This window comes from Specibacter sp. NPDC078692 (genome assembly GCF_040686835.1).
Lineage (GTDB): Bacteria > Actinomycetota > Actinomycetes > Actinomycetales > Micrococcaceae > Specibacter.
Genome location: NZ_JBFBLV010000013.1, coordinates 1 through 57,671 on the forward strand (window position 1 = coordinate 1; position 57,671 = coordinate 57,671).

Sequence of the window (57,671 nt, forward strand, 5' to 3'; positions counted from 1 at the left end):
GGCAGGGGTTGCGGTGGTTGTCCTGAACGGCAGCGAGGGTGTTCTGGAAATTGTGGTTCACCCCGCCTACCGCAATGACGGTGTTGGCTGACACTGGGCGTGGTGAAGATCTTGCGGGCTCGCGGGCGCAGCCTGTACGGGGCGCGCGTGCTGGTGCTGGCTGTAAATGCCACAGTTCAAACCCTGGCATTTACGTCAAACGGCGGCATTTCCCGATGCGGCAGCAGTAGGCACGCGCTCCGGGGCTAAAGGCTAGGCGCGGCGCTTCTTGATTTCCGCTACGGCCTGCGGCAACACCTGGAACAGGTCCCCCACAATGCCGAAATCGGCAATCTCGAAGATCGGCGACTCGGAATCCTTATTCACGGCCACAATCAACTTCGAGGTCTGCATGCCGGCCTTCTGCTGAATGGCACCGGAAATACCCACCGAGATGTACAGCTGTGGGGAGACCTTCTTGCCGGTCTGGCCCACCTGCGAAGCGTGAGAGATCCAGCCCGCATCAGTGGCTGCACGCGAAGCGCCAACAGCGGCGCCGAGAACGTCAGCGAGTTCCTCAATCGGGGTGAAGTCGCCATCAACACCGCGACCACCGGCCACAATGATGCGGGCATCTTCCAACTCGGGACGTCCGGACGCTGCCCGCGGCGTGCGGGAAACCACGCGGGCACCCAAGCTTGCCGGAGCGAAGGCCACGTCCAGGGTTTCAACCACGGGGGTAGCCGCTTCAGCAGCAGGGACCGCCTCAACACTATGTGCCTTGACGCTGATGACGGCGACAGCTGTAGTAGCCCGCGCCTCAACAGTCCAGGACCCCGCGAGGATGGATTTGTGCGCAACCAAGGTGCCGCCGTCGTACGTCACGGAGACGGCGTCGGTGATCACCCCAGCGTTCAAGGTGACGCCAGCGCGGGCCGCAATTTCCTTCCCGGCGGCACTATTATCCACCAGTACGGCGCTGGCGGACACGGCTGCCGCTGCCTGGGCGAGGAGGTCGGCCTTGGGGGCAACGAGGAACTGGCCCAGCTCGGTCTGCTCCGAATGCAGCACACGCGAGACGCCCTGGGCGCCCAACTCGGCCAGCACCTCAGCGCTCACCGGACCGGCCACAACGGCCACCGGCTCGCCTGCGCCGCGGGCCAGGGTCAGCAGCTGGTTGACGGTGGTGGAAAGCTTGCCCGGAGCATCCAGCTGATCAATGTAAACAACAATTGCACTCATGAAATGGGTTCCTTAGATCAGTTTCGCAGCGGCCAGGAAGTCAACAAGCTGGATGCCGGCGTCGCCGGAATCGGTGATGATGGTGCCGGCGATGCGGGCGGGGCGTTCGGCTGCCGCGGTGACCTTGGTCAAGGAACCGGCATGTCCGACAGCGTCCGCTGAGACACCCAAATCCGCCAGGGACACGGTGGTCACCTTCTTCTTCTTCGCGGCCAGAATGCCCTTGAAGTTGGGGTAGCGGGGATCGTTGGCCTGATCGGTTACCGAAACCAGAGCAGGCAAAGTGGCCTGAATTTCCTCGGAGAACTCGTCACCGTCGCGGCGGGCCGTGAGCGTGTTGCCGGCAACATCCAAGGCTGAGGCGAACGTGATCTGCGGAAGTCCGAGCCGTGCAGAAAGCTGAGCGGGAACAATAGAGGTTTCCCCGTCGGTGGACGCCATGCCGGTGATGACCAGGTCAACGGCCCCGAGGGACTTGATGGCTGCGGCCAAGACTAGCGAGGTCGCTGAGGCATCGGAGCCTGCGAGCGCTTCATCGCAGACATGCAGGCCTTGGGTTGCGCCGATCTGCAGTGATTTTTTCACGGCCACGGCGGCCGATGCCGGTCCCACGGTGAGTGCCGTGACGGTGTTGCCACCCTTGGCCCCGCCGCGTGCGTCACTCAGCGCAAGGGCTGCTTCCAAAGCGTATTCATCAAGCTCGGAAAGGATGCTTTCGCTGCGATCGAGTTCGTGTGCATCTCCGGAGAGCTGTCGGTCAAACTGCGCATCTGGCACATATTTAACCAGTACGACAATGTTCAGTGCTGAATTTTCCACTGCTGTCCTTTGTGTCATGGACGGATGGTGTGCGCAGCCCCGTGCCGGGGCAGGTGCGGCCGCTTCGCCCTTGGCCTACCTCCACAGCTTAGTTCGTGGTGGCTCAGGGGCGGAATTTTCGACGTCGAAACTTTACTCCCAGCGAACATGGGCTCCGCCTGCGGGTGGATACTGGCGCCGATTGTTTCCGTCCGCGGCCCGATGCTGGCCGCCACCACTTCCGGGCACAGTGGAAGTATGACCTCAACAATCTTGAGCGCACGCTCCCTTTCCAAACGTTTCGGTGCAGGTATCGCCCTGAACAACGTGGCCGTAGACATTGCTGCCGGCGAATCCGTGGCCATCATGGGCGCCTCCGGTTCCGGTAAAACCACGCTGCTGCACACCCTGGCCGGCATCACCGCGCCCGACTCCGGAACCGTTCACTATGCCGGCACAGAAGTCACTGCTCTGAATGAAACTCAGCGCTCCAAGCTGCGCCGCGAGGCGTTTGGCTTCGTCTTCCAATCCGGCCTGCTGATCCCGGAACTGACGGCCATTGAAAACGTTGCCCTAGCCCTGATGCTCAACGGAGTGTCTAGGCGCGACGCCGAGCCCCAGGCCGCCGGCTGGCTAGCCCACTTGGGCCTGGCTGGCATGGAGGGCCGACGGATCGGTGAGCTCTCCGGCGGCCAGGCGCAGCGGGTAGCCATCGCCCGCGCACAGGTCACCGGCGCCGGCATCGTCTTCGCCGACGAACCCACCGGCGCCCTGGACTCGCACACCTCCGCCGAGGTTATGGGCGCGCTCCTCGGTGCCACTTCCGGGCGCGGGCGCACGCTGGTCCTGGTCACCCATGACCCTTCCGTTGCGGCCCTGTGCTCGCGCACATTGTTCATGCACGACGGCGTCCTCTCCCTTGCGCCGTCGGCTCCCCCGGCGCCCATTCAACTCATACCCGGTGCGAGCGGGCAATATGCCGTACAGTCCCCCGGCATGGCGGCGCACCCGTCCGCGCATCAGCCCCCGGCGCATCAGCCCCTCGCAAGCCCGCCTGCCACAGGCCAGTTCGTCACGGGCCAGAACTGGACGGAACAGCCGTGAACAAGTTCAAATCCATGGTGTCCATCCTCTGGATGCTGTCCCGCCCCACCCCCGGCAGCAAGGCGGTGGTGGCTCTGCCCGTGGTGGCGTTTGCCCTGGTCGCTGCGCTGTCGCTCATAGTGCTGGCCGGTGCCATGAGCTTTTTCACCACACCTGTCATCGATACAAACCCCGATCTGGCCGGTACCTATCAGATGCTGGCCGGAGTGGCTCTGGCCCTGATGGTCCTGCCCCTGCTGACCTTGGGCGGATCGGCAGCACGCCTATCGGCACGCCGCCGTGATGAGCGGCTGTCCACGCTGCGACTGCTGGGCGGCACCCCGGCGCTCGTGGGCGCCATGACAGTAGTGGAATCCACCGTTGTGGCCGCCGTGGGCATTTGCGCTGGCGTGCTGCTCTACGCTGCGGCACTGCCAGCGGTTGCCCTGATCCCGTTCCAGGGGAAGGCCTTGGGTTTGTCGGCGCTGTGGCTCAACCCCCTGCTGGTGCTGGCCACAGCTGCCGCCCTCATGATCCTTGCAGCCATCAGTGCCACGATCGGTTTGCGCCAAGTGGTGCTCTCCCCGTTGGGGGTGCGCACCAGGGCCAAGGCACCAACAGTGCACTGGGTGAGATTCGCGCTCGGGGCGGGGGCCGCCGTCGTACTTTATGTCCTGATGGCCAATCTAACGGCCAGCGGATCCCTGGCTATCATGATCATCATCCTGTGCGGCAGCTTCGCCGGCGGGATGGCCCTGTTGAACCTAGTAGGGCCGTTTGTGCTGAAATGGCTGGCCGGGCGGGGGCTGCGCAGGGCGCAAACGCCGGCTCGGCTGTTGGCCGCCCGGACCATTCTGGAATCACCCAAGGCTGCCTGGCGGCAGGTCAGCTCGCTGTCGATGACCAGCTTCATTCCCGTCATTGCCGGGACCGGACTGGCGCTGCTGAATGCCACAGCGCCTGATGGAGGCAACGCAGCGGACATCAACCTCGCCGCCGATATGCGCACCGGAGTGCTGATCACGGTGGTTGCCTCGTTCCTGTTGGTGGCTTCCAGTGCCGGTGTGAATCAGGCCGCCGCCATCTTGGACCGGAGCGGGTTGTACGTCAGCCTGGACAGGCTCGGCATGCCTCGTTCCGTCATGGAGGCCGCCCGCCGGCGCGCCGTGATGTCGCCGGTGCGCATTGTGGCGATTGGCTCGGGGGCCGTGGCTGCCATTTTGCTGTTCCCACTGACGGGGGCCGCCATGATTTTTGCGCCGCTGTCATTATTGGTCATTGTCGGCGTGCTGGCAGGTGGCATTGCCTTGGTGTGGCTGGGGCTTGCGGCATCCAAACCTGTTCTGGACTCCGTGCTTGCACACTAGGTCTACAGTAGGAGCCGAAACTCACACTGGAGCTGCGTACGTTAAGTGCTAACGGTGCGCTACTCACCGAGTAGCGCACCGTTGCCACGTAACCGTACGCAGCTTCAAACTAACGAGAGCCGCGTCCGGCCCTGAATCACTTACTTCATCGTGTCCAGGGTGACATCAATGCTCTGGGCCTTGCCGTCGCGGATGAAATCGACCTTTACGGTGGCTCCGCCCGGCTGCTCGCGGACAGCCGCCGTCAGATCCGATGGATCAGAGATGGTGCGGTTGCCCAGCTGGGTGATGACGTCGCCCTTCTTCAGTCCGGCCTTGGCTGCCGCACTGTCGGAAGTTACATCAGCCACGGTGGCACCGGAGGAGAAGGAACTACTTGATCCGGATGCGGACGTACCACTCACCGAGACACCCAGCTGGCCGTGGGTGGCCGTGCCGTTCTTGATGATGTCCTGGGCCACGCGCTTGGCGTGATCCATGGGGATGGAGAAGCCCACGCCGATGTTGCCGCTCTGGCTACTGGAACTGGAGGAACTGCCGGTTGAGGCAATGGCCACGTTGACGCCGATGATCTGGCCTTCAGCGTTGACCAGCGCACCGCCGGAGTTACCGGGGTTGATGGCTGCATCGGTCTGGATGACGTTCAGGTTCACGGTTCCGGTTGCGGCCGTGTTGCTCGTCCCGCCACCTGGAGGCGAGAACTGGAAACCGTTGCCACCATTATCCGGGTCCTCTGAGGAGTCACTCGGGGTTTCCGGAACTGCGGAGGAGGCCACCTGAATGGTGCGGTTCAGCGTGGAAACGATGCCCTCGGTGACGGTGGCATTCAGGCCCAGCGGGGAGCCGATGGCAATGACGGTATCACCAACGTTGATCTTGCTGGATTCTCCCAGAGTGGCCGGAACCAGGTTGGGCGCATCAATCTTGATCACGGCGAGGTCCGAGAGCGGGTCCGTGCCCACAATGGTGGCGTCGTATACCTTGTTATCGCTCGTCTGCACCTGGATGGCGGCGTGCGCGGCAGCACCGTCCAAGGTAACCACGTGGGTATTGGTCAGAATGTGGCCCTCGGTGTCCAAAATGATGCCCGAGCCCGTGCCACCGGAGCTACCGCTCGTGGCCGAAATGGTCACCACTGACGGCATCGCCTTGGCCGCCGCAGCCGTTACCTGGTTGACGGAGTTGGTGTTATTGACTACCAACGGTGCGCTCTGCGAGGTAGCGCTCACCGACGAGTTGTCGCCTTGCTGATTGAGCAGGAACAGAGACCCGCCACCCACCAGCCCGCCGACCAGTGCGGCAGCCAGAACACCGGTGGTGAACATGCCCATGCCCACCTTTTTGCCGTCCCTGTTCTTACGCTGCGGTGCCACGGTCTGGCCATGAGGCTGGCTCTGGGGATACATGTTCGACGCCGGGTAGCCCGGTCCTGCGTATCCCTCACCAAAGTTTGGTGTGCCCGAGCTGTGGCTCGCCGCGCTCTGGTTACTGTCCGGATTGGTATTACCGAAGCTGCTGGCGCCATAAGCACCTCCACCAAATCCGGTGGGGATCGGCTCAGTGGGGTTCTGGGATCCAGTGCTGTGCGATCCCGCGTTGTGCGATCCCGCGTTGTGGGTCGGCGGTGCAGGAATCCGCTCGGTGGGATTGGAATTGGCGGGAGGCTGTGACGCGCCATAGCGGGAGCTTGCTTGCGGGGCGTCATAAGGGTTGGCAGCGGGAGCCGCCGGGGCACCATATCCACTAGGCCGTGCGGCCGGAGGTGCCGGTGCGCCGGCAGGAGGAGTATTCGGGGAAGATGCCTGAGACGCATAACGTGGTGCGGCCGGCGGCACGGGAGCTGCATATCCGTGCTGCGCGAAACCTTCTGGGGCCTTGGTTGGCTGCGCAGGCTGGGCCTGCGCTGGCTGGGCTGGCTGGGCTGGTTCTGCCTGCTGGGGCTGGGCGGCTTCAGACTGTTCAGGCTGTTCTGACCGATCATTGTTGCTGGTGGTGTGGTCACCGTTGTTCTCAGACATCAGCTTTCCCTTCATTGAAATTCTGTGTGACGAATCCTTGCTTGAGTTTCATCATGGCCTCCGCGGCTGGAGCCTTGACGAACGTTCGCTGGAAGGTAGCTGTGAAGGTTCATCAAGTTCCATTATCTCCCACGTCTGGCGGCAGCCGCATTATCCGGACAGCGAAATACCTGCCCGAAAAACCCGGCCCAATCAAATCCGCGCCATAGTATCGTTTGGAGTACTAGGCCCGATTCCCAGAGTGGTCCCGTAGTGGTCCCACACCAAAGGTGAGCGATGTTTGCACGGTTGAAGGTATTTCCCCCAGTTCTGGCAGTCCTGGCGCTGATGGCACTCCTGCTGTTCCCGGCCGGTGCTGCCCAAGCTGAACCGCCGGTGAGCATTCCCGGCGGCACCTATATTGTGGACAACGCCAATGTGCTGGGCAGTCAAAAGGCAGAGGTTCAAAGCGCGATCACGAAATTGAGCAGGGACCATGGCATCACGCTCTTCGTGGTCTATGTCGACTCCTTTGATGGCCAGGCCCAGCAGGCGTGGGCCCAAACTGTCGCCACCGAAAAGAACATGGGCCGGTTGGATACGTTGTTGGCCGTTGCTGTTCAAACAAAGCAGTATGCATTCGTTGGCGGCACCGACACGTTCCTGACGGAAGCCCAAGGCTCCACCATCCAATCAAGCGCCATCAAGCCCCAGCTCTCTGCCGGAAATTGGGCGCAGGCCGCTATCGATGCAGCCGCGGCACTCGGTGATGCTGCTGGCGGTGGCAAGGGCAACGTGCCCGACCCCACCGGCGGGTTCGTAGCGCTGGGAGTCGGTGGCGTCGTCGTCGTTGGGGGTGCGGGAACTGCACTGTACCTTCGCAACAAGCACAAGAAATCTGCTGCAGAGGCTACCGCCAAGGGCTTTAGCCCCGATGGAAAGCCGCTGGATCCCAATGCGGGCATGACCATCCCGGAGCTGCGCGCCAAGGCTGGCTCGCTGTTGATTGCTGCCGATGATGCAATCAAGACCAGCGAGCATGAAATTGGTTTCGCACAGGCGTCGTACGGCGACGAGGCCGTCAAGCAATTCCAGGGCGCTTTGGATAGCGCTAAGGCGCACCTCTCCGAATCCTTCAAACTCCAGCAGCAACTTGACGACGAAATTCCCGACACCATTGCAGAGCAGCGGTCCTGGCTCGGTGAAATCATCAAGCGCAGCGAAGACGCCAATGCGGCTCTGGACGCCGAAAAGGCAGCCTTCGACGAGTTGCGCGAACTGGAACGGACCGCTCCGCAGGTTCTGGCCAGCATCCGGTCGCAAGCTGCCGAAGCCCGGACATCGGTGGCGGCGGCCGAGCAGAAACTGGCCGGTTTGACGGCCCAGTACTCGGACGCGGCACTGGCCCCTGTGCGTGACAACGTTGCCGAGGCCAAGGAACGCCTTGATTTTGTGGACACCGCGGCCACTGAGGCAGACACGAAATTGACGGCCTCAGATACTGCTGGAGCGGCCGTCGCCGTCAAGGCTGCTGAAGAAAGTCTGCTGCAGTCCACGGTTCTGCTGGACGCGATTGAAAAAACCGAAGCAAGCATCCGCGACGCTGCAGTCACCTTACAGACAGCACTTCCGGCAGCTCTTGCTGATTTGCAGCAGGCCAAATCAATGGTGGCCTCCCCCGAATTTGCCCGCTACGCCCCTACTGTTCAGGCTGCGGAAGCAACGTTGAACGAGGTGCGCATGGACTCTGCCGGCGGCAAGCCCGATCCGGTGGCCCTGCTGACTGCAGTGCAGGATGCCCACACTCAGCTCGATGAGCTATTGACCGGCATCCGAGATCAGCAGCAGCAGGCGCTGCGGGCTCAGGCCGCACTGCAGCAGGCGTTTGCGGGGGCACAGGCCACCATTGCCACGGCCAAGGACTTCATCGCAGCCCGCCGCGGCGGCGTTGGTTCTGCCGCTAGGACCCGGCTCTCCGAAGCTGAACGTAACTTCGACTATGCCTTGAGTATCTCCGACTCGGATCCCACCAACGCACTGACCTACGCTCAACAGGCGCAGGCGTTGGCCAAACAAGCCATCCAGTACGCCCAGAACGACGTCGACAGCTTCGGCGGCGGAGGGGGTTACGGCGGCGGTGGTCGCAGTTCCATGGGTGGTGGCATGGGTGGCGCCATCCTCGGCGGCATCATTGGCGGGCTCCTCTCCGGAGGCGGAGGCGGCGGCTTCGGTGGCGGTGGAGGATTCGGCGGAGGCGGCGGGGGTGGCTTCGGCGGCGGAGGCGGCGGGGGTGGTGGCGGCTTTGGCGGAGGAGGCGGCAACTTCTAGTGCGAGAGGTGCCCATAGGGTGCCAGTCAACTCCCGGTCCGCCCGTTACAGGCAGCCCCACGGCGCACGCCCGCGGGAGGCAGCCAAGGAGGCTCCGGCGTCGTACGTCATGGCATTGCACCGGACAGGCACCTAGGACAAGAATGGAAACGGGTCCCCTAGACTCGGATGACAAGGACCGTTCCGGCAGCACAGGTGAGATTTTGTTCAACATAACCAGCAAAAATAAGGGGAAAAAAATGGCAAAGCAGTCAATTTTCGGCCGGATCGCACAGTTGGCCAAGGCCAATATCAATGCGCTGTTGGACCAAGCCGAGGACCCGCAGAAGATGCTTGATCAGATGGTGCGCGATTACAAGGCCAACATCCAAGAGGCCGAAGGCGCTGTGGCCCAGACCATCGGTAACCTGCGCATGCTCGAGGACGACTACAACGAGGATGTGAAGAACGCTCAGGATTGGGGTTCCAAGGCCCTCGCCGCGAGCCGCAAAGCCGATGAATTCCGTGCCGGTGGCAACGACGCCGATGCACAGAAGTTCGACAATCTGGCCAAGGTGGCCCTGCAGCGTCAGATGACCTCGGAAAGCGAGGCCCGCTCCGCTGAGCCGAACATCGCAGCTCAGAACGAGGTGGTTGACAAGCTCAAGACCGGCCTGCAGCAGATGAATGGCAAGCTCACCGAGCTCGGCAATAAGCGCAATGAGCTGATCGCACGCTCCAAGACGGCCGCCGCGCAGACCCAGGTGCACGATGCGCTCAAGAGCATTGACATCATGGATCCCACCAGCGAGGTCAGCCGCTTCGAAGAGAAGATCCGCCGCGAAGAAGCTAAGGTGCGTGGCCAGAATGAGCTCGCCGCCTCCAGCTTGGATGCCCAGTTCAACTCCCTCGAGGATTTGGGCGAGCAGACCGAGATTGAGGCACGCCTTGCAGCTCTGAAGGCTGGTGGCTCACCAGCACCGGCGGCCATTACCGCTTCGGATCGCGTTGACGAGGCAGATTTCGACAAGCTGTAAACCGCTGGCTGTTACGGCAGCCTCGGCTACTTCGGCAGCTGAGCTACTTCGACAGCTGAGCCGTAGTCAGTAAAGGGAAAAGCCAAAGGGGCCGTCATCGCTACTAGATGGCGGCCCCCTTTACTGTGCCGATTTACTGCCGAATTGCTGGTGGTGCTGAGGCTGGCGCTGCTGCCGCTGACGCCGGTGCTTACATCTGCGTAAACGCTGCCACGGCCGGATCGGCACCGATGCGGTGACCGTTTTCCAGTGCTGAGATGCGCTGCAGATCGTTGTCGCTGAGCTGAATTTTGGCGGCTGCGAGGTTCTCGCGCATGCGCTCGGGCGTGACGGTCTTGGGGATCACAATGTTGCCCGTGCCGAGATGCCAGGCCAGAACTACCTGCGCGGGAGTTGCGTCGTAGTTGGCCGCCAACTCGGCGATGACCTGATTGTCCAGGTCTTGGCCCTGCCCGAGGGGACTGTACGCTTGCACCGCAATCCCGTGACTGCGGCTCTTCGCCGCCAACTCGCTCTGCTGGAGGGAGGGGTGGAGTTCGATCTGGTTCACGGCAGGAACCACTGTGGAATTAGCCAATAGCTCATCCAGATGCGGCGCCAGGAAGTTGGACACGCCAATGGCACGGATCAGCCCCTCGGCGTAGAGGGATTCCATTTCCTTCCACGCCTGAGTGAACAGACCCTGCGACGGGACGGGCCAGTGGATCAAGTACAAATCAATCCAGTCCAGGCCCAGTGCTTTGCGGCTCGCTTCAAAGGCGGCGCGGGTATTGCCCTGCTCGCCGTTACGCAGTTTGGTCGTGATGAACAATTCCTCGCGGGCCAGCCCGGATTCAGCAAGGGCAGCTCCGACGCCGGCCTCGTTGCGGTACGCCGCGGCCGTATCGATGTGGCGGTAGCCCGTGGCCAGCGCCTGGGTCACAGATATACGGGTTTCTTCTGGCGGGATCTGGAAGACGCCAAACCCGAGCTGCGGGATGGTGACCCCATTGTTGAGAGTCAGCTCCGGAACGGCCGTTGCGGCGGAGTTCGAATCAGTCACGAAGAATCATTGCCTTTCATTGTGTCCGTCGCATTGGATGGCCTCCATGGACGGTTTCCTCCAGCCTAGGCGCGAACAGGAACGCGGTGAAGCATCCTGAACCGCTGAAGGTGTTTGAAACAATCCTAGGATCAGCAGTCCTACCTTCACACTAGGTTCGCCTACTGTGCCGGGGCAGAATGGGAACCATGGGTCAAAGTATTGCATTCGGCAGCTTCCTCTCCGCCATGCGTGCCCGCTTGGCACCGGATCCGGAAGCTGCACTCACTCATCGGCGGGTTCCTGGGTTACGCCGGGAAGAAGTGGCGCAGCGTGCTGGGGTCTCCACTGATTACTACACCAGGCTGGAGCAGGGACGTAACATTCACCCTTCCAGGTCGGTGCTGGCATCGGTGGCCCGCGCCCTGCAACTCAACGATTCCGAATCTGCCCATATGTACGATCTGCTCGAAAACTGTGGCGGGCAAGCAAGCAATCCACCTGAGGTTCAGCGGGTGAGGGCTTCCCTGCGCCAGCTGTTGGACGCGGTGGGTGAGGTACCCGCCGTCGTACTTGGTAGGCGCACCGATATCCTGGCCAGCAACCGCATGGCCCGGCTGCTCTTTGCCGACTTCCCGGCCATGTCCCGCGAACAACGCAATTACACGCGCTGGATCATGCTTGATCCTGGCGCTCGCGTGTTGTTCCGGGACTGGCATGGTGCTGCCTCGGATGCGGTGGCTGCCTTGCGGGCCGATATTGGCAGGCATCCCGGCGACCCCGCAGCCACGGCACTGGTGGGTGAACTCGCCGTCAATAGCGAGGAATTCCGGCAGTGGTGGGCGCGGCACAGGGTGGCCCAGCGAGCCTCCGGAACTTTGGCGCTGCACCATGGCGTGGTGGGCGATCTTTCGCTGGACTTTGAACACCTGCTTCTCCCCGATGACACCGATCAAAGCCTGCGCATCTACACGGCCAAGAACGGCTCACCCTCACAGGACGCCCTCAAACTGCTGTCGTCTTGGGCCGGCGGACCCGTCTCTGCCAGCCATCAAATTTCCACCTCTTCGGAAGGAACCACATGACCATGTTGTACACCCAATTGGGGCGCAGCGGCCTGTCCGTTTCCACACTGTGCCTGGGTACCATGAATTTTGGCCCGCACACCGATGAGGCCGTCGCTTTCAAGATCATGGATAAGGCCCACGAGGCCGGGCTGAACTTCTTTGACACGGCCAACGGCTACGGCGGCAATGACCGCCGCGGCTGGACTGAGGAGATCATTGGCCGTTGGATTGCCCAGGGCGGAGGCCGGCGCGAGCGGACAGTGCTGGCCACCAAGGTCTACGCCAACATGACCGAGTGGCCCAATGATTCGAAGCTGTCAGCACTGAACATTCGCCGCTCCTTGGATGCTTCCCTGAAGCGTCTGCAGACCGACTACATCGATCTCTACCAGTTCCATCACGTGGACAGGAATACCCCGTGGGATGAGATCTGGCAGGCCATCGACGTCGCCGTGCAGCAGGGAAAGATCCTGTACGCCGGCAGTTCCAACTTTGCCGGCTGGCACATTGCCGCCGCGCAGGAGGCCGCAGCGCGCCGACCCGTCACCGGGCTGGTCAGTGAGCAGTCCATCTACAGCCTGTTGGAGCGCAGCGTGGAACGTGAAGTCATTCCCGCCGCCGAACACTACGGATTGGGTCTGCTTCCCTGGTCGCCGCTGCATGGCGGGCTGCTCGGTGGCGTGCTGCAAAAGCAGAACGACGGCGTCCGCAGGCTTGAGGGCCGCGCCGCCGAGGCGTTGGCCACGCACCATGACGCCATTGCCGCCTTTGAATCCTTCGCCGCGGATTTGGGGCATGCCCCGGGCGATGTGGCTTTGGCTTGGCTCATGCATCAGCCGGCCGTGACGGCACCCATTATTGGACCGCGCACCGCAGCCCAGCTCGAGGCAGGCCTGCGTGCTGTGAACCTTTCGCTGGACGCGGACGCCTTGGCCACCCTCGATAAGATCTTCCCCGGTCCGAAGACTGCCCCGGAAGACTACGCCTGGTGAGCGGCTTTAACGACGGCGTTGGCCAGGGCTTGCACCTCCGTCACGACGCGACTGGGGCCCCGGCCGATTCCCCCACTGGAGCCCCGAGCCTCGGTGGTGTTGACGGACGCTGGCGGCTCCCAGCACGGCGGGTCTTGTTCATTGGCGGAACCGGCACCATCAGCACGGCGTCAGTGGCTCGGGCTGTTGCCCTGGGGCACAACGTGACGGTGCTGAACCGCGCGGCGAGTTCCGTGCGGGCGGTTCCAGCCGGCGTCGAACAGCTTGTGGCTGATGTCCGGGATAGCGCCTCCGTTGCCGCTGCCTTGGGCACGCGAACCTTTGACGTTGTGGCGGACTTCCTCTCGTTTACACCGGCGCATGCCCGGGCGGCCGTGGAACGTTTCCGTGGGCGCACGGAACAATACTTGTTTATCAGTTCGGCCTCGGCGTACCAGAAGCCGCCGGCCCGCTTGCCCATCACGGAGTCCACTCCGCTGCGGAATCCGTTCTGGCAGTATTCGCGGGACAAGATCGCCTGTGAGGACATTTTCACGCAGGCTTACCGGGCGGAGGGATTCCCTGTCAGCCTTGTTCGCCCCTCCCACACGTACGATCACACCGCACTGCCGTTGCTGTTCGGCTGGACCGATGTGCACCGCATGCGGGCGGGGCTGCCGGTGGTGGTGCATGGCGACGGGACCTCGTTGTGGACGCTGACGCACACCAATGATTTCGCCGTGGGATTTGTGGGGCTGTTCGGGCTCCCTGTGGCGGGTGAGGCCTTCACCATCACTTCCGACGACGTGCTGCCGTGGGATGCCGTGTACCGCAGCGTTGCCGCAGCGGCCGGCGTGCCGGACCCTCTGTTGGTACATGTAGCGAGCGATAAAATCGCCGCCGTCGCTCCCGCGTTTGGGCCCGGCCTGCTGGGCGATAAAGCTCACTCTGTCATTTTCGATAACACCCGGGTCAAGTCTTTGGTGCCGGCGTTCGGCACGACTATCCGTTTTGCGGATGCGGCCCACGCGATTCTGGCCTGGCATGTTGATCACCCGGAAGCACGCGTGGTGAACGCCGAGCACATGGCACTCTCGGATCGCTTGGCCGCTCTATAAGCGACGATGGTGGCGTTTGCGGTGTAATTTACCCCCCTATTCCGCATATGAGGTTATAGACTGCGAATATGACACTTATTCGCGTTTCAGAGGCGGCCCGTTTTCTGGGCGTGAGCGACGATACCGTCCGGCGGTGGCTGGATAACGGCACCCTGACCGGCCACAAGGACAAGCAGGGCAAACTTGTGGTGGACGGGCTTGAGCTGGCTGAGCTGGCCAAGTCCCAATCGATGCTCCCGATGGACCCCACCGGCGTGGGCAGTTCGGCGCGGAACCGCTTCGTTGGGCTCGTTACCAACATCACCATGGATAAGGTCATGGCCCAGGTGGAGCTTCAATGCGGCCCCTTCCGCGTGGTGTCCCTGATGAGCAGTGAAGCGGTACGGGACCTAAAACTTGAACCCGGCTCCGTGGCAACCGCCGTGGTCAAATCAACCAACGTCATCATTGAAGTACCGAGCGGTGGAAAACACTCGTGAAACTCCCCTTCAAAAGACTCTCAGCGGTGGCCGCGGCCGCAGTTCTGACCGTATCGCTGGCATCATGCGCTGCCGCCAGTGACACCTCCGCCTCTCCGACAGCCGGAACGTCAGCGGCTGCCCCTGAACTGTCGGACACCTTGACCGTGTTCGCGGCCGCATCGCTGAAGACTACCTTTACGGATCTGGCCGCCGCCTTCGAGGCTGCTCATCCGAAGGTCAAAGTGTCACTGAGTTTTGATGGCTCTTCTACGCTGGTCACGCAGATCACCCAGGGCGCCCCGGCGGATGTGTTTGCCTCCGCTGATACCAAGAACATGACCAAGCTCAGCGATGCCAAGATGGCAGCCGGGGAACCCGTTGACTTTGCCACCAACGTATTGACATTGGTAGTTCCGCCGACAAACCCAGCCAACATTGCCAGCTTTGCCGATGCCGCCAAGCCCGGCACCAAATTGGTGATCTGCGCCGCTCAGGTCCCGTGCGGTGCCGCTGCACTCTCCGATGCAACGAACGCGGGCCTGACCCTGGCACCGGTCAGCGAAGAACTGAACGTCACCAGCGTGCTTGGCAAGGTCATCTCGGGCGAGGCAGACGCCGGACTGGTTTATGTCACCGACGCAAAATCCGCAGGGAAGAAGGTCAAGGAAATTCCTCTCAAACTCGCGACTCCCACAGTCAACGACTACCCCATTGTTGCCGTGGAAGGTTCAAAGCAGCAGGAACTTGCCAAAGCATTCATCGCGTTGGTGACTGCTCCGGAAGGACAGCAGGTGCTCCAGGATGCAGGTTTTGGCACCCCGTAATAGCCCTCGCCGAGCCGGGGAGCCGTGGCAGTTCCAGGCGGTTCCCCAGTGGGTTTACCTGCTCGCGGCAGTGGGTGCGTTGTTCATTCTGCTGCCCCTTGTCGGCATGGTCGCCCAGGTGGACTGGGCTGCGTTCATCCCCCTGATTAGCTCGGAATCCTCCGTAGCCGCGCTAGGTCTCAGCCTGAAAACTGCCGCCGCCAGCACCGTTTTGTGCATCATTTTTGGCGTCCCCTTGGCCCTGGTCCTGGCCCGGGCACGCTTTCGCGGCCAGGGTGTTTTGCGTGCGCTGATCCTACTGCCACTGGTGGTACCGCCGGTGGTGGGCGGCTTGGCCTTGCTCTTTACTTTTGGTCGCGTTGGATTAATTGGCCAGACGTTGAGTACTTTCGGCATCGACATTGCGTTTTCCACAACAGCCGTGGTCATGGCTCAGGCGTTTGTGGCATTGCCGTTTCTGGTGCTCAGCCTTGAAGGTTCATTGCGGACCGCCGGGCAAAAGTACGAGGCCGTGGCCGCCACTCTGGGCGCCCGGCCTTCAACCGTTCTGCGCAGAATTACACTACCCCTGGTGCTGCCGGGTTTGGTCTCAGGAGCGGTGTTGGCGTTCGCGCGAAGCCTAGGCGAATTTGGTGCCACACTCACCTTCGCCGGTAGCCTTCAAGGCGTCACCCGCACACTGCCCCTGGAGATTTACCTGCAGCGCGAGACGGACCCCGACGCTGCCGTTGCCCTCTCCTTTCTGCTGATCGCCGTGGCCCTGATAGTGGTGATCCTGGCGTACCGCACGCCCCGTTCGCCCATCCGGGCAGCTGTTCGCGGAACCAGTACCGACCCCGTCCCTGCTCAGGAAGTGCTGCCATGACACTGGAGCTGAGTATTGCCATCGGGGCCCGTAATCTTGAACTGAGCTTGAGCGTTGGCCCCACCGAAACCGTCGCGCTCATGGGGGCCAACGGCGCTGGGAAGTCCTCCGTCATGCAGGCCCTGTCCGGGCTGGTGAAGCCCGATTCCGGTGACGCCACCTTGGGCGGGCGGACACTGTTCCGCTTGGGTTCTGCCAATACTGGCGCTCCTGCCAGTACTGGCGCTCCGGACAGTACTGGCACGTCTGGCAGTACTGGCACGTCGTGGCTGCCGCCGCATGAGCGCGGTATTGGCACACTAGCCCAGGAACCCCTTCTATTTCCGCACCTGAGCGTCTTGGACAATGTGGCGTTTGGGCCGCGAAGCCGAGGCGCCACGAAGGCTGCTGCCGCGAAAACTGCCTGGCACTGGCTGCGTGAAGTGGACGCTGCAGATTTAGCCGGACGCAAACCCTCTCAGCTCTCCGGCGGGCAGGCGCAACGCGTGGCACTAGCCCGGGCACTGGCCACCAATCCTGAACTGCTTCTGCTCGATGAGCCCATGGCGGCGCTGGATGTCAACACCACCCCGTTTCTGCGCAGCCTCCTCAAACGGGTTTTGGTCGGCAGGCGCGCCATTATCGTCACCCACGACGTCCTCGACGCGCTCATGCTCGCAGACCGGATCATCGTCATGGAGCGCGGGCGGATCGTAGAATCAGGCCCCACCGCCGCGGTGCTGGCCCACCCGCGCAGCTCCTTCGCGGCCTCCTTGGCCGGGCTCAATGTCCTTACCGGTTCCCTGTCCGGTCCCACTCTTTTAACGTCCGACGGCGTCTTGGTCACCGGACGTCCGGCCGGCGGCACAGGTTCAGATTCAACACGTATTCCTTCCCAAGCACTTCCGGCAAACCTAGTACCTCCGGCAGAGGGTGGGCCAGAGGGCCTGGCCGCGTTCCCGCCGTCGTCCGTGTCAGTATTCTTGGCACCGCCGGTAGGAAGCCCACGCAACTGCTTCAAGGTGAAGGTCAGTGAACTCGAGCCTCAGGGCGGGCATATCCGGGTCCGGGCGTCAGGACTCGCCGCCGATGTCTCCGCCGCCGCCATCGCTGAATTGGGGCTGGAGCCGGGAGCCGAGGTGTTCTTCGTGGTCAAGGCCGCCGAAGTGGTCCTGTACCCGGCCTGAACCGAGTTCCAGACTCTCCACTCATTCGAAACTGCAGCTGATGCGGTCAAAACACGATTTTGGTCGCATCAGCTGCAGTTTCGAATTCGGGATCCGGGATTCGGGATTCGGGATTCGGGATCCGCATCATCCGCAGTCCCGATTTCCACTGGGCGTACACGAAAAACCCCCGACCGTGTGGTCGAGGGTTTTCCTCATCTGTTGCGGGGACAGGATTTGAACCTGTGACCTCCGGGTTATGAGCCCGGCGAGCTACCGAACTGCTCCACCCCGCGTTGCGTCCTCAACAGTACATGTCTTTGGCCGAATCACCAACTCGAGAGGCTCCTGAGGCTCCCGAGGCTCCTTTTCGCTTATTCGCTGCTCGAGTGTTCACATCATGTACGTTTGGGCCCCGAAAAACCCAAAAAGCGTGCCCTAAGTGAACACTCGAGCGGCGCCCAGGGACCAGAAGGGTTCCTAGTGGTGCTCGTTCTTATTGATGCTTGAAGTTGGCTGCACGCTTCTCGGTGAAAGCTGCCATGCCCTCTTTTTGGTCTTCCGTGGCGAAACACGAGTAAATGCCGCGCCGCTCATGCCGCACGCCCTCAGCCAGGGTGGTCTCGAAGGCTGCATTAACCGCCTCCTTGGCTATCATGGCCACGGGCTTGGACATCGAGGCGATGGTCTCAGCCGTGGCCAGGGCGTCCTCCAACAGTGAAGCTACGGGTACTACGCGGGCCACGAGTCCGGCCTGCTCGGCTTCCACGGCGCCCATGACCCGGCCGGTGAGCACCATTTCCATGGCCTTGGCCTTGCCGATGGCGCGAGTCAGTCGCTGCGAGCCGCCCATACCGGGGATGACCCCAAGCTTGATTTCGGGCTGGCCGAATTTCGCGTTGTCGGCGGCAATGATGAAATCTGCAATCATGGCCAGCTCACAGCCACCGCCCAATGCGTGGCCCGCCACAGCAGCGATGATGGGCGTGCGAACCCGGGCCAGCTCATCCCATGCTGAGAACCAATTGCTTAGGTACATGTCCACGGAGGTCTTGTCAGCCATCTCTTTGATGTCTGCCCCGGCAGCGAAGGCACGTGAGGACCCGGTGATGACGATGGCGCCGATTCCTGCATCGGCGTCAAAAGCCTGCGCCGCTGCGAGGATCTCCCAACCCATTGCGTCGCTCAAGGCGTTGAGTGCTTCAGGGCGATTGAGCGTAATCAGGCCCACGCGGCCGCGTTGTTCGGTCAGGATAAGGGAAGGCTGTGTCATAAAAACAAGTTCCGTTCGGTTCAAGGTTGATGAAAAGTTCTAGTCGGTTACAGGGTGGTCTGAGGCTGCCCTGATGCTGTTGATGATCCCGGAGAAGTCCGTCCCTGCACCTCCGTCTAGGGTGAACTCGCGGTAGATTTCCTCGGCGGAGCGGCCCAGCACAGCATCGACACCGGTGGCATTGAGCGCTTCCACGGCCAGCCCCAGGTCCTTGGCCATCAGTGCTCCGGCGAATCCGGGAACGTAATCGCGGTTGGCCGGGCTGGTGGGTACGGGGCCGGGAACCGGACAGTTGGTGGTCAATGCCCAGCATTGTCCTGAGGCGTTGGCGGCCACATCGTACAACGCCTGATGCGTCAGTCCCAGTTTTTCACCCAGGACGAAGGCCTCGCTGACGGCGATCATGGAGACGCCCAGAATCATGTTGTTGCAGACCTTGGCAGCCTGTCCGGCGCCCGGTCCGCCGCAGTGCACGATCCTCCGCCCCATCACCTCAAAAATGGAAGCTGCCGCGACAAAGTCATCCTCGGAGCCACCCACCATGAACGTCAGAGTCCCAGCTTCGGCGCCCATCACTCCGCCGGACACGGGAGCATCCAAGCCGCGGTGGCCACCGGCAACCACCATCTCGTGGGCCGTGCGGGCATCCTCCACCGAAATGGTGGAACACTCCAAGAACAAGGCCCCCGGCTTGGCTGCAGCCAGCAAACCTCCGCCAGGTCCATCGCCCTCAAACGCGGCAAAAACATGCTTTCCGGCTGGCAGCATCGTGATGATGACATCGGCTCCCAGCGCGGCCGCAGCCGACGATTCGGCCACCACCACACCTGCCGGAGCGGCCGCTTCCAACGCAGCCGGCACCACGTCGAAGCCCGTCACGGAGTATCCGGCCGACACCAGATTCGCGGCCATGGGTCCGCCCATGTGCCCGAGGCCTATGAAGGCAATTGCAGTATCTCGAGCGTCCCTAGCATCCTGGCGGCCCGCATTGTCCTGGTTCATGGTCAGATCCCTTTCGCAGTGTTTACCGGTGATGTATTCTCAGATGCAGTGCCGTCCACAGCACTCTTGTGCGGAGCCGTCAGCCCCAACTCCAGCGCCCCCAAATCGGCAAACGCACCTGCCACCACAGCGCTCCCAACCTCGGACAGCGTTGCTGGCTGCCATGCAGGGTTCCGATCCTTATCCACCAACTGCGCCCGGATACCCTCGGCAAAATCAGGCCAGCGCAACGCCCGCAGCGAGACCCGGAATTCCTGATTCAGCGCCTCCTCCAGCGAGCCCGCCAGCCGCGCCCGCCGCAGCGCCGCCAAGGTCACTGTCACGGCCGTGGGCGACTTCCCCGCAATAGTCTCCCCCGCCGCCGAAGCCGCGGGGTCACCCATGGAAGCCAACCGCTCAAGGATGGTCCCGGCGTCGTCCGGGGCATACGCCTCATCAATCCACCACCTCTGCCGGGCCAACGCGGATTCCGGCGGAACCTGCCCATAACGTCCAACGACGGCACTTGCCTCACGCTGCGCCAGCTCGGCTACCAGCGTGGGCAGGACGGCGGAATCGACGTAGTGGCCGGCCAGTCCCATGGCGATGGCGTCGGCCCCGCTGAACATGGCGCCGGTCAGTGCCGCGTGGACGCCCAACTCCCCGGGAGCGTGTGCCAGCAGCCAGGTGCCGCCCACGTCCGGGACGAATCCAATGCCAGTTTCCGGCATGCCGATCCGGGAGCGTTCGGTCACGATCCGATGCGAGGCGTGTGCGGAAATCCCCACGCCGCCGCCCAAAACCACCCCGTCCATCAGCGTGACAATGGGTTTGGGATAGCGCTTGATCCGGGCGTTGAGATGGTATTCATCGCGCCAGAACGTCTCGCTGGAATCACCGCCGCTGCGGGCATCGTGGTAGATCGAGACAATGTCCCCGCCCGCGCATAATCCCCGCTCCCCCGCGCCGGAGATGAGAACGGTTGAGACGGCAGGGTCGTTTTCCCACTCATCCAGGGCGCCCGCCACCGCGGTGATCATCGCGTGGTTCAGTGCGTTCATAGCCGCTGGCCGGTTCAGGATCAGGTGTCCCAGCTGGCCGGTGCGCTCGACGAGAACGTCGTTGTGGTCCATGTTTGTATCCTCCACGGTTCAGCGCTCCACGGCCAGGCGGCCAATGATCAAACGCATGATTTCATTGCTGCCTTCAAGAATTTGGTGCACGCGCAGGTCCCGGACCAGTTTTTCCAGTCCGTACTCGCTGAGATAGCCGTAGCCGCCGTGCAGTTGCAGGGCCTGGTTGGCCACCTGAAATCCGGCGTCAGTGGCGACGAGTTTGGCCATGGCACACAGCTTCACGGTGTCGGGGGCGCCGGCGTCGAGCGCTTGTGCGGCACGGACCAGCATGGTCCGCGAGAGCTCCAGATCGGTGTCCATCTGAGCAATTTCAAAGAGCAGGTGCTGCTTTTCAATGAGCGGGCCCCCGAAGGCTTGACGCTCCTTCAAGTACGCGATGGACTGCTCCAAGGCGGCCCTTCCGCCGCCGAGTGAGCAGGCGCCGATGTTCACGCGTCCGCCGTTGAGGCCCTTCATGGCGATGCCAAAACCGTCTCCTTCTTCGCCGAGCCGATTCCCTACCGGGATGCGCACATCCTGGAAAACTACTTGGCGTGTGGGTTGGGCCCGCCAGCCCATTTTCTTCTCATTCGCACCGAAGCTGAGGCCCTTGACATCTGCAGGAACCACGACGGCGGTGATCCCCCTTGCGCCTTTGTCAGCTGTCCGAACCATCACCAAATACCAGGCGGAGGAGCCGGCGCCGGAGATGAATTGTTTGGTTCCGTTGAGGATGTAATGATCGCCGTCGCGCACGGCCCGGGTGGTGATGGCTGCAGCGTCGGACCCCACGCCGGGTTCGGAGAGGCAGTAGCTGGTCAGCTCTGTCATGGCCGTGATGCCCGGCAGCCAAGCGGCGCGCTGCTCTTGGTTGCCGAAGGCGTCAATCATCCAGGCCACCATGTTGTGGATGGAGATATAGGCGGCGATGGTGGGGTCTACGGCGGCCAGCTCTTCAAAGATCAATAAGGCATCCACCCGGCTCAGCCCGGATCCGCCATACTCTTCCCCCACATAGATGCCGCCCATGCCCAGAGCTCCGGCTTCGGCCAGCACATCGACGGGGAAGTGTTTTTCCTCGTCCCACGCGGCCGTATGGGGAGCCATGGCAGTGGCTGCGAAATCGCGCACCATCTCCACCACGGCCTGTTGATCGGCAGTCTGCTCGTTCATGGGGTGCCTCCTTCTACCGCGTCCTTGCGGTATGGGTGGTTAGCTGGCGGTCCCTAGGATGTGGGGCCGCCGTGGGGCCGGACACCTGAGGTGAGGTGTCCGGCGTCGTACTTTATTTGGTGACCTTGCCCATCAGGGATGCGACGGGGCGCAGGAACAGCGGCTGGGCCAGGAACCAGGCGGCGGCCATGACCACCAGGGAGCCGGCGAAGATGCCGAAGCCCCACCAGTTGACCACGTCGGAGGAGGTATACATGTGGTTCAGGTTGCGCAGGGCGCCGGTGGCCAGGACCAGGGTGACATGCACAATGATGAACAAGACGAAGTAGAGCATGACCGGGAAGTGCAGTGCGCGGGCGGCTGTGATGGGGTAGATCTTGTTCAGCGTGGCGGCGTTTTTGGGCCACGCGCCGGACATGCGCAGGCCGGTGATAATGGCCAGGGGCGCGGCGATGAAGACAGTGATGAAGTAGGTCAGCAGTTGCAGGCCGTTGTAGTTGACCCAGCCGTTGTCGGTGGGCCAATTCAGGGAGAGGTACTGCAGGCCGGCCGAGATGGCGTTGGGGAACACATCCCAGCTGGTGGGCACGATGCGCATCCACTGGCCGGTTGCGAAGAGAACGACGATGAAGATGGCGCCGTTGAGCACCCAGAGGGCGTCGAGCGTCAAGTGGAACCAGAGGTCCAGGCTGATCTTCGTGGGGGCGTTCTTGGTTTTGATGGCCCCCTTGTTGTTGCGGATCCAGTGCGCGGCCGGGCGCTTGGTGGTGCGCACCTGCCAGCCGGAGCGGATGATCAGCAGGATCAAGAACATGTTGATGAAGTGCTGCCAGCCCAGCCACGCCGGGAGACCCACGGGTGCGCTGGCGGGCAGTTCGGAGTGACCTGGGTAGCTCTCCATGAAGTCTTTGACGCCGTCAAGGCCTGTCAGCCAGCGTGCTGCTAGGACGGCAATGGCGAACAGTATGACTAATCCGGCTGCGGACACGCCGATTTTTGCCCAGAGGCCCAGGGCTTTCCAACGCTCGGAGACGCCGGCGGCCTGCTTATTCTTGGGGGTCGACATGGTCTTGAATCCTCTTTCACATGCTCCCAGTGGAAGCAGCCGGGCGGTGTCGGCACCGCTTTGCAACAGTTACTATTTGTAGCATTTATTTGTAGCAGTTTTGGGTGTGTTTCCATCCATTGTCCGTCATGGACCGCCACGCACTGCAGCGCCGCCCCTTCTGTGGAGCAGTGGCGGCTCCGCAGTGGTCCGGGGGAACTCCCGGGGTCCTTGCCCGGGTCCTCTCGAGGCGGCTAGCCTGGGAGGATCCCCGGGGCGGCTAGCCTTCGCGGGCGGCGAGGGCTTCAATCAGCTGCGGTACAACGGTGAATACATCGCCCACGATCCCGAAGTCGGCTACATCAAAGATGGGCGAATCGCCGTCCTTGTTGATGGCCACGATGGTCTTGGCGGTCTGCATGCCGGCCCGGTGCTGGATGGCCCCGGAAATGCCCAGCGCAATGTACAACTGCGGGGAGACGCTCACACCTGTCTGGCCCACCTGCGCATGCTGGTCAACGTAGCCGGCATCGACGGCTGCGCGGGAAGCACCAATGGCCGCTCCAAGCGCGTCGGCCAGTTGCTCCACCAGCACAAAGCTTTCCTTGGAGCCCAGGCCGCGTCCGCCGGAGACCACCGTTTTGGCGGTGCGCAGTTCGGGGCGGCTGGCGGTGGCCAGGGCGTCATTGACGGCCGTCACCTGTGCACCGGGAACCGTGCCGGGCAGGGCTGATGTGACCACTTCGACGGCGCCGCCCCCTTCTGTGGGGGCACCGTCGATGGCGCCCTGGCGGACAGTGATGATGGGCAGGCCGCCCTCCACTGCCGATTCCACGTCATAGGCGCCGCCAAAGATGGAGTGCCCGGCCACGATGCGGTCGCCGTCGCTACGTACTGAGACGACGTCGTTGAGCATGGCGCCGCCCACCCTGACGGCGAGGCGGGCGGCAACTTCGCGGCCGTCCACCGAGTTGGATACCAGAACGGCGGCCGGTGCGTAGGCGGCAACGGCGACTTCCAGGGCTTCCACGGCCGGTCCTGTCAGCACCGAAGCTGCCTGGTCGCTGACGCCGAGGTGGATCACGGCGGCGCCGGCCTGGCCCAGCTGCACTGTCGTTTCGGGGCTCAGTTCTTTGTCGCTGGCAACAACGGCCACGGGCGTCCCGAGGGAGGCGGCCGCTGCCAGCAGGCCCTTGGCGGAGGCGGCAACCGCACCTGCGTGGGTCAATTCAATGAGAGTCAGAATATTTGCCATGGTGGTGCCTTCCTAGACCAAGCGGTTTTCAATGAGGTAGCCGGCTAGCTGCGTGCCGGCCGTGCCGTCGTCTTCAATCTTGCGGCCAGCCTCGCGGGCGGGGCGCTCGCTATGGGAGAGCACGACCGCGTGGGCCGGGGTTGCTGCCACGTCAAGATCGGCGACGCTGAGGGTGGTGACGGGCTTGCGCTTGGCCGTCAGGATGCCCTTGAAGTTGGGGAAGCGGGCCTCGGCGGTCCGCTCGGTCACGGTAACCACGGCGGGCAGCGCTGCGGTGATTTGCAGCGATCCGCTGTCCCCCGAACGCTCGCCACTGACTTTTCCGCCGCCAAGTTCGACGGCGTTGAGCCCACCTACCAGCGGCAGGCCCAGGTGTTCGGCGATCATGGCCGGAACCACGCCGCCTCGGCCGTCCGTTGACTCATTGCCTGCCACAATCACGTCGGCGTTGGTGCTGCGGAGCGCCGCGGCGAGCACCGCGGCGGTGCGGGCCGCATCCGAGCCGGCCAATCCGCCGTCGAGCACGTGAATTCCGGAATCCGCACCCATGGACAGTGCCTTGCGGATGGCCTTGGTGGCTTCATCCGGTCCCATGGAGAGCACCACGATTTCGGTGGATTTGTCGGCGTCCTTCACACGCAGGGCCACCTCGAGGGCGCGCTCATTGATCTCGTCGACGAGGTTGTCCGCGGCATCGCGATCCAGCCATCCGGTGGCCGGCACGAGCGTGCGTTCCTCCGCCGTGTCAGGCACCTGTTTTATCAAAACTGCGATCTTCATTGATTGCCCCTTCAGCCTTTGTGTTGTCGGTCTCATTGGAAGAATACTAGGTAGTACTAGTATTTACTAGGGATCCCAAGTAAATTGTTGTTTCAGCTGCTTTCCATCCCCGTTGAGAAAGGACGTGCCGTGGCCACCCCGCTGCCCATGGATCCCATTGCCGAGGCCAAGCGCCAGTGGATTGCCCACGGCTGGGCCGATGCCGCCGACGCCATGGCCGCGTTCTCCTCCGTCATGCGAGCCCACCAGCTCATGTACAGCCGGGTCGACGCCGTTTTGAAGCCGCTGGGTTTGTCCTACGCCCGGTTGGAGTTGCTGCGGTTGCTGTCTTTCACGCGCGACGGCGCCCTGCCGATGGCCAGTGCCAGCGCGCGCCTGCAGGTGCATCCCACGTCCGTGACCAGCGTTGTTGACCGGCTGGAGCGCGATGCGCTTGTGCACCGCGAGGCCCACCCCACCGACGGACGTGCCACCCTGGTGGTGCTGACCGAGGCAGGACGGGTGCTGGTGGAGGAAGCCACCACGGTCCTGAATGCTGATGTGTTCGCATCACCTGGCATCCCCGCCGCCGATCTGCGGACTATGACGGCCATCCTGGCCCGCTTCCGCCGCGACTCCGGGGACTTCATCGACCCCCTCCCATACCCCGACCCCCTCTAGACGCCGCACCACTTTCCGGCCCTTTCCTTCCGACGCCGCACCACCTTCCGGCCCTTGGCGCCAAACGCTCCCGTAACCGGCAGCTTCGGCACCGCCACCCGGCAATGAAGGTGGTGCGGCGTCAGGGAAAACACGCCGGAAGGTGGTGCGGCGTCAGGGATCTGTCACGGGCGGGCCGGGGTGGGGGTGCCGCGGCTGACTTCGATGCCCACCTCCCGGCCCTGCTTCTGCAGATACACCAAATGACTGGCTGTTTCTGCGAGCGCTAGGCGCAGCGTGAACCCGCGCAGGGACTCGAAGCCGCGCGACCAGGTCAACTCCTTGGACACCTCCCACACGTTTGCTGCAGCACCGGAGTCCAGCACCGCGATGACCTCCCGGGAGCGTTCCAGAGTGTGCTCCGTCAGCTCTGCCACGCGGTCCATCAGCCCCAAGAATCGGTATTCATGAGCCGGCAGCACTTCCATATCGGCGCCGGCACCCATGATTTCCAATGAGTTGAAATAGTCACCCAACGGGTTCAGCTGTCCTTGAGCTTCCAAGGAAACGTGCGGGGTGATGCGTGGCAGTACGTGGTCCCCGGTGAGAATGAGCTGGTTCGCCTCATCCACCAAGCAGATATGGCCGGGTGTGTGCCCGGGCGTTGACAACACCCGCACCGTGATCCCTGCAACCGGTAGCAGCTCGCCGTCGACTAGCCGGATTTGCGGCTCCGCAACCATGGTCATCTGAGCCCACGTCTCAGTTTGGAAACTGACCTCGTCGAGGAACTCGGCAGGCACACCCCAAGCTGCAAACTGTTCTCGGTCTTCGACGACAAAGCGGGCCGGATCGCCACGCCACTGCGCAGGCAACGGCTCGTGCTCCCCCAACGCCACCGGGGCACCCGATGCTTCCCGAAGGCGTGCCGCCATACCTAAATGGTCCGGATGAAAGTGTGTGACAACGATGGCCGTAATCTGTTGGGGTGCGACGCCCGCAGCAGCCAGCCCCGCAGTGAGAGACTCCCACCCCTCAGCTGAGTCCCACCCCGGATCCACCAGAGCAGCCTCCCCATTTCCCACCAACAGATAGGACAGTGTGTAGCGCATCGGGTTACCAATGAAGGGCACTGGAATGGACCAGACGCCGGGACGAATCTCCTCGACAGGCGGCATGACTTTGGCCTGCCAGGCCTGGAACTGTGCCGGGGCCGTTACGGTGATCACGATGTCCTCCAAGAGCTCAGAATGCTTGCAAAATCAATATCGCCCACGGGCTCTCTGGCCTCAGACGCCGTCCGAGAAAAGCGGGGCGCCGGCGCGGCAGCTATCTGCCGACCCGTACCCGAGAAGGTGCCGCGAGCGCTCAAATGGGTGTTCTCGGCAGCCTCTGCGTACGTGAGCACGGGCGTCACGCAAGCGTCGACGCCGTCGAAGGTTTGCGCCCACTCATCCCGGCTCCGGACCGCAAAGGCAGCAGAGAATACATCCGCAAGAGCTGGCCACTGGCGCGGATTGTCCCGGTCCGGCAGCCCTGCGGCGGACAGGCCCAACCCCTCCAGAAGAAGGGCGTAAAACTGCGGCTCGATGGCACCGACGGCAACATGGCCGCCGTCGGCGCATTCATACGTCCGGTAGAACGGGGCGGCACCATCGAGCAGGTTCGCGGCCCGGGTATCGCTCCACATGTTCACGGAGCGTAATTCCAGGATGATCTGGGAGAGCACGCTGACGCCGTCCACCATGGCGGCATCCACCACCTGCCCGCATCCCGAACGCTCGCGTTCCCACAGGGCTGCCAAGATTCCGGTCAGCACAAACATGGAACCGCCACCAAAATCCCCCACCAAATTCAGGGGTGGCACAGGTGCTGCGGCCGGACCCATAGCGTGCAGGGCCCCGGTCAGCGCAATGTAGTTGATGTCGTGCCCGGCCTGCTGAGCCATGGGACCGTTCTGCCCCCAACCCGTCATCCGCCCATACACCAGACGCGGATTCAGAGCGAGGCATTCGCGAGGCCCCAGCCCCAGCCGTTCGGTGGCCCCGGGCCGGAAGCCCTCCAAAAACACATCAGCCTCTGCCACCAGCGCAAGTACCCCGGCGAGATCCGCAGGGTCCTTCAGGTTCGCCCGGACGGTGGTGCGGCCGCGCTGCAGGTGAGTGCCGACGTCGTACCCGCCAACGGGAGGCGCGGGCCCAACCACCCGCACCACCGCAGCACCCATGTCCGCCAACATCATGGCAGCATGCGGGGCCGGCCCCATGGCGGATAGTTCCACCACCTTCAAACCCTGCAATGGACCAGTCATGGGCTACCCCTGTTCCTGCGCCGCGGCGTAGCTCTCACGCAGATCGCGCTTGAGAATTTTGCCCGCACCGGACATGGGCAGCGCAGCGAGGAACTCGAAGCTGCGCGGCACCTTGTAGCTCGCAATGAGTTCCTTGCAGTGCACGGTCAGGTCCTCGGCGCTGGTTGTGCTCCCAGTTGCCAGAACCACGACGGCGTGCACGCGTTCGCCATACTTCTCATCCGGAACGCCGATGACAGCCGAGGACGCCACCTCAGGGTGCTTACTCAGGGCGTTCTCCACCTCAGCCGAATACACGTTCTCGCCGCCGGTGATGATCATGTCCTTGATCCTGTCCACCACATAGACAAAGCCCTCCGCGTCCATATAGGCCAGATCGCCGGTGTGCAGCCAGCCGCCGCGCAAGGCCTGCGCGCTCTGCTCCGGGTTGTTCCAATAGCCCTGCATGATGTGGGCACCCTTGGCACAAACCTCGCCGACGTCACCTCTTGGCACTTCCTTGCCGTCAATATCCAAGATGGCCACCTGAGAATGCGGGGCTGCCCGGCCACCGGATCGCATCCGATCGCCCACGTGGTCATCCGGTAGCAACATGGTAACGATGGGTGCCGCCTCGGTCTGCCCATAGGCCTGGGTCAGGCGCACGCCTGGGAAGCGCTCCTGCGTCCTGTGTAGGACCCCTTCAGAGATGGAAGACCCACCGTAGAGTATGCGTTCCAAGGAGGACAGATCGTAATTGCCGGCGTCGGGGTGGTCCACGAGGATCTGGATCATGGTGGGAACCAGCAGCACGTCGGTGGGTTTGTGCTCCTGAATCGCTTTGAATACGCTGGTCGGTTCGAAGAAGGGCACCATGACGTGGGTGCCGCCCAAAATGGTCATTCCAGACCAGGCGGCGAGGTCGGCCAGATGGAACATGGGTGCGGCATGGAGCAATGTGGCACCTGCTTTAAGGAGTTCGCCCGTGGCCACCGCACCCAACCCGGAGGTGACAAAGTTGGTGTGGCTGAGCATGACGCCCTTGGGAAAACCTGTGGTGCCGCCGGTGTAATAGACCCCGGCAAGGTCGTCGCCGCTGCGGTAGACGTCTTCCACCGGATCGCTGGCCGCCACGAGTTCCTCGTAGGAGAGCATGCCCTCCGGGGTAGGCCCGTCACCGCAGTGGATCAGGGTGGTCAAGCCCGGCGCCTTCTCCCGCAGCAACGGCGCCATGGGCACAAAAGCGTCATCAATGAGGAGCACGTGCGTGTCCGAATCCGTCATGGAGTAGGCGATCTCTGCCGGGCTCCACCGGATATTCACGGGATTCACGGCAGCCCCGGCCCACGGCACCGCCAGCAGGTATTCGGCGAAACGGTCCGAGTTCATGGACAGCATGGCGACCCTGTCCCCCGCTTGCACCCCCAGCGATTGCAGGGCGCTGGCAAAGCGGGCGATCCGGTCCGCATGCTCGGTAAAGGTTCGCACCCGGTCCTTGTAGATCGTGGCGGTGGCGTTCGGGGTTGCCTGCAGCGAACGGTGCAGTCCTTGGGTGAGGTACATGAAAAGCTCCTTGGTAAAAAATCGACGCTGACTTTTAGTACAGACTTTTAGTACAGAATTTCCACTGACTCGTGGGCATCTATTTGCCGGTAAACACGCCCGGGCGGCGATCCTGCATGGCCGCGACGGCCTCCAACAGGTCCTCGCTGTGGAGGAACGCAGAGTTCCATAGCGCTACATGCCGCAGCCCGCGGGCCACTTGCTCTTCCCGGTCCTCGTTGAGCACGGACTTGGTGCCTGCCACTGCTAGCGGAGAATTCGCGGCCATCTCCCCCGCCATTTCCAGCGCCGCCGCCATGAGCTGCTCGGTGTCGGGGTACACGTCATTGACCAGGCCGATCTTCTGCGCCCGCGCCGCCGAAATGTCCTTGCCGGTCAGGGCCAGTTCGCGCAGCTGGCCCTCACCGATGATGCCGCGCAGGCGCTGGAGACTTCCGACGTCGGCCACGATCGCCAGCCGTGCCTCCCGGACACTGAACTTGGCATCCGCTGAGGCCAGCCGGACATCGGCTGCTGCAATCAGGTCCACCCCGCCGCCAATACACCAGCCTTGTACGGCGGCAATGACGGGTTTGCGGCACGCTGCCACGGCGGTGATGCCCGCCTGCAGCCGTCCCACCGTGGCCAAGAATTCGGTGCGCGGTGCTGCTTGTGCCGGGGAGTCGGCGGTGAAACTGTCCAGCCAGCCGCCCAACACCTCCTGCACATCCAGACCGGTGCTGAAATGGTTTCCGGCACCGGCGAGCACCACAGACCGCACGCTGTCATCAACATCCAGTGCCGCGAACACCTGAGGCAATTCGGCCCAAAAGGCCAGCCCCATCATGTTGCCGCGGCTGGGCCCCACCAAATGTACGACGGCGACCTCCGGGGTGGGTGCCTGCGCAACAGTGAATGCCGTCCAAGCGTGGGTGAAGGCGGGCCCGGCCGCAGTAACAGCGCTCATTTAGTACGTTTCGCCCTTCTCGACCTTAGCCACCAGTGAGGCAGGCGGCAGGAAGTGATCGCCATACTTGGCCGCAAGCTCACGGGAGCGGGCCACGAAAGCTGCCGGTCCGCCGTCGTACCCGTTGATGTACTGGAGCACGCCGCCGGTCCACGCCGGGAAGCCGATCCCCATGATTGAACCGATGTTGGCATCCTCCACACTGCGCAGCACGCCCTCGTCCAAGCATTTGACGGTCTCGAGGGATTCGGCGAAGAGCATGCGCTCCACCATGTCCTCGAACGGGATCTCCGCGGTGCCGCCGTAGTTCTCCTTCAAGCCTTCCCAGAGCCCTGTGCGGTGGCCGTCGGCGTAGTTGTAGAAGCCGGCGCCAGCGAGTTTGCCCTTGCGGGAGAACGCCTCGATCATCCGGTCCACAATGGGGTAGGCAGCGTGGTCCTGGTACTTTTGGGCACCGCCGTCGTGCTCCAGACCGGCCTGGGTCTCTTTCTGGATTTTGGACATGAGGGTCAGGCTCAGCTCGTCCGCCAACTGCAGCGGGGCCGCGGGATAGCCGGCCTGCAGCCCGGCCTGCTCGATGGACGGGGCCGCAATGCCCTCGCCGAGCATGGCAATCGCCTCGTTCATGAACGTGCCGATCACGCGGGAGGTGAAGAAGCCGCGGGAATCGTTGACAACAATGGGTGTCTTGCGGATCTGCTGGGCGATGTCGAAGGCCTTGGCCAGCGTGGCATCGGAGGTGTTTTTTCCGACGATGATTTCCAGCAACGGCATCTTGTCCACGGGCGAGAAGAAGTGCAGGCCGATGAAGTTCTCCTGGCTCCGCACGCCCTCGGCCAGGGTGGTGATGGGCAGTGTGGAGGTGTTGGAGCCGAGCACGGCATCCGGGCCGAGGAGGTCCTGGATTTCGGCGAACGCCGCCTGCTTCACCTCCACGTTTTCAAAGACGGCCTCAATGACCAGGTCGGAGCCGGCCACATCCGCCGCGTCTGCGGTGGGGGTGATCTTGGCCAGCAGCGCGTCTGCCTCCTCCTGCGTTTGCTGCCCGCGCGCCACAGCCTTGTCGGTCAGTGCCTTGGAGTAGCTCTTGCCGTGTTCGGCCGCCTCGAGTGAGACGTCCTTCAGGACCACGTCCATGCCACCGCGGGCGCACACATAGGCGATGCCCGCGCCCATCATGCCGGCGCCGAGCACGGCAACCTTCTTGGCCGTGTACTTCTCAAACCCGGCCGGGCGGCTGCCTCCGGCGCTGATGTGGCCCATGTCGAAGAAGAAGGCCTTGATCATGTTCGTCGAGACCGGGCCGGTCACGAGTTCCACGAAGTAGCGCGACTCAATCTCCAGCGCCGTGTCGAAGTCGACCTGGGTGCTTTCGACGGCGGCGGCCAGGATGGCGCGCGGGGCCGGGTAGTTGGCGCCCTTGAGCTGCTTGCGCAGATTCGCGGGGAACGCCGGCAGGTTTGCTGCCAATGCGGGGGTGCTGGGGGTGCCGCCGGGGATCCGGTATTTGGGCACATCCCAAGGCTGGATGGCCTCCGGGTTCGCTGCAATCCACGCTTTGGCGGCCGGGAGCAGTTCCTCCACTGTGTCCACAACCTCGTGCACCAGGCCCATTTCAAGGGCCTTGCGGGGCTTGTACTTTTGGCCCTGCAGCAGCACCTTCATGGTGGCGTCGGCGATGCCCATCAGCCGCACGGTGCGGACAATGCCGCCGCCTCCGGGCAGCAGGCCCAGGGTGACCTCGGGCAGTCCGATGACCGAGCCACGGGTATCCGCCGCAATGCGGTGGTGGGTGGCGAGCGCAATTTCCAGCCCGCCGCCCAGTGCGGCGCCGTTGATTGCGGCGACCACGGGCTTGCCGAGCGTTTCCAGGATGCGCAGCTGGGCCTTGATCTGCTGTCCCAGCTCAAAAATCTTTTGTGCATCGGCCGGGGTGGAGGTGATGAGGTCCTTGAGGTCACCGCCGGCAAAGAAGGTCTTCTTCGCAGACGTCAGTACGACGCCGGAGATTCTCTCCTTCTCTGCCGCGAGACGCTCCACCACGGCCTGCATGGAGGCAATGTAATCGCTATTCATGGTGTTGGCCGACTGGTTCGGGTCATCCATGGTCAGGATGACGACGCCGTCTCCGTCCTGGTCCCAGCGGATGGTGTTGTTGCTTTCCTGCACTGTTGCCTCACTCATCGTTACTAGACCCTCTCGATCAAAGTTGCCACGCCCATGCCGCCGCCGATGCACAGGGTCACTACGGCCCTGCGCTTGTCGGTGCGTTCCAGCTCGTCCAGCACGGTGCCCAGGATCATGGCGCCGGTGGCGCCGAGCGGGTGGCCCATGGCGATGGCGCCGCCGTTGACGTTGAGCTTTTCGTCCGGAATACCGAGGTCCTTTTGGTATTTCAGGACCACGGAGGCGAAGGCCTCGTTGATTTCAAAGAGATCAATGTCTGCAACGCTCAGCCCCGCGGTCTTGAGCAGCTTTTCGGTGGCTGGGGTGGGGCCGGTGAGCATGATGGTGGGGTCGGCGCCCGAGGTGGCCGTGGCCACGATCCTGGCTCGCGGTTTCAGTCCCAGCTGTTCGCCCACGGCGGCGCTGCCCACCAAAACCAGAGCGGCGCCGTCGACAATTCCCGAGGAGTTGGCGGCGGTGTGGACATGGTCAATCTTTTCCACGGCATGGAATTTTTGCAGCGCGACGGCATCAAAGCCGCCAGCCTCGCCCATGACGGCGAAGGCGGGACGCAACCCGGCCTGCGACTCGGGCGTGGATTCGGGGCGCATGTGCTCGTCATGGTCCAGGACGACGAGCCCGTTCTGATCCTTCACAGGGATGACGGACTTGGCGAAGCGGCCCTCCTTCCAGGCCTGTGCGGCGAGGCGCTGCGAGCGCACAGCGTAGGCGTCGACGTCCACGCGGCTGAAGCCCTCCATCGTGGCGATGAGGTCGGCACCGACGCCCTGCGGCACAAAGTAGGAATCATAGTTGGTGGCCGGGTCCATGGCCCAGGCGCCGCCGTCGGACCCAATGGGCACACGCGACATGGACTCCACGCCGCCGGCGATGATGAGCTGGTCCCAGCCAGAGCGCACCTTCTGGGCGGCGACGTTGACGGCTTCCAGGCCCGAGGCGCAGAAGCGGTTGAGTTGCACGCCGCCCACCGTGTCCGGAAGGCCGGCGGCGATGACGGCGGTACGGGCGATCACGGCGCCCTGGTCGCCCACCGGCGAGACGACGCCGAGGATCAAGTCGTCGATGAGCGTTTCGTCAAGGCCCGGGTTGCGCTCGCGCAGGGCCTGGATCAGGCCCACCACCAGATCAATCGGCTTGGTGCCGTGCAGCGACCCCTTCTTGCCGCGCCCGCGCGGGGTGCGGATGGCGTCATAGACAAATGCTTCCGGTATTGCTTGTTCGCTCACGTGATTCCTTCCATTGTCATCCCGGGCCGCAGCGGTGCGGGCGGGACGGTTAAGAGCTGTCTGTAGTTGGTGGAGGGGCCTGTAGTTGGTGCAGCGGTGCGCTCAAAGCGAGCGGGCGATGAGTTCCTTCATGACCTCATTGGCCCCGGCCAGCACGCGCAGCACCCGGTTGTCGGCGTACATGCCGGCAATGGGGTACTCCATCATGTAGCCGTAGCCGCCGAAGAGCTGCTGGCAGCGGTCGATGACCTCCGCCGTCCGGTCGGTGATCCAGTATTTGGCCATGGAGGCTGTTGCCGCATCGAGATCGCCGTTGACGTGCCGGGTGATGCAGTCGTCCAGGAACACCCGGTTGACCCGGGCGATCGTGGCGCACTCGGCCAGTTCGAAGCGGGTGTTCTGCAGTTCGAACAGCGGCTTGCCGAAGGCTTCCCGGGTCTTGGTGTACTCCAGCGTTGCCTCCAGGGCGGCCTCACTCATGGCCTGGGCGAGGATGGCGGTGATGAGCCGTTCCTGCGGCAGCTGGTTCATGAGCTGGTAGAAGCCCTTACCCTCCTCCCCGCCGAGGATGTTTGCAGCGGGGACGCGCATGTTGTCAAAGAACAGTTCCGAGGTGTCCTGGCCCTTCAGGCCAATCTTGTCCAGGTTGCGGCCGCGCTGGAAGCCGGGGATCCCGCCGTCGATCTCCGCCACGAGCAGCGAGATGCCCTTGGCGCCCTTGGCGGTGTCGGTCTTGACGGCGATGACCACCAGCTCGGCGAGCTGGCCGTTGGAGATGAAGATTTTGGAACCGCTGACCAAGTAGTCGTCGCCGTCGCGCACGGCACGGGTGGTGATGGCTTGCAGGTCGGATCCGGTGCCGGGCTCGGTCATGGCGATGGCGCCCACCCATTCACCGCTGCACAGCTTGGGCAGCCAGCGCAGCTTTTGCTCCTCGGAGGCGTAGGCCAGCAGGTAGTGGGCCACGATGCCCTCGCTGACGGCAAAGCCCAAGCTGTCAGCCCCGGCACTGGTCTGCTCCTGCAGCAACAGGGCCAGGTTGGCAAAGGTGCCGCCCCCGCCCCCATACTCCTCCGGAATGGACATGCCGCACAGGCCAAGTTCACCGGCGCGGGCATACAGTTCCTTGTCCGGGAAGCCCTGCTCCTTGAATTTCTTCTCGAGCGGGGCAACCTCCTTGACAAAAAAATCGTGCAACAGGGACTTTACGTCGAGCAGATCTTCATCGATCCATGCCGAAGTTAACTGAGTTGTTGACATACCGCCAATAGTGCAGGACTATTGACACCGTGTCAATAGCTGACGCAAGTCTTTACTTTCCAGTCCTGAAAGCGATGACCATGACCGCTGAAATCTCCACACCGTACACCGCCATCAGCTACACGGTGGCCGAGCGCATCGCGACGGTTTCCCTCAATCGCCCCGAAGCCCGCAACGGCTACACGCTCACCATGGCGCACGAGCTCGAGCACGCTTTCCTGGCCGCCGACGCCGATCCTGCCGTCCAGGTTGTGGTGTTCACCTGCGCTGGCAAGGACTTCTCCGTGGGTGCGGACCTCAGCGGCGGCGGCTTCGACATGACCATGACCGATGCCGCCAGTGATTGGCAGGAACCGGCCGGGCGCTGCTCCAAAACCATCTTCGGCATGAACAAGCCCGTCATCGCGGCCCTGCGAGGGGTCTCGGTGGGCGGCGGCATGACCATCACGCTTTCCTGTGACTTCCGACTGGCGTCCACCGACTCCCGCATTTCCTTCCCCTTCAGCCGCCGCGGGATCTTCCCCGAGGGCGCCTCGGTCTGGTACCTGCCGCGTCTTGTGGGCGCGTCCAGGGCCGCCGACTGGATGCTGACCGGCAGGCTTTTTGGTGCGCAGGAAGCGCTCGACGCCGGACTCGTCACCTCGGTGCACGAGCCCGAGAACGTGCTGGAGGCCGCCTACGAGCTGGCACAGGACATCATCGCCAACACCTCGGAGGTGTCCACCGCTGTCATTAAGCAAATGTTGAACCGGCTCAGCGGGCTCGACTCCCCCATCCCGGTCCATGCCTTGGATTCGCAGCTGATCGCCGGGTTGTCGGGCCACGCCGACACGGTGGAAGGCGTGAAATCGTTCCTGGAAAAACGCCCGCCGAACTTCCCTCTCACGGTGCCTGACGGCATTCCGCAGTGGCTCCCCTGGCTCAGTCCTGACCCCATAGAAACAGACTCAACACCGTGACACCCGACAACCCAACCCCCATCCGGCAGCGGCTCAACCCTGACGAACGGCGCCAACAGATCTTTAAATGTGCCCAGCGCTTGTTCAATGAGCGGGCATACGAAGAGGTGTCCGCGACCGACATTGCGGCCGCCGCAGGGGTGGCGCGCGGGCTGATCAACCACTACTTCGGCAACAAACGCGAGCTGTACCTGGAGGTGGTCAAGGTCAGTTCCACGGTGTCGGCAGTGGCGGTGGCGGCGCTGCCCGAGGGGACCTTGCAGGAGCGGATCGGTATGGCCGTTGACTGGTTTCTGGATTCATTGGAGAAATCCGGGGCCACCTGGCTGAGTTTTGGCGGCAGCATCGGGCGCGATCCCGACCTGGAACAGATTCTGATCGCTGCCGAAAATGATTCCATTGAGCTGTTGATTGAGGCGTGCGGCCTGTCCGGGCGAAGCGACGGGCGCGAGCAAATCCGGGCCATGTTCCGTGTCTATGCGCAGCTGGCCCGCAGTGGCGCCCGCGAATGGCTGCTGCGCAAGACGCTGACGCGGCCGCAGGTGCACGCCCTGCTGGCCAGTACACTGACGGTCGTGGTGGAAGAAGCCATCCCCGCCATCTAACTTCCCACCCCCAACGCTCGCTCACATACGGGGCATTATTGCCCGACGCTCGCTCACATACGCATACGGGGCATTATTGCCCAACGCTCGCTCACCTCAGCCCAATTCCATTCCTTGGCCGGCTTGGCCCAGTTCATCCGCAGCGTCGCGTCGCGCCAATGAGTCCGCCTGAAGGAATGCATCCAGCGACTCCGACATGATCCGGAGATTGCTCCCCACATTCCGGTATTCGATGGCGCCGTTTCCAGAAGCTGATCAAGTACGGTCGGGCACATTCCATTGCTCGGCAGTCGGTTGTGAGGTGCGGTCTACTGGGATTGGAGCCGCCGGTTCCGCTTGGTCGGCCGCTGCTCTCGCACTTCCCGAGGGGCAGTGCGAGAGCGCCAGCCGCAACTCCCCCGCTGCTGAGCGAGCGTCCCGGGAAACACCCCCGTATGTGAGCGAGCGATTGGAAGCTACGGGTCCACGTAGAGGTCGATCATCAGCTCCGCGGACGGATCCACGGCGTAGCCGCTGAAGTCCTGCATGCCGCGGGACCGGAGCAGGTCCTCGTCGATGATGGCCTGGCCCGTCAGCTCCCGACTGGATGTGGTGAGGATGGCGTGGGCTGCGTCGGCCATGATGGCGGGGGTGCGGGAGCGCCGGATCATCTCGTCCCCGCCCAGGATGTTCGCCACCGCGGCCGTGGCGATCGTGGTTCGCGGCCACAGCGCATTGGAGGCCACCCCCTGCTTCGCAAACTCCGCCGCAAACCCCAACGCGTTCAGCGTCATGCCGTACTTCGCCAGGGTGTATGCCGGGTTGGCACCGAGCCACTTGGGGCCGAAATTCAGCGGCGGGCTGAGCGTGAGGATGTGCGGATTCTCCGCCTCCAACAGATGAGGCAGCGCAGCCTTAGACAACATGAAGGTGCCGCGCACGTTGACGTCCTGCATCAGGTCGTAACGTTTCTGGGACACCTTCAAAGTGCCGTCCAAGGAGATGACGGACGCGTTGTTCACCACGATGTCGATTCCGCCAAAGGTGGCCACAGCCTGGGCCACGGCGGAGGCGATCGTTTCGTCGTCGCGGACGTCACCCACCACGGCAAGGACCTTCCCGCCGGCAGCCTCGATCGCGGCGGCCGCGGTGTGGATGGTGCCCTCAAGTCGAGGATCCGGCGCGTCGGTCTTGGCAATGATCACCACATTGGCGCCGTCTCGCGCCGCCCGCTCGGCGATGGCCAAGCCGATACCGCGCGAACCACCCGACATCAGGATCGTCTTGCCCGCCAGCGATCCCGGCTCCGCGCCCCGCTGACCGGTCGTCTCCCCAGCCGGGGACGGCACCGAGGTGCCGGTGGCACCCAAGCCGCCGTCCGCCGTCGTGCTTCCCAAGCCGGCGCTTCCCAAGTCCTTAGATGTTTCGCTCATGACCCCTCCAATACGGTTCGCGCAGCTCGCGCTTCAAGATTTTCCCTGTCGCATTGCGCGGCAGTTCCGCCACAAAATCCACCGAGGTGGGGCACTGGTAGTGAGCCAGTCGCTCGCGGCAGAAGGCGATGATGGCCGCTTCCTCCACCGTACTGCCCTCCTCCCGGACCACAACAGCCTTGACCGTCTCCACCCATTTGGGGTCCGGGACGCCGATGACGATCCCCTCCGCCACGCCGGGAACGGCCATGAGCACGTTCTCCACCTCGGGGCTGTAAATGTTCTCGCCGCCGGAGATGATCATGTCCTTGAGCCGGTCCACCATAAACAGGTAACCGTCCTCATCGAGGTGCCCAATGTCGCCCGAACACAGGAAACCGTCGGCCGTGAACGCCGCCGCCGTGGCCTCCGCCTTGTTCAGGTAGCCCTTCATGTTTTGCGCCCCGCGAACCTGGATCTCGCCGTTGGTTCCGGTGGGGAGCACCTCATGGGTGACGGGGTCCACGATCCGAATTTCCAGTCCTGGCAGCGCACGCCCCACGGATTGGAGCACCTCTGGCCGCGGTGGATGCCGGTGGTCGGAGTCCTGGAGCATGGTGCCGATCCCAGACATCTCCGTCATGCCAAAGACGTGCGCCAGCTCGGTGTTGGGCCACGCGTTGAGGGTCTTCTCCAGCAGCGGTAGCGGCATGGGCGAGGCGCCGTAGGCAATCTTCTTCAGCGGTGCCACGGCGGCTGCGGCCGCAGGTCCCGCCGCGAGCACGGCTTGGATGACGGCGGGCACCAGGAAGGCGTGCGTGGCACCGTCGGCAATGGCTTTCATCATGGACGGCCCGGCCGGATCGCGCAGGTAAATGGTCTTGGCGCCCGCGTATATCCCAACCTGAAAGTAGCACGAGCCGCCCACATGGAACATCGGCATGCCCACCATGCTCACGTCGCCGGGCCCCATCTGGAACCCCTTGTTGGACACTTCGCTGTGCACGTTGATACTGCGGTGGGTCAGCTCCACACCCTTCGGCCGACCCGTGGTGCCCGAGGTATACATGACGAGAACGGTGTCATCCGGGTCCGGCGTTTCACGTACGACGGCGGCCCCTCCTGCCGCTGACTCGGCGGCTTGTGCTTGGCCTGTGTTGAGGAACGGTTCGTATTCGTCGTGGTCCCCGCCAATTTCCACCGTGCGCGGGAGCGGGCTTTCTGCGCCGGCTGCCTTCACGACTGCTTTAAGGTCGGCGCCGTAGAAGACGATCTTGGGGGCGGAATCCTCGAGGATGTAGGCGAGCTGGTTCGGTGCCAGGCGGAAGTTGCCCACCACGGTGCCGGCGCCCAGTGCGGCCGCGCCGAAGGTCAACTCCACAATGGCCAGGTGGTTCAGCTCGAAAGTGAGGATCCGGTCCCCGCGCGTGATGCCGGCTCGGTGCAGGGCGTCGGTGAGTTGGTGGATCCGCTGCTGCCATTGGGACCAGGTGAAACTTCTGTCTCCGAATGTCACTGCTATTTCATCCGGATTGTGTCTGGCCCAATGGTCGAGCCTGTCTTGCAAGAAGACCGGGGCTTCAAGAATTTCCAGCGTCATAGTAAACCTTTCGTGGTGCCGGCGTCGCTGCCGGCTGCTTATGAAGGAGTTGTGAATCTGACTGCGGTGTGGATGTGAGCGAGGGTTGGCGAAAAGCAACCCGTATGTGAGCGAGGGTCGGTGGAAAACGCCCCGTATGTGAGCGAGGGTTTAGGGGGCGGGGAGGTGCCAGGAGGGCCTTCTTCGTTCTAGGAACGCAGCCATGCCCTCCTTCACCTCCTCGGTAGTGAACAGTTTCGAAGACAGGGCGACCATCTCGGCCGCGCCCGCCTCGAGCGTTGCCAGTATGGGTGCGGCGGCCAGCTTCTTGCTTTCGGCAAGGCCCTGCGGTGAGCCGAGCCGGATGCCGGCCAGAATGGGTTCCAACACGGCGTCCACATCGTTGGAGGAAGCTGTGATGAGCCCGTTGGCCTGCGCCTCCGCTGCGTCGAACGTCTCCCCGGTCAGGTAGTAGCGGGACACGGAGCGGCTGTTCATCCGCGGCATGGTGGTCAGCGAAATGATGGCCGGGCCCAGCCCGATCCGCACCTCGGAGAAGGCGAACGTAGCAGACGAGTCAGCCACGACAATGTCGCACGCGCCCAGTATGCCCAGCCCGCCGGCCCGGGCCACGCCTCGCACTAACGCTATGACCGGAACGGGCACGCTCAGGATGGTGCGCAGGATCCGCACCAGGTCCCGGGCGCCCTCCTCAACACCGTGGGTGCCGGCCTCCTTCAAGTCCGCACCCGCACAGAACACGCTGCCGGTGTGAGTGAGCAGAATCCCGCGGACGCTCCCGGATGCGGCTGCGAGCGCAGCCTGTTCCAGCCGGTCCACAAGCTCGCCCACTAGTTGCCGGGATAGCGCGTTGCGGTTGCCGGGCGAGTCCAGGGTGATGGTGGCAACGCCGGCGTCCACCGCGTAGTGGACGAGTTCGGTGGCAGCCATTGCTCAGTAGCTCTTCGGCAGGCCGAGCGAATGCTGGGCAATGAAGTTCAACACCATCTCGCGGCTGACGGGGGCAACCCGGCCAATGCGGGCCAGCCCCAGCATCTGGGCCAGGCCATACTCGCGGCTCAGCCCGTTCCCGCCCATGGATTGAATGGCGACGTCGAGGGCGTTGATGCTGGCCTCGGCACCTGAATACTTGGCCATGTTGGCGGCCTCCCCGGCTGCCAAGTCCAGCCCGGCGTCGTAGAGAGAGGCAGCGCGGAGCATCATGAGCCGACTCAGTTCCACCTCGATGTGGGCCTTGGCCAGCGGGTGGGCGATGCCTTGGTGCGCACCGATGGGCTGGCCCCACACCGCACGCTCCTTGACGTACTCAACAGCCTTGTTGATGGCGTAACGACCGGTGCCCACGGCGAGCGCCGAGGCCATGATGCGTTCCGGATTGAGCCCGGCAAACAGGGCTTCCAGTGGTGCGTCGGCCCCGCCCACCAAGGCACTGGCGGGGAGGCGGACGTCGTCCAGGAACAGCAGGTACTGCTTCTCCGACTCGATGATGTCCATCTCCACCTCCCGGTATTCAAAGCCGGGGGTCTCTCGCGGCAGCACGAACATGGCGGGGCGCAGGCGGCCGCTGCGCTCGTCCACGGTTCGAGCGACGATCAGTACGTAGTCGGCGTTGTTGACGCCGGTGACGAAGACCTTGCGGCCGTTGAGCACCCAGTCGTCGCCGTCGCGGCGGGCCACGGTGGAGATGTTGTGCGAGTTGGAGCCGGCGTCGGGTTCGGTGATGCCGAACGCCATGACGGTTGAGCCGTCGGCAAAGCCGGGCAGCCAGGCCTGCTTCTGTTCTTCCGTGCCATACCTGGCGATGATGGTGCCGCAGATGGCCGGGGAGACCACCATCATGATCATGGACGCGCCCAGGGCCGAAGATTCCTCCAGCACCGCGGCGAGCTCGTAGATGCCTGCCCCGCCGCCACCGTATTCCTGCGGCACCGACACGCCCATGAAGCCGGCCTCACCGAGTTCCTGCCATAACTCGGTCATGGACTCGCCGGCCCGCGCGTGCTTCGTGGCGTATTCGGGACCGTAGCGGCCCACAATGTCGCGCACCGCCTCGCGCAGCGCCTGCTGTTCGTCCGTTTCAACAATGCTTGATTGAATGCCGCTCATTCTTCTCTCCTCTGTGAGTTCCTCTGCCATGTCAATCCCGTCTTTCACCAGCGTCAACCACCGCGAGCACCATGCCGACGTCCACGTTCTGCCCCACCGTGACCGGCAGTTCGGCCACCGTTCCATCGGTGGGCGCCCCAATGGTGTGCAACATCTTCATGGCTTCCAGGACCAGCAGCGGCTGGCCCGCGGTGACAGTGTCGCCGGCCTGCACGTGCACGCTGACCACGGCGCCGGGCATGGGCGCAGTGAGCGAGCCCTCCGCAACGGCCATGCTGGGATCCGGGAAGCGATCCACCTCGGTGAAGGTGACAGATCCGCCGTCGCCGTCCACCTCAAGCACGGTGCCTGCGACCGATGCGTAGTGAGCCACCTGCCAGGAACGCACCAGCCCGCCGACCTCCAGGCTCACCTTTTCGGCACTGAGATGGACGACGGCGGCCCCGCCAAATCCTTCCGCCTCCAGTCCCACTCGGCCCAGGACATACCGGATCCGGTGTTCCCCCGCCGGGCCGGCGAGGCTGGTGCTGGCCGGCTGCGAGCGCAGGTTCCGCCAGCCGCTGGGCAGCCCTCCCAGCACGCCACCGTCTGTGCGGGCCTGGTCCCGGCGCAGCGCGGACGCGGCCAGGGCGGCTGCGAGCGCCGCCAGCTTTTCCTCCTCCGGCCCGGCCACAGGGGCGGCCAAGGTTGCCAACCCGTGCACAGTGAGGAAGGCGGTGTCCGTCTCCCCCGCTGCGAAGGCTGGATGGCGCAGGATGTTCACCAGCAGGTCCCGGTTGGTGCGGACGCCGTGGATGCGGGCCCGGGACAGGGCCTTGGCCAGCGAGCGGGCGGCCTCGGCGCGGGTGGGCGCCCAGGCGATGAGCTTGGCCAGCATGGGGTCGTAGTGGATGGAGACGGCGGAGCCTGCCCCCACGGAGGAGTCCAGGCGTAGTCCGCGCTCGCGGACGGGCAGGGCAAAGTCCGCGGCCAGCCCGTCAACCTCGAAGCGCTGCACGGTTCCGGTCTGCGGCGCCCAGCCGGCGGCCGGATCCTCGGCGTAGAGACGCACCTCAATGGCGGCCCCTCCCACCAATCCGGCAGGTGGGGACGGCTGGGTGTCAGGAAGTTTCCCGCCCGCGGCCACTTCAAGCTGCAGGGCCACCAGGTCAAGGCCCGTGGTGCATTCGGTGACGGGGTGTTCCACCTGCAGACGCGTGTTCATCTCCAGGAAATAAAAGTGGCCCTGCTCATCGGCCAAGAACTCAACAGTTCCAGCACCCACGTAGTCAACGGCCTTCGCGGCAGCAACCGCGGCCTCGAACAATTTTTCCCGCATGCCGGGCGTGCGTTCCACCAGGGGCGAGGGTGCCTCCTCCACCACCTTTTGGTGGCGGCGCTGGATGGAGCATTCGCGCTCCCCCACGGCCCATACCGTTCCGTGCGCATCGGCCATTATCTGGACTTCTACGTGGTGGCCGGTTTCCAGATACGGCTCGCAGAACACGGTCCCGTCGCCGAAGGCGCTCGCAGCCTCCGTGCGGGCGGCCTCCAATTCGGTGAGAAGGTCGGCCACGGCGCGCACGATCCGCATGCCGCGCCCGCCGCCACCGGCCGAAGCCTTGATGAGCACGGGCAACTGAGCTTCGGTCACGGTGGCCGGGTCCAGCTCCGTCAGGACTGGCACGCCTCCCGCGGCAACCAGCAGCTTGGACTCAATCTTGGATCCCATGGAGTCGATCGCGGCAGGAGACGGCCCGATCCACACGAGCCCGGCGGCCTGCACGGCCCGGGCGAAGCTGGCGTTCTCCGAAAGGAAACCGTAGCCCGGGTGGATGGCGTCGGCCCCGGCCCGCAACGCGGCGGCAATGATCAGCTCCCCGCGCAGGTAGGTTTCGGACGCGGCCGTCCCAGGCAGGTGCACCGCGGTGTCCGCGTCAAGGACAAAGGGGGCTCCGGCGTCGGGCGTGGAAAAAACCGCAACGGTGGAGATGCCGCGCTCCCGGCAGGAGCGGAACACGCGGCGGGCGATCTCGCCGCGGTTGGCGACGAGAACGCTGGTAATCGACTGGTTCATGGTGGTCATCCTTGGCTCACATCCGGAAGACGCCGAAGCCCTCGGCGCCCTTGATTTCGGTGGTGGCGATGGCGGAAAGTGCCAGGCCCAACACGGTGCGGGTGTCGCGGGGGTCGATGATGCCGTCGTCGTACAGCTTGCCGGAGAGGAAGGTGGGCAGTGATTCGGCCTCGATCTGCGCCTCCACGGCGGCGCGCATAAGTGCGTCCGCGTCCTCGTCGAAGTCGCGCCCGGCTGAGGCCGCGGCGGCCCGGCCGACGATCGACATGACGCCGGCCAGCTGCGCGGCCCCCATGACAGAGGAGCGGGCGGAAGGCCAGGAGAACAGGAAGCGGGGGTCGAAGGCGCGCCCGCACATGCCGTAGTGGCCCGCGCCGAAGGAGGCGCCCATGAGTACGGACAGGTGCGGGACGGTGGAGTTGGCGACGGCGTTGATCATCATGGAGCCGTGTTTGATGATGCCGGCCTGCTCGTATTCCTTGCCCACCATGTAGCCGGTGGTGTTGTGCAGGAACAACAGGGGCGTGTTGGCGGAGTTGGCGAGCTGGATGAACTGGGCCGCCTTTTGCGCCTCTGCGGAGAACAGCACGCCGCGGGCGTTGGCCAGGATGCCCACGGGGTGGCCGTGGATGCGGGCCCAGCCGGTGACCAGGGAGGTCCCGTAGAGCGCCTTGAACTCGTCAAAGTCACTGCCGTCCACCACCCGGGCGATGACCTCGCGGGGGTCGAACGGGACCTTCAAGTCGCTCGGGACAATGCCGAGGAGTTCCTCGTCATCCATCAGGGGATCCTGCGCGGGCGCAGGCGCGGCACCCTTTTTAACCCAGTTGAGCCGCGCCACAATCCGCCGGCCGATCCGCAGCGCGTCCATCTCATCGAGTGCGTAATAGTCGGCGAGCCCGGAGATGCGGGCGTGCATGTCGGCGCCGCCCAGGGACTCGTCGTCGGACTCCTCCCCCGTGGCCATCTTGACCAGCGGGGGGCCTGCCAAAAATACCTTGGAGCGTTCCTTGATCATCACTATGTGATCGCTCATGCCGGGGACGTACGCGCCGCCGGCGGTGGAGTTGCCAAACACGAGCGCGATGGTGGGGATGCCTGCGGCGGAGAGTCGGGTGAGGTCGCGAAACAGTTTGCCGCCGGGGATGAAGATTTCGCTCTGCGTGGGCAGGTCGGCGCCGCCGGATTCCACCAATGAGATGACGGGCAGCCGGTTTTCCCGGGCGATGTCCAGGGCGCGGAAGATCTTCTTGGTGCTGTACGGGTTGGACGTGCCGCCCTTGACAGTGGGTTCGTGCGCGATGATCATGCACTCCACGCCCTCCACCACGCCAATGCCGCTGACAACGCTGGCGCCCACATGGAACTTGGTGCCCCAGGCGGCCAATGCAGACAGTTCCAGAAACGGCGCGTCCCGATCCAGGAGCATCTCCACCCGCTCCCGAGCCAACATTTTTCCGCGCTTGCGGTGCCTTTCGACCGCGTTGTCGCCGCCCGATGCCAGGACCTTGGCGTATTCGCCGTCCAGCTCGGCCAGCTTCGCCTCCATGGCCACCTTGTTGGCGTTGAAGTCCGCGCTGCGCGGATCAACGGTGGTACGCAAAGCTGTCACAGAAATTCCTCCGGAATCGGTAGGTGGCGGGCACGAAGCCATTCGCCCAGGGCCTTGGCCTGCGCGTCAAAGCGGGCGTTCGACGCCACACCTTCGCCCAGCAGGCCGCGGATGACAAAGTTCACGGCGTGCAGTTTCGGCAGCACGTGCCGCTCAATCTCCAACGTTCTTGTTTCGGGAAGCAGCTCCCTGAGGGCGTCCACCGTCAGGGTGTGCACGAGCCAGGGCCAGGCGTCGTTGCGCTCAACCCACACACCCACATTTGCGTCGCCGCCCTTGTCACCGCTGCGTGCCGCCGCGACCCGCCCAAGCGGGGCACGCGCCGTCGTGCTTGTCATGGGAAATAGCGGAAGGATTGGTTCCTCCACAGGGGAAAGTGCGACGGCGGCTGGCACAGTTCCGCTGTTTGGCGAGACTTCTGTGGTGGTTCCGTCGGGCAACGTGACGAGGTGCGGGACCGCTGTGGCTCGGACCCAGCCTGGTGTGTAGACGCCGTAGGGTGCGGCGTCGCCGGGCGGGGCGGTGAGGTGGAAGCCCGGGTAGCTGGCCAGGCCGATCTGGACGGCGGCGTTGGAGAAGGCGCGGCCCACGATTTTCGGGTCCTGGCCGCGGGCCACGCAGTGCAGCATGGCGCTGGCTTCCTCTTCCGTGGCGGCGTCGTCGCTGTCGGTGCGGGCCAGGGTCCAGGTGGTGCCCTCCGGGACTGTGCGCCCGATCTGGCGTTGGATCAGCGCCGCTTTCTTCTCGATGTCCAGGCCGGTCAGGACGAAAGTGACCTCGTTGCGGAAGCCGCCAAGTGCGTTAATGGAGACCTTCAGCGTGTCCGGCGGTGCCTCCCCGCGCATGCCTGAGAGGCGAACCCGGTCAGGGCCGTCGTCGTCGAGCGCGATGGAGTCCAGGCGCAGGATGGCGTCGGGTCCGGCATAGCGGGCGCCGGTGATTTCGTAGACGAGCTGAGCCGTGACCGTGCCCTTGGTGACGGCACCGCCGGTGCCCGGGTGCTTCGTGATCACGCTGGAGCCGTCCGCCGCGATTTCTGCGATGGGGAACCCGGGTCGGTGCATGTCCTTGATCGAGTCGAAAAAGGCGTAGTTGCCGCCGGTGGCCTGGGTGCCGCATTCGATGATGTGTCCGGCGGCCATGGCTCCGGCGATTTCGTCGTAGTCCGTGGTTTTCCAGTTAAAGTGGTGCGCGGCGGCGCCCACCACGAGCGAGGCGTCCGTGACACGGCCCGTGACGACGATGTCGGCGCCTTGTTTCAGCGCGGCGGCGATGCCCCAGCCGCCCAGGTAGGCGTTGGCGGACAGTGGCTTGCCGGCGCTTGTGGTGAGGCCCAGTTCTTCAACGCGGTCGATCAGGTCATCCCCGTGGACGTGGGCAATCTTCGCCTCCACTCCCAGGGTCGCAGCAAGCTCCTGCAACTTGGCGGCGAGCCCGGCCGGGTTGAGGCCGCCGGCGTTGACCACAATCTTCACACCCTTGTCCATGGCGAGGGCCAGGCTCTGTCGCATCTCGGTGAGGAAGGTCTTGGCGTAGCCGGCGTTCGGGTCCTTGGCGCGGTCCCGGGCCAGAATGAGCATGGTCAGTTCGGCCAGGTAGTCGCCCGTGATGACATCGACGGGGCCACCCTCCAACATCTCCTGGAACGCGCCGGCCCGGTCGCCGTAGAAACCGGAGGCGTTGGCAACGCGGAGAACGCTCATGCTTGGGCCTCCGGCGAGACGGCGGCCCGCCGCCCTTCCCCGGGGGGCCCGGCGAACGCCTGCACAATGTCCAGCCACTTCTCCGCGTTTTCTCCCACAGCGGTGAGGGCGAGGTCGTCGCGGTGCCTTCGCTGGGTGGCCAGCAGGCAAAAGTCTTCCGCTGTTCCGGAGACGCATTCGACGGCGTCCTCCGGGCCCCAAGCCCATATCTCGCCCGCGGGTCCGGACAGTTCGACTCGGAATTCCGCGTCAGGGGGCGATAATTTGTGCAAGGTGAAGGCAAAGTTTCGGGTGCGCACGGCTAGGTGGGCAATGTGCCGCAACCGCCCGCTGGGCTCGCGGGTTGCCCCGAGTGCGTCGGCAATATCCTGTCCGTGCGCCCACGTCTCCATGATCCGCGCCGTAGCCATGGACGCGGGGCTCATGGGCGGGCCAAACCAAGGCAACTTGGCACCCGGGGCGACCTCGCGCAGGGAAGCTGCCATCCGGCGTCGTCCATCCCTCCACAGCTCCAACAGTTCAGCCGGCGGCAGGGTGGCCAGCTCGGCGGCGCCGGAATCGATCGTGACGGTGCCGGCCTGGAGCCCGGCGCTCAGTGCGGCGAAGGCGGCGGCGTCACCGTTGGCGGCGGCCGCTGCATCAATCACGACGGCGTCCGTCCAAGCCAGATGGCCGATCTGGTGGGCGATGGACCAACCCGGCGCCGGCGTTTCCCGCGCCCAGTCCCCGGCGGGCAGCTCGGCCACCAGCCGGTCAAGTACCCGCGCCTCCGCCTCGTAATCGGCCAGCACGTCCGCCACATCAACCACAGTCCAACTCCTTCGTCGTCCCTACGCTGCTCACTCGTACTGCAAGTATGTGACTTGACTCATAATAAAGCAAGCATGCTTGATTGTTTCTATTTTGTGCTACCGTCCTCGTGTGAGCAGAACAGTCATGGCACCCCAGCAGGACCGCAGCCGCGCCACGCGGGAACGGCTGCTGGAGAGCGCGCTCACTCTGCTGGCCGAGGTGGGCTGGACCAATACCACCGTCGCCACGGTGGCCGCCCACGCAGGGGTCTCGCGCGGCGCCACACAGCACCACTTCCCCACCAGGGACGACCTCTTCACGGCGGCCATTGAGCACATGACCGTGGCGCGCGTGGACGAGCTCAAGGCCACCCTCGCGGCACATTCCGACGGCCCGGTCCCGGTGCGCGATGTCCTGGAATCGATCGTGGGCCTGTACACCGGCCCCCTGTTCAAGGCTGCGCTGCAGGTGTGGACGGCGGCCGCCGTGGACCCCGTTGTGCGCGAGCATGTCATCCCACTGGAACAAACGGTGGCTCGCGAGGCCTTCAAGCTGACGTCAACACTGCTGAACATCGACCGGGAGAACCCGCGGCTGCGTGCCATCGTGGCCGCCACCCTGGACCTGGGGCGCGGGCTTGGCCTGGCCAACATTTTGACGGACGACGCCGACCGCCGCACCTGGGTGCTCGACGCCTGGTGCGTTGAGCTCGAAGCGATCATCGCCGCCGAATCCCCCTCCCCTTGAACGCTCCCTCAGCTTCCGGGGTATTTTTCCGAACGCTCCCGCAGCAAACGGGCACTTTTCACAAACGCTCCTGCACTTCCGCTTTAACTGACGCCCGATAGGATCATTCCAATGCCATTGGGGCATCGGAAACGGCAGAACTGAAACGGACACCACATGGGCACAACGGGCGGCACAAAAGCTTCAGGGACTGAGACTTCAGGGACTGGTTCCTCCGGGACTAGGGTCCTGATCAGCCTGGCCGCCGCGGTCATCGTCCTTTGGGGGCTGGGCAGGATTTCCTCCATTGTGGGACCGGTCTTTTTGGCACTGATCCTGACGATTTGCGTCTATCCACTCAAACAGCGCCTCATGGCCCGCGGCGTCCCGCCCGTGTTGGCGGGCTTTACCACCATCTTGTCTGTCTACGCCATGATCGGGGCCCTAATCGCCTCTTTATGGGTGTCCGCAGTCCAGCTGACCAAGCTGCTGCCGCAATTCGCCCCCCAAATTTCCGAGCTCCGTGACGACCTCCGGATGTTCCTGCACGACACCCTGGGCATTGGCGACGACCAGGTCCGCGCCATTGTTGATTCCATTGATTTGCGGGTTCTGTTCGACACCGCCTACAACCTGCTCGGCAGCGCCATGAACGTCGGCTCCGGCACCGTCTTCCTGCTGTTGCTGATCATGTTCATGAGCATTGACGCCACCTACTTCCCCACGATCCTTGCCGTCGTGAAGGAAAAGCGCGCACCCGTCGTTGATGCGCTGTCCAACTTTGCGAAGCTGTCCCGTTCCTTCATGGTCATGACCACCATCTTCGGCGCCATCGTCGCGGTGCTCAACCTAATCCTGCTGCTGGCCTTGGGGGTGCCGGGCGCCGGGCTCTGGGCGCTGCTCGCCTTCGTCTGCGGATTCATCCCCTTTATCGGCTTCTGGATCTCCCTGGTGCCGGCAGCGATCATGGCCCTGCTTGCCGGCGGACTGCCGTCCTTCATCGCCGTCGTGGCTTTCTACGGCGTCATCAACTCCCTGATCCAGTCGATCATCCAGCCCAAGTTCGTCTCCGGGACGGTGAACCTGAACATGACGTTGACGTTCCTGTCGGTCATCTTCTGGTCCGCCCTGCTGGGCCCGCTCGGAGCTCTCATGGCGGTTCCGCTCTCACTGTTTGCCCGGGCGATCCTGGTCGATTCGCATCCGCAGTCGGTCTGGCTGAAACCCTTCATTGGCGATATCAACGAGTCCAAGGCGACGCTGGCTGCCCGAAGGGCGGAAGCCAAAGCGGCCAAGGCGGGGAATGCGGCAGCAGGCAAGGGCACCAAGGCCTGACCCCGTCCCGGTTTCACGAGCAACAAGGCACCAGGCACGATGGCGGGACGTCACCGCGGGCGCGCGGCAGTCAGGTCCCCCGCTGGGGAGTCAGCTCCCGCCGCTTGCCATGGAAAACTCGACAAGGTCGCTGGCCAGCGCGGCCGGCACGTCCCAGGCTACGAGGTGCCCGGCCGCTGGGTACTCGCGCTGCCGGGCACCGGGGATCGACTCGGCGAGCACCCGCGGCTCCGCTGCATCGAGCAGTTCGTCGTCAGCACCCCACGCGACGAGGGTCGGTGCGTAGATGCGGTTCGGCGGCGGCGCGCCTGCCTCCGTCAGCCCGGCCAGCGTCTGCTGCCAGGCCCGGGCCGGCATCCGGAGGGCATCGTTGATCACGGCGTCCTGCACGGCGGGATCAACGTCCGCGTAGTGGGCGAATCCCGCGGCAAAGGCGCGCACCGTCGCAGGATCCACCGGGTCCTGCATGGACTCCACCAGTGCGGAAAACGGGGCACGGCGACCATGCAGGCTCAGCGGGGATCCGACGAGTACCAGTGCCTGAACCCGGTCTGGATGGTCCACAGCAAACTGCCTGGCCACGTACCCGCCGCTGGAGTGGCCGACGACGATTGCCTTGGTGATGTGGACAGCGTCGAGGAAGCGGGCGAGGTCGTCGGCATTGTCCGCGACGGTGTAGCCGGTGGCGGGCGCGTCGGAGGTACCGTGACCACGTGGGCTCAAGGCGAAAACGCGCAGCGAGTCAGGAAGGTAGGGAAAAATCGGGAGCCAAAACCGCCATGAATCACCGTATCCGGGAACGAGCAGGACAGGCACCCGGCCGTCGGGGTGCAGCCCTCCCCACGACAACCGCAACCCCGGCATGACCGTCGCAGAGTTTTCGCGTGTGTCCACCATTGCAGCGCCTTCCCGTGGGCGTCTATTCTACATCTCGGAGCCGCCAAACACGCTGGCATGAGGGCGCCGCTGGCGGGCGCCCTGAAACCAAAGCACCCCCTTATCTGAGCGAGCGTCCTTCGAAATAGCCCCGTATCTGCAGGAGCGTCCGTAAAAATAGCCCCGTAAGTGAAGGAGCGTTTGGGGTGGGGAGGGGAGGCTACTGGAGGTTGGAGGTGAGTCTGGCTGCGCTGTCCCAGAATTTCTCCCACGCCGGGCGCTTGACCCAGTCGGTAAGTTCCAGCTCGCGACTGTTGGCCCGGTAGCCGTCCTCGATCAGTCGCAGTTGCTGCACAAAGTACTCGCTGTGGATCAGCACCGAGATCTCCATGTTCAGCGAGAATGAGCGCACGTCCATATTGGAGGACCCAATCACAGCCACGTCCGAGTCAATGCTGAAGTGCTTGGAGTGCAGGACCTCCGGCGCCTTGTAAAGGTAGATCTTCACACCGGCCCGCAGCAGCGCCTCATAATAGGAACGCTGGGCGTGGTAGACCATGGCCTGATCCCCAATCTCGGAGACAAACAGCTCCACCGAAAGCCCGCGACCTGCAGCGGTGATGATGGCCATCAAAACCGAATCTTCCGGCACAAAGTAGGGGCTTGTGATGCTGACCCGCTCCGTGGCCTGGTGGATCATGGCCACAAAAAGTTTCAGATTGTTGTCATTTTCAAAGCTTGGACCACTGGGAACCACCTGCGCATCCACCAGGTGCTGGGCCGGATCCACCACCACCGGTGAGGTATCCAGTTCCAGCAGTACGTCGGTTTCGCTGAACCAGTCGGTGACGAATACGGCGTCGAGCTCCCTGACGGCCGGCCCGTGAATACGCATCATCAGCTCGTGCCAGCGCAGCCCGCGCGCAATGTTTTTCTTCTTGTTGTAACTCTCGTGCACCAGGTTTTGTGAGCCGGTGAATCCCACGGCCCCGTCAATCACCACCAATTTTCGGTGATTGCGCAGATCAATCCGCTGCCAGTGCCCCTTCCACGGCCGCAACGGCAACATGGCATGGTATTCGGCGCCCATGTCCGCCAGCTTGGCCAGCGTCTCCTTCCGCCCCGGGTTCATGAGCGAGGCCAGATGATCACTGAGCACCCGCACGCTCACTCCCCTAGCCACCGCCCGGGCCAGCGCATCGAAGAAGACCTTGGTGACGTCGTCGTGCACCAAAATGTAAAACTCCACGTGAACGTACCTCTGGGCCCGATCAATTTCTGCCGCCATCGCTGCAATGGAGCCGTGGTAATCCGGGAGAAGTTCGACGCCGTTGCCTCCCACCATGGGCAGCGCACCGAGCGCGCTGTTGAGGGTTACGAGCCCGGGCAGGCCTTGGGGCCAGTCGTCCCGGTGGCTGAGCTGATCAAAGCCTTCGGTGCGTTCCAAGATGAGCTCGTTGACATACTTTTGTTTGTCACGGCGGGCTTTGGGCAAGCGCGAAAAGCCCACCAGCATGAATGCTACAAACCCTATATAAGGGATGAAGATGATGGTCAGCATCCAGGCGATGGCCGTGGCAGGGCGGCGCCGGGCAGAAATATAGGCCACGGAGATGGCGCCGAGAATGATGTGGCCGGCGAGCAACAGCCAAGGGAGCACTTCCGGATGGATCATCGTGGTGGGGTTCCGCTCTCTAGCCGATGAAAAGGCACAGGCGGTGGAGGGCTCGTTGGGAGTCCTCCACCGCCTGTAACTGATCTTACCTAGCAGACCCTCTATGAGCGTCTAGGGCTTGGCGTAGTTGACAATGAATTCGCTCAACAGGCGTGTGCCGAACCCGGTGGCACCGATGGGACGTCAGGAGTCGTTGGAATCGCTCTTCATGGTCCCGGAAATGTCCAGATGCGCCCAGGGTGTGCCCTTGACGAACTCGGACAGGAAGAGCGCGGCCGTGATGGCGCCGGCGGTGGGCCCGCCCATGTTGGAAATATCGGCAATGTCCGAGTCCAGCTGCTTGCGGTAACGAGTTTCCAAGGGGAGTTGCCAGATGGATTCGCCCGATGCGGCACCGGCCGTCTTGATCTGCTCCACGAGTGGCTGATCGTTGCCGATCACGGCACCGACGAGGGTGCCCAGAGCGGCCATGGCGGCACCGGTCAGCGTGGCGGCGTCCACAATAGCGTCAGGAGATTCCTCCATGGCCAGGCTGAGCGCATCCATCATGACCAAACATCCCTCGGCGTCGGTGTTCTTTACCTCAACGGTGGTGCCGTTGCGAGCCGTGAGCACATCGCCGAGCTTGGTGGCTGTCCCGGATGGCATGTTGTCGGTGCAGACCAACCACGCGCTGACCGCTGCTGTGACGCCAAGATCCCGCAAGCCGGTCATGGCAGCCATAATCGCTGCGGAGCCGGCTATATCCATCTTCATGGCCAAATGCATGGGGTCCGGGGGCTTAAGACTGATACCGCCGGAGTCGTACATGATGCCCTTGCCCACCAGCGCGAGATGAGCCGTAGGTTCACCCTCAGGAACGTAGCGCAGGATGATCAGCCGCGGCTCCTCGAAGCTGCCAGCATTGACGCCCAGTAGGCCGCCACAACCCATGTCAATGAGCTCAGCCAAACCAAACGTTTCCACGCTGAGCCCGAAGGATGGGCCCTGCTCAGCAGTGAAATCCGCATACTCGGCAGCCATCAAATGGCCAGGAGGGTTGTTCGCGAGGTCGCGGGCCAGCGCTGCCGAACGGGCCAGCACCTTGCCACGGTCAGCGCCAGCCTCGGCGCTTTCGGCTCCAGCGCCTTCGGTTCCGGCACTTTCGCCTGCCCCAACGCCTGCCCCAACAATTTCCAGCCGCGCCACCGCAACCGTCGTGGGATCACTCTTCAACGCGTTGAAACGGTACCGGGCCATCCGGCGCCAGACCGTGCCGCTCGGCCCAGGAGCCATCCCGGCACTCGCCATCCTGGCCGCAATGGTGGTCATGATGACCACCAACATCGCTCCGGCCGCTGTGGCGGCTCTCCTAGCAGCCATGGCCATGGTCCTGACCCGGGTTGTCACCATTGGCCAAGCGCACCGATCGATGGCTTGGCAAACTTTGATCCTGGTAGCAGGGATGATCCCGCTCTCGGCGGCCATCACCAAGACCGGCACCGCGAAGTTGCTGGCCGATGGCATCGTCACCCTCACCGGTGGCGGCAGCCCCTATCTGCTGCTCATTGGCATCTTCATTGTCACTGCCGTATTGGGACAACTGATCAGCAACACGGCAACTGCCCTGATCATCATCCCCATTGCACTGTCCGTTGCCACCGAGGCTGAGCTCTCGCCCTTCACTGTGTTGATGTGCGTGAGCGTGGCGTCGGCCGCTGCACTCCTGCCCCCCATTGCCACTCCCGCGAACATGATGATCATGCGCCCCGCGGGCTACAAGTTTGGCGATTACTGGAAGTTCGGCGTGGTCATCCTGGCCCTCTATCTGGCTGTGGCAGTGTTCCTTGTTCCGGTCTTTTGGCCGTGCTAGCGATCCCCACCCATTCCAAACTCCCGCCGATTCCAATCTCCCGCCGATTCCAAACTCTCCCCTCCCATTCCAAACTGCAGCTGATGCGGTAATTCCGCTATATTCTCCGCATCAGCCGCAGTTCCGACTGACATGCTTGGGACCTATTGTGAATGGGGTCGCGGAGAGCTTGGCCGTGCTCGAGACCCCAGATATGGCCCCATAAATCGCACATTCGGGGCCTTATGTGTCGACTCGAAGAGCCCGATCGCGTCATCTCGGGTTCGAAAAACCCGGAAACCCGACCGCTTCGACCTGAGGACACAGAAAACCCCCGGCCTGTGTGGCCGGGGGTTTTCTTGTGGAGTTGCGGGGACAGGATTTGAACCTGTGACCTCCGGGTTATGAGCCCGGCGAGCTACCGAACTGCTCCACCCCGCGATGTGTTTATTACTTTACCGGCCATTCACCAGCAGGCCAAACTGAGAGCACGTGACGTTCATCTCCTGCACTCATTAGCGTCTACCCGATGTTCAAGAAGGTACGAATAAGGCCCGGTTGCCGTGAGGTGACCGGGCCTTATCAGGTACCGCTGATGGTGCTCTATCTAGCTAACGACGCCGGAACTAGGGTGCCGCACTCGGGCTAGGTGTCGCTGTGGGTGCCGGGGTAGACGGGGTTGCCACCGCGCCCTCAGCAGCGATGGCGGCGGCGATGGCCGTTTCCAGCTTCTTCTGGGCCGTACCGTAGGCGGTGAAATCACCCTTGGCGAGAGCTGCTTGGCCTTCAGTAATGGCCGCGCTGGCTTCCTGAAGCGCCGTGGCCAGTGCCGGATTGGTACTGGTTTCGGATGGCGTCGTGCCCCCGGTACCGGGTCCGGCAGCGTCCGGGACCTTCTCGACGTTGGCATCACCGGCGGCGGCACCAGAGTCACCGCCGAAGAGGTCATCCAGAGCCTCATCCAAGGTGGCTGCGAAGCCAATCTTGTTACCGAAAGCCACCAACACACGCTGCAATGTCGGGAAGGACGTTGCGCCCTTCGACTGCAGGTAGACGGGCTGGACATACAACAGACCGCCACCCATGGGCAGTGTGAGCAGGTTTCCGTTCTTCAACTCGGACTGGCCGAGTGTCAGAATGTTCAACTGGTCAGAGACCCGAGGATCGGTCCGGAAGGTGTTTTGCACCTGTCCGGGACCAGGGACTTGGGTTTCCACCGGCAACTCAAGCAACTGCAGCTTCCCGTAGTCAGGGCTCTTGACACCCTTGACGTTTCCAGCATCGCCATTGGCTGCCATGAATCCGTACAGCACGTTGCGGGAATCAGTTCCGGCTACTTCCTGTGGAATGAAGTTGGTGGTCAACGAGAAGGCTGTCTTCTCGGCGCCTGGCATCTTCAAGGACAGGTAGTAGGGCGGCTGCTTGTCTGTCGCCGTGGTTGTGGGGTCATCCGGAACGGACCATGCTTCGGTGTTCTGGAAGAACTTGTCTGGATCAGTCACGTGGTACTGGCCCAACAGCTCACGCTGGACCTTGAAGATATCTTCCGGGTAGCGCACATGCGACATGACATCCGCTGACATTTCCGTGTACGGCTTGATGGTACTCGGGAAGATCTTCTGCCAAGACTTCAGGATGGGGTCCTCGGTGTCCCACGCAAATAGATCAACAGATCCGTCGTAAGCATCCACTGTGGCCTTGACCGAGTTGCGGATGTAGTTCACGGAAGCATTGGGCAGCGTAGCCATACCATTGGTGGCCGTCAGAGAATCCGTGGTGGCTTCTTGCAACTGCTGCTGCTGCGAGTAGGGGTAGTAGGAGCTGGTGGTGTAACCATCAACAATCCACTTGACCTTGCCATCAACAATGGCCGGGTAAGGGTTGCCATCGATCGTGAGGTAAGGAGCTACCTTGGCAACGCGCTCTTCGGGCGTCCGGTCGTAGAGGATCTGCGACTCGCTGTTGACACCGTTAGTCAGCAACAGGTCAGTTGACTGGAACTTCAGCGCGTACATGGCACGGTTAAACCAGTTGCCCACATTGGGCCCACCGTTGCCGGTGAAGGTTGTCAGAGACTCCGAGCCAGAAGCCTCATCAGCCGTCGCGTCGGCAGCTCCAGCGGTGGTGCCCTGCGGGCGATCCAACTCGATGGGAGCGGTTCCCTCTTCAGCACCCACCAGAGAGTATTCGGTCATGGACTGGCCGAAATAAATGCGCGGCTGGTAGCTAGTGTCTGTCCCCAGCACACCCGTGGAAGGTACACCGGACTGCATGAATTTGGGCTTGCCATCAGCTGTCACGGTGTTGCCATAGGCAGCCACCATGCCATAACCGTGGGTGTACACCAGGTGTTGGTTGTACCAGTTCTGCTGAGCTGGGTTCAATCCGTTGGGATTCAACTCACGCACAGCAATCACGGCGTCGCGAACCTCGCCGTCAATGGTGTATCGGTCAACGTTCAACGTCTTAGGAAACTCGTAGTACGGACGGTACTGCTCCAGCTCGCGGAAGGTTGCCGAGAGTAGGTTGGGGTCCAACAAACGAATGTTGGCTGCAGTGTCGGCGTCCTGACGCAGGGCGCCAGCTTCCGCCGTCGTCGTTGCTTTGTAAGGAGTGACTTCAATGTCAGAGAGGCCGTACGCCTCACGTGTCATCTCAATGTTGCGCTGAATGAACTCAGCTTCCATGTTTCCCTGTGAGGGCTTGACCTGCCACGCCTGGATGGCCATGGGGTACAGGCCGCCAGCAACAATTGCGGTGACTACCAGCATGCCAGCACCGATCAGGGGCAGCTTCCACTTGCCAATAAATGCTGCAACGATGAACAGAATTGCCACGATGATGGCTGCCGCAGCCAAAATAGCTTTGGTGGGAATCACGGCATTGACGTCGGTGAACATGGCACCAGCGCGGAATCCGCCGTTGTCTTGCAGCGTGGCGTAGCGGCCGAGCCAGAAGTTGCCGGCCAGCAGCAGCAAGAAGACGCCCGCGAGAATAGCGATGTGAATCTGCGCGCCGCGTGTGGTGAAGATGCCGCGCTCGGTCAAGCGGATGGCGCCGTACAGGTAATGGGTCAGCATTCCGGCGATGAACGCTATTACCGTGGCGCTGATGAGCATGCCCACCAAGAAACCTAGGAACGGCAGGGTGTTGGTGTAGAAGCTGATATCCAGCCCGAATTCGGGGTCAGTTGAGCCGAAAGGAACGCGGTAGAGGAATAACATGACCTTTTCCCACTGGGCCATGGCTGCTGTACCGGCAAATAGACCGAAAACAATCGGCACACCAATCATCACCACGCGGCGAATCGGCTCCAGCTGCATCTGATAGCGGTTGAGGTTATCCTCGTGTGCGCTATCGGGGGCGTAGATGGGGCGCGCCTTGTAAGC

47 protein-coding genes and 2 tRNA genes (1 of these 49 running past the window's edge) are annotated in these 57,671 nt (G+C 63.4%); 17 read left to right on the forward strand and 32 right to left on the reverse strand.

Annotated features, from left to right (window positions below; translation table 11 throughout):
* Positions 1–252: 252 nt before the first annotated feature.
* A complete protein-coding gene (locus AB0O97_RS10675) occupies positions 253–1,221 on the reverse strand; it encodes an electron transfer flavoprotein subunit alpha/FixB family protein (RefSeq protein ID WP_363882311.1) in 969 nt (322 codons plus the stop codon).
* A 12-nt stretch (positions 1,222–1,233) separates the two neighbouring features.
* Positions 1,234–2,058 (reverse strand): electron transfer flavoprotein subunit beta/FixA family protein, encoded by an 825-nt coding sequence (locus tag AB0O97_RS10680; protein ID WP_363845460.1) that lies wholly within the window; start codon positions 2,056–2,058, stop codon positions 1,234–1,236.
* A 219-nt stretch (positions 2,059–2,277) separates the two neighbouring features.
* On the opposite strand from AB0O97_RS10680, the gene AB0O97_RS10685 reads away from it, so the two are divergent.
* Both AB0O97_RS10685 and AB0O97_RS10690 read left to right on the forward strand, forming a co-directional pair.
* Positions 2,278–3,123, forward strand: coding sequence for an ABC transporter ATP-binding protein (locus AB0O97_RS10685; RefSeq protein ID WP_363882314.1), 846 nt, complete (start codon positions 2,278–2,280; stop codon positions 3,121–3,123).
* A complete protein-coding gene (locus AB0O97_RS10690) occupies positions 3,120–4,469 on the forward strand; it encodes a permease (protein ID WP_363882317.1) in 1,350 nt (449 codons plus the stop codon). Before AB0O97_RS10685 ends, AB0O97_RS10690 begins: the two co-directional genes overlap by 4 nt.
* 140 nt (positions 4,470–4,609) lie before the next feature.
* On the opposite strand, the gene AB0O97_RS10695 is transcribed toward AB0O97_RS10690, so the two are convergent.
* Positions 4,610–6,487 carry a trypsin-like peptidase domain-containing protein gene (locus AB0O97_RS10695; RefSeq protein WP_363882320.1) on the reverse strand — a complete coding sequence of 626 codons (1,878 nt, stop codon included), beginning with the start codon at positions 6,485–6,487 and terminating at the stop codon, positions 4,610–4,612.
* Positions 6,488–6,763: 276 nt separating this feature from the next.
* Between AB0O97_RS10695 and AB0O97_RS10700 the strand changes: the two genes are divergently transcribed.
* Positions 6,764–8,794 carry a TPM domain-containing protein gene (locus AB0O97_RS10700; RefSeq protein ID WP_363882322.1) on the forward strand — a complete coding sequence of 677 codons (2,031 nt, stop codon included), beginning with the start codon at positions 6,764–6,766 and terminating at the stop codon, positions 8,792–8,794.
* Positions 8,795–9,033: 239 nt separating this feature from the next.
* Entirely contained in the window at positions 9,034–9,810 is a 777-nt protein-coding gene (locus AB0O97_RS10705; protein ID WP_363845474.1) for a PspA/IM30 family protein, read from the forward strand.
* A gap of 190 nt (positions 9,811–10,000) precedes the next feature.
* On the opposite strand, the gene AB0O97_RS10710 is transcribed toward AB0O97_RS10705, so the two are convergent.
* Complete coding sequence (locus AB0O97_RS10710) at positions 10,001–10,852, reverse strand: aldo/keto reductase (RefSeq protein WP_363882325.1); 852 nt, start codon at positions 10,850–10,852, stop codon at positions 10,001–10,003.
* 188 nt (positions 10,853–11,040) lie between these two features.
* Between AB0O97_RS10710 and AB0O97_RS10715 the strand changes: the two genes are divergently transcribed.
* The 7 genes from AB0O97_RS10715 to AB0O97_RS10745 all read left to right on the forward strand — a co-directional run bounded on the left by AB0O97_RS10715 (position 11,041) and on the right by AB0O97_RS10745 (position 17,303).
* Positions 11,041–11,916 carry a helix-turn-helix transcriptional regulator gene (locus AB0O97_RS10715; protein WP_363882328.1) on the forward strand — a complete coding sequence of 292 codons (876 nt, stop codon included), beginning with the start codon at positions 11,041–11,043 and terminating at the stop codon, positions 11,914–11,916.
* Positions 11,917–11,918: 2 nt separating this feature from the next.
* Positions 11,919–12,890 (forward strand): aldo/keto reductase, encoded by a 972-nt coding sequence (locus AB0O97_RS10720; protein WP_363882483.1) that lies wholly within the window; start codon positions 11,919–11,921, stop codon positions 12,888–12,890.
* Between the two features lie 134 nt (positions 12,891–13,024).
* The gene (locus AB0O97_RS10725; RefSeq protein WP_363882486.1) at positions 13,025–13,987 is read left to right on the forward strand and encodes an NAD-dependent epimerase/dehydratase family protein; all 963 of its coding nucleotides are present in this window, start codon (positions 13,025–13,027) and stop codon (positions 13,985–13,987) included.
* Positions 13,988–14,055: 68 nt separating this feature from the next.
* Positions 14,056–14,466: a TOBE domain-containing protein gene (locus AB0O97_RS10730; protein WP_363882331.1), complete on the forward strand. Its 411-nt coding sequence runs from the start codon at positions 14,056–14,058 to the stop codon at positions 14,464–14,466.
* A complete protein-coding gene (gene modA / locus AB0O97_RS10735) occupies positions 14,463–15,272 on the forward strand; it encodes a molybdate ABC transporter substrate-binding protein (protein ID WP_363882334.1) in 810 nt (269 codons plus the stop codon). Before AB0O97_RS10730 ends, modA begins: the two co-directional genes overlap by 4 nt.
* Positions 15,250–16,137 (forward strand): ABC transporter permease, encoded by an 888-nt coding sequence (locus AB0O97_RS10740; protein ID WP_363882337.1) that lies wholly within the window; start codon positions 15,250–15,252, stop codon positions 16,135–16,137. Before modA ends, AB0O97_RS10740 begins: the two co-directional genes overlap by 23 nt.
* The gene (locus AB0O97_RS10745) at positions 16,134–17,303 is read left to right on the forward strand and encodes an ABC transporter ATP-binding protein (RefSeq protein ID WP_363882340.1); all 1,170 of its coding nucleotides are present in this window, start codon (positions 16,134–16,136) and stop codon (positions 17,301–17,303) included. Before AB0O97_RS10740 ends, AB0O97_RS10745 begins: the two co-directional genes overlap by 4 nt.
* A gap of 201 nt (positions 17,304–17,504) precedes the next feature.
* Here the strand turns inward: AB0O97_RS10745 and AB0O97_RS10750 are convergent.
* The 8 genes from AB0O97_RS10750 to AB0O97_RS10785 all read right to left on the reverse strand — a co-directional run bounded on the left by AB0O97_RS10750 (position 17,505) and on the right by AB0O97_RS10785 (position 24,904).
* A tRNA-Met gene (locus tag AB0O97_RS10750) sits at positions 17,505–17,578 on the reverse strand.
* Between the two features lie 200 nt (positions 17,579–17,778).
* On the reverse strand, positions 17,779–18,555 hold the full coding sequence (locus AB0O97_RS10755) for an enoyl-CoA hydratase (RefSeq protein ID WP_363882342.1): 777 nt from the start codon (positions 18,553–18,555) through the stop codon (positions 17,779–17,781).
* A 39-nt stretch (positions 18,556–18,594) separates the two neighbouring features.
* The gene (mmsB, locus tag AB0O97_RS10760; RefSeq protein WP_363882345.1) at positions 18,595–19,557 is read right to left on the reverse strand and encodes a 3-hydroxyisobutyrate dehydrogenase; all 963 of its coding nucleotides are present in this window, start codon (positions 19,555–19,557) and stop codon (positions 18,595–18,597) included.
* 2 nt (positions 19,558–19,559) lie between these two features.
* The gene (locus AB0O97_RS10765; RefSeq protein ID WP_363882348.1) at positions 19,560–20,669 is read right to left on the reverse strand and encodes an enoyl-CoA hydratase/isomerase family protein; all 1,110 of its coding nucleotides are present in this window, start codon (positions 20,667–20,669) and stop codon (positions 19,560–19,562) included.
* Between the two features lie 18 nt (positions 20,670–20,687).
* Positions 20,688–21,824 (reverse strand): acyl-CoA dehydrogenase family protein, encoded by a 1,137-nt coding sequence (locus AB0O97_RS10770; protein ID WP_363882351.1) that lies wholly within the window; start codon positions 21,822–21,824, stop codon positions 20,688–20,690.
* A gap of 112 nt (positions 21,825–21,936) precedes the next feature.
* Complete coding sequence (locus AB0O97_RS10775; protein ID WP_363882354.1) at positions 21,937–22,890, reverse strand: hypothetical protein; 954 nt, start codon at positions 22,888–22,890, stop codon at positions 21,937–21,939.
* A 259-nt stretch (positions 22,891–23,149) separates the two neighbouring features.
* Positions 23,150–24,124 (reverse strand): electron transfer flavoprotein subunit alpha/FixB family protein, encoded by a 975-nt coding sequence (locus tag AB0O97_RS10780; RefSeq protein WP_363882357.1) that lies wholly within the window; start codon positions 24,122–24,124, stop codon positions 23,150–23,152.
* Positions 24,125–24,136: 12 nt separating this feature from the next.
* A complete protein-coding gene (locus AB0O97_RS10785; RefSeq protein ID WP_363882359.1) occupies positions 24,137–24,904 on the reverse strand; it encodes an electron transfer flavoprotein subunit beta/FixA family protein in 768 nt (255 codons plus the stop codon).
* Between the two features lie 129 nt (positions 24,905–25,033).
* Here AB0O97_RS10785 and AB0O97_RS10790 point away from each other — a divergent pair, with 129 nt between their 5' ends.
* Positions 25,034–25,564 carry a MarR family transcriptional regulator gene (locus AB0O97_RS10790; protein WP_363845367.1) on the forward strand — a complete coding sequence of 177 codons (531 nt, stop codon included), beginning with the start codon at positions 25,034–25,036 and terminating at the stop codon, positions 25,562–25,564.
* Between the two features lie 164 nt (positions 25,565–25,728).
* On the opposite strand, the gene AB0O97_RS10795 is transcribed toward AB0O97_RS10790, so the two are convergent.
* The 7 genes from AB0O97_RS10795 to AB0O97_RS10825 form a co-directional block, all read right to left on the reverse strand.
* Positions 25,729–26,772: an MBL fold metallo-hydrolase gene (locus AB0O97_RS10795; RefSeq protein ID WP_363882362.1), complete on the reverse strand. Its 1,044-nt coding sequence runs from the start codon at positions 26,770–26,772 to the stop codon at positions 25,729–25,731.
* On the reverse strand, positions 26,769–27,854 hold the full coding sequence (locus AB0O97_RS10800) for a CaiB/BaiF CoA-transferase family protein (protein ID WP_363845361.1): 1,086 nt from the start codon (positions 27,852–27,854) through the stop codon (positions 26,769–26,771). Before AB0O97_RS10800 ends, AB0O97_RS10795 begins: the two co-directional genes overlap by 4 nt.
* A gap of 3 nt (positions 27,855–27,857) precedes the next feature.
* The gene (locus tag AB0O97_RS10805) at positions 27,858–29,396 is read right to left on the reverse strand and encodes a long-chain fatty acid--CoA ligase (RefSeq protein ID WP_363882365.1); all 1,539 of its coding nucleotides are present in this window, start codon (positions 29,394–29,396) and stop codon (positions 27,858–27,860) included.
* 79 nt (positions 29,397–29,475) lie between these two features.
* Positions 29,476–30,342, reverse strand: coding sequence for a crotonase/enoyl-CoA hydratase family protein (locus AB0O97_RS10810; RefSeq protein ID WP_363845355.1), 867 nt, complete (start codon positions 30,340–30,342; stop codon positions 29,476–29,478).
* Complete coding sequence (locus tag AB0O97_RS10815) at positions 30,343–32,526, reverse strand: 3-hydroxyacyl-CoA dehydrogenase NAD-binding domain-containing protein (protein WP_363882368.1); 2,184 nt, start codon at positions 32,524–32,526, stop codon at positions 30,343–30,345. It abuts the gene before it with no gap.
* Between the two features lie 5 nt (positions 32,527–32,531).
* Complete coding sequence (locus AB0O97_RS10820; protein ID WP_363882488.1) at positions 32,532–33,740, reverse strand: acetyl-CoA C-acetyltransferase; 1,209 nt, start codon at positions 33,738–33,740, stop codon at positions 32,532–32,534.
* 117 nt (positions 33,741–33,857) lie between these two features.
* Positions 33,858–35,015, reverse strand: a complete 1,158-nt coding sequence (locus tag AB0O97_RS10825; protein ID WP_363845348.1) for an acyl-CoA dehydrogenase family protein — start codon at positions 35,013–35,015, stop codon at positions 33,858–33,860.
* A gap of 80 nt (positions 35,016–35,095) precedes the next feature.
* Here AB0O97_RS10825 and AB0O97_RS10830 point away from each other — a divergent pair, with 80 nt between their 5' ends.
* Together AB0O97_RS10830 and AB0O97_RS10835 are read left to right on the forward strand one after the other, a co-directional pair.
* Positions 35,096–35,974 carry an enoyl-CoA hydratase-related protein gene (locus AB0O97_RS10830; RefSeq protein WP_363845345.1) on the forward strand — a complete coding sequence of 293 codons (879 nt, stop codon included), beginning with the start codon at positions 35,096–35,098 and terminating at the stop codon, positions 35,972–35,974.
* Positions 35,971–36,579, forward strand: a complete 609-nt coding sequence (locus AB0O97_RS10835; RefSeq protein ID WP_363845343.1) for a TetR/AcrR family transcriptional regulator — start codon at positions 35,971–35,973, stop codon at positions 36,577–36,579. The genes AB0O97_RS10830 and AB0O97_RS10835 overlap by 4 nt, the downstream gene beginning before the upstream one ends.
* Before the next feature lie 455 nt (positions 36,580–37,034).
* Here the strand turns inward: AB0O97_RS10835 and AB0O97_RS10840 are convergent, their stop codons facing one another.
* The 8 genes from AB0O97_RS10840 to AB0O97_RS10875 form a co-directional block, all read right to left on the reverse strand.
* Positions 37,035–37,991: an NAD(P)-dependent oxidoreductase gene (locus AB0O97_RS10840; RefSeq protein ID WP_363845340.1), complete on the reverse strand. Its 957-nt coding sequence runs from the start codon at positions 37,989–37,991 to the stop codon at positions 37,035–37,037.
* Positions 37,975–39,570: a long-chain-fatty-acid--CoA ligase gene (locus AB0O97_RS10845; RefSeq protein ID WP_363882371.1), complete on the reverse strand. Its 1,596-nt coding sequence runs from the start codon at positions 39,568–39,570 to the stop codon at positions 37,975–37,977. The genes AB0O97_RS10840 and AB0O97_RS10845 overlap by 17 nt, the downstream gene beginning before the upstream one ends.
* A 150-nt stretch (positions 39,571–39,720) precedes the next feature.
* The gene (locus AB0O97_RS10850) at positions 39,721–40,500 is read right to left on the reverse strand and encodes an enoyl-CoA hydratase family protein (RefSeq protein WP_363882374.1); all 780 of its coding nucleotides are present in this window, start codon (positions 40,498–40,500) and stop codon (positions 39,721–39,723) included.
* A 3-nt stretch (positions 40,501–40,503) separates the two neighbouring features.
* On the reverse strand, positions 40,504–41,676 hold the full coding sequence (locus tag AB0O97_RS10855) for an acyl-CoA dehydrogenase family protein (protein ID WP_363845332.1): 1,173 nt from the start codon (positions 41,674–41,676) through the stop codon (positions 40,504–40,506).
* A 31-nt stretch (positions 41,677–41,707) separates the two neighbouring features.
* Entirely contained in the window at positions 41,708–43,732 is a 2,025-nt protein-coding gene (locus AB0O97_RS10860) for a biotin carboxylase N-terminal domain-containing protein (RefSeq protein ID WP_363882377.1), read from the reverse strand.
* Positions 43,733–43,748: 16 nt separating this feature from the next.
* Positions 43,749–45,281 carry a carboxyl transferase domain-containing protein gene (locus tag AB0O97_RS10865; RefSeq protein ID WP_363882491.1) on the reverse strand — a complete coding sequence of 511 codons (1,533 nt, stop codon included), beginning with the start codon at positions 45,279–45,281 and terminating at the stop codon, positions 43,749–43,751.
* Positions 45,282–45,340: 59 nt separating this feature from the next.
* The gene (locus tag AB0O97_RS10870; RefSeq protein ID WP_363882380.1) at positions 45,341–47,047 is read right to left on the reverse strand and encodes an acyclic terpene utilization AtuA family protein; all 1,707 of its coding nucleotides are present in this window, start codon (positions 47,045–47,047) and stop codon (positions 45,341–45,343) included.
* Positions 47,044–47,856 (reverse strand): TIGR03084 family metal-binding protein, encoded by an 813-nt coding sequence (locus tag AB0O97_RS10875; protein ID WP_363882383.1) that lies wholly within the window; start codon positions 47,854–47,856, stop codon positions 47,044–47,046. The genes AB0O97_RS10870 and AB0O97_RS10875 overlap by 4 nt, the downstream gene beginning before the upstream one ends.
* 112 nt (positions 47,857–47,968) lie before the next feature.
* Between AB0O97_RS10875 and AB0O97_RS10880 the strand changes: the two genes are divergently transcribed.
* Both AB0O97_RS10880 and AB0O97_RS10885 read left to right on the forward strand, forming a co-directional pair.
* Positions 47,969–48,586: a TetR/AcrR family transcriptional regulator gene (locus tag AB0O97_RS10880; protein WP_363882386.1), complete on the forward strand. Its 618-nt coding sequence runs from the start codon at positions 47,969–47,971 to the stop codon at positions 48,584–48,586.
* A 156-nt stretch (positions 48,587–48,742) separates the two neighbouring features.
* Entirely contained in the window at positions 48,743–49,900 is a 1,158-nt protein-coding gene (locus AB0O97_RS10885) for an AI-2E family transporter (RefSeq protein WP_363882389.1), read from the forward strand.
* A gap of 90 nt (positions 49,901–49,990) precedes the next feature.
* On the opposite strand, the gene AB0O97_RS10890 is transcribed toward AB0O97_RS10885, so the two are convergent.
* The 3 genes from AB0O97_RS10890 to AB0O97_RS10900 all read right to left on the reverse strand — a co-directional run bounded on the left by AB0O97_RS10890 (position 49,991) and on the right by AB0O97_RS10900 (position 53,762).
* Positions 49,991–50,797: an alpha/beta hydrolase gene (locus AB0O97_RS10890; protein WP_363882392.1), complete on the reverse strand. Its 807-nt coding sequence runs from the start codon at positions 50,795–50,797 to the stop codon at positions 49,991–49,993.
* A gap of 199 nt (positions 50,798–50,996) precedes the next feature.
* Positions 50,997–52,451, reverse strand: a complete 1,455-nt coding sequence (cls, locus tag AB0O97_RS10895; RefSeq protein WP_363882395.1) for a cardiolipin synthase — start codon at positions 52,449–52,451, stop codon at positions 50,997–50,999.
* 183 nt (positions 52,452–52,634) lie between these two features.
* Complete coding sequence (locus tag AB0O97_RS10900) at positions 52,635–53,762, reverse strand: M17 family metallopeptidase (RefSeq protein ID WP_363882398.1); 1,128 nt, start codon at positions 53,760–53,762, stop codon at positions 52,635–52,637.
* On the opposite strand from AB0O97_RS10900, the gene AB0O97_RS10905 reads away from it, so the two are divergent.
* Positions 53,761–54,303 carry an SLC13 family permease gene (locus AB0O97_RS10905; RefSeq protein WP_363882401.1) on the forward strand — a complete coding sequence of 181 codons (543 nt, stop codon included), beginning with the start codon at positions 53,761–53,763 and terminating at the stop codon, positions 54,301–54,303. The genes AB0O97_RS10900 and AB0O97_RS10905 overlap by 2 nt on opposite strands.
* 346 nt (positions 54,304–54,649) lie before the next feature.
* On the opposite strand, the gene AB0O97_RS10910 is transcribed toward AB0O97_RS10905, so the two are convergent.
* Together AB0O97_RS10910 and AB0O97_RS10915 are read right to left on the reverse strand one after the other, a co-directional pair.
* A tRNA-Met gene (locus AB0O97_RS10910) sits at positions 54,650–54,723 on the reverse strand.
* Positions 54,724–54,908: 185 nt separating this feature from the next.
* On the reverse strand, positions 54,909–57,671 hold the 3' portion of the coding sequence (locus tag AB0O97_RS10915; RefSeq protein WP_363882494.1) for a UPF0182 family protein. The gene runs 192 nt beyond the window's last position; 2,763 of the gene's 2,955 nt are visible here — the last part of the coding sequence; its start codon lies off the right edge, out of view; it ends in the stop codon at positions 54,909–54,911.

Coding starts and splice junctions, on each gene's coding strand:
- AB0O97_RS10675 (WP_363882311.1), bottom strand. CDS start 1,221: ATGAGTGCAATTGTTGTTTACATTGATCAGCTGGATGCTCCGGGCAAG.
- AB0O97_RS10680 (WP_363845460.1), bottom strand. CDS start 2,058: ATGACACAAAGGACAGCAGTGGAAAATTCAGCACTGAACATTGTCGTA.
- AB0O97_RS10685 (WP_363882314.1), top strand. CDS start 2,278: ATGACCTCAACAATCTTGAGCGCACGCTCCCTTTCCAAACGTTTCGGT.
- AB0O97_RS10695 (WP_363882320.1), bottom strand. CDS start 6,487: ATGTCTGAGAACAACGGTGACCACACCACCAGCAACAATGATCGGTCA.
- AB0O97_RS10700 (WP_363882322.1), top strand. CDS start 6,764: ATGTTTGCACGGTTGAAGGTATTTCCCCCAGTTCTGGCAGTCCTGGCG.
- AB0O97_RS10705 (WP_363845474.1), top strand. CDS start 9,034: ATGGCAAAGCAGTCAATTTTCGGCCGGATCGCACAGTTGGCCAAGGCC.
- AB0O97_RS10715 (WP_363882328.1), top strand. CDS start 11,041: ATGGGTCAAAGTATTGCATTCGGCAGCTTCCTCTCCGCCATGCGTGCC.
- AB0O97_RS10720 (WP_363882483.1), top strand. CDS start 11,919: ATGTTGTACACCCAATTGGGGCGCAGCGGCCTGTCCGTTTCCACACTG.
- AB0O97_RS10730 (WP_363882331.1), top strand. CDS start 14,056: ATGACACTTATTCGCGTTTCAGAGGCGGCCCGTTTTCTGGGCGTGAGC.
- AB0O97_RS10740 (WP_363882337.1), top strand. CDS start 15,250: ATGCAGGTTTTGGCACCCCGTAATAGCCCTCGCCGAGCCGGGGAGCCG.
- AB0O97_RS10745 (WP_363882340.1), top strand. CDS start 16,134: ATGACACTGGAGCTGAGTATTGCCATCGGGGCCCGTAATCTTGAACTG.
- AB0O97_RS10755 (WP_363882342.1), bottom strand. CDS start 18,555: ATGACACAGCCTTCCCTTATCCTGACCGAACAACGCGGCCGCGTGGGC.
- mmsB (WP_363882345.1), bottom strand. CDS start 19,557: ATGAACCAGGACAATGCGGGCCGCCAGGATGCTAGGGACGCTCGAGAT.
- AB0O97_RS10765 (WP_363882348.1), bottom strand. CDS start 20,669: ATGGACCACAACGACGTTCTCGTCGAGCGCACCGGCCAGCTGGGACAC.
- AB0O97_RS10770 (WP_363882351.1), bottom strand. CDS start 21,824: ATGAACGAGCAGACTGCCGATCAACAGGCCGTGGTGGAGATGGTGCGC.
- AB0O97_RS10775 (WP_363882354.1), bottom strand. CDS start 22,890: ATGTCGACCCCCAAGAATAAGCAGGCCGCCGGCGTCTCCGAGCGTTGG.
- AB0O97_RS10780 (WP_363882357.1), bottom strand. CDS start 24,124: ATGGCAAATATTCTGACTCTCATTGAATTGACCCACGCAGGTGCGGTT.
- AB0O97_RS10785 (WP_363882359.1), bottom strand. CDS start 24,904: ATGAAGATCGCAGTTTTGATAAAACAGGTGCCTGACACGGCGGAGGAA.
- AB0O97_RS10800 (WP_363845361.1), bottom strand. CDS start 27,854: ATGACTGGTCCATTGCAGGGTTTGAAGGTGGTGGAACTATCCGCCATG.
- AB0O97_RS10805 (WP_363882365.1), bottom strand. CDS start 29,396: ATGTACCTCACCCAAGGACTGCACCGTTCGCTGCAGGCAACCCCGAAC.
- AB0O97_RS10810 (WP_363845355.1), bottom strand. CDS start 30,342: ATGAGCGCTGTTACTGCGGCCGGGCCCGCCTTCACCCACGCTTGGACG.
- AB0O97_RS10815 (WP_363882368.1), bottom strand. CDS start 32,526: ATGAGTGAGGCAACAGTGCAGGAAAGCAACAACACCATCCGCTGGGAC.
- AB0O97_RS10825 (WP_363845348.1), bottom strand. CDS start 35,015: ATGTCAACAACTCAGTTAACTTCGGCATGGATCGATGAAGATCTGCTC.
- AB0O97_RS10830 (WP_363845345.1), top strand. CDS start 35,096: ATGACCGCTGAAATCTCCACACCGTACACCGCCATCAGCTACACGGTG.
- AB0O97_RS10840 (WP_363845340.1), bottom strand. CDS start 37,991: ATGAGCGAAACATCTAAGGACTTGGGAAGCGCCGGCTTGGGAAGCACG.
- AB0O97_RS10845 (WP_363882371.1), bottom strand. CDS start 39,570: ATGACGCTGGAAATTCTTGAAGCCCCGGTCTTCTTGCAAGACAGGCTC.
- AB0O97_RS10850 (WP_363882374.1), bottom strand. CDS start 40,500: ATGGCTGCCACCGAACTCGTCCACTACGCGGTGGACGCCGGCGTTGCC.
- AB0O97_RS10855 (WP_363845332.1), bottom strand. CDS start 41,676: ATGAGCGGCATTCAATCAAGCATTGTTGAAACGGACGAACAGCAGGCG.
- AB0O97_RS10860 (WP_363882377.1), bottom strand. CDS start 43,732: ATGAACCAGTCGATTACCAGCGTTCTCGTCGCCAACCGCGGCGAGATC.
- AB0O97_RS10865 (WP_363882491.1), bottom strand. CDS start 45,281: ATGGAGGCGAAGCTGGCCGAGCTGGACGGCGAATACGCCAAGGTCCTG.
- AB0O97_RS10870 (WP_363882380.1), bottom strand. CDS start 47,047: ATGAGCGTTCTCCGCGTTGCCAACGCCTCCGGTTTCTACGGCGACCGG.
- AB0O97_RS10885 (WP_363882389.1), top strand. CDS start 48,743: ATGGGCACAACGGGCGGCACAAAAGCTTCAGGGACTGAGACTTCAGGG.
- AB0O97_RS10890 (WP_363882392.1), bottom strand. CDS start 50,797: ATGGTGGACACACGCGAAAACTCTGCGACGGTCATGCCGGGGTTGCGG.
- cls (WP_363882395.1), bottom strand. CDS start 52,451: ATGATCCATCCGGAAGTGCTCCCTTGGCTGTTGCTCGCCGGCCACATC.
- AB0O97_RS10905 (WP_363882401.1), top strand. CDS start 53,761: ATGATGACCACCAACATCGCTCCGGCCGCTGTGGCGGCTCTCCTAGCA.
- AB0O97_RS10900 (WP_363882398.1), bottom strand. CDS start 53,762: ATGACCACCATTGCGGCCAGGATGGCGAGTGCCGGGATGGCTCCTGGG.